The sequence below is a fragment of the Streptomyces sp. NPDC003032 genome (assembly GCF_053591415.1).
Genome location: NZ_JBSFTT010000025.1, coordinates 57,672 through 111,346 on the forward strand (window position 1 = coordinate 57,672; position 53,675 = coordinate 111,346).

General features: G+C 66.2%; 64 protein-coding genes (1 of these 64 only partly in view). 4 read left to right on the forward strand and 60 right to left on the reverse strand.

What is annotated here, in order from left to right:
• Positions 1-25: 25 nt before the first annotated feature.
• From ACWDZ7_RS29760 to ACWDZ7_RS29895, 28 genes are all read right to left on the reverse strand, one after another.
• A complete protein-coding gene (locus ACWDZ7_RS29760) occupies positions 26-1,306 on the reverse strand; it encodes an IS701 family transposase (protein WP_451801195.1) in 1,281 nt (426 codons plus the stop codon).
• A gap of 82 nt (positions 1,307-1,388) precedes the next feature.
• Entirely contained in the window at positions 1,389-1,934 is a 546-nt protein-coding gene (locus ACWDZ7_RS29765) for a hypothetical protein (RefSeq protein WP_451801197.1), read from the reverse strand.
• A complete protein-coding gene (locus ACWDZ7_RS29770; RefSeq protein WP_451801198.1) occupies positions 1,894-2,301 on the reverse strand; it encodes a hypothetical protein in 408 nt (135 codons plus the stop codon). Before ACWDZ7_RS29770 ends, ACWDZ7_RS29765 begins: the two co-directional genes overlap by 41 nt.
• 402 nt (positions 2,302-2,703) lie before the next feature.
• A complete protein-coding gene (locus ACWDZ7_RS29775; protein WP_451801199.1) occupies positions 2,704-2,976 on the reverse strand; it encodes a hypothetical protein in 273 nt (90 codons plus the stop codon).
• Positions 2,957-3,709 (reverse strand): hypothetical protein, encoded by a 753-nt coding sequence (locus ACWDZ7_RS29780; protein ID WP_451801201.1) that lies wholly within the window; start codon positions 3,707-3,709, stop codon positions 2,957-2,959. The genes ACWDZ7_RS29775 and ACWDZ7_RS29780 overlap by 20 nt, the downstream gene beginning before the upstream one ends.
• A 215-nt stretch (positions 3,710-3,924) precedes the next feature.
• Positions 3,925-4,680, reverse strand: a complete 756-nt coding sequence (locus tag ACWDZ7_RS29785; RefSeq protein WP_451801203.1) for a hypothetical protein — start codon at positions 4,678-4,680, stop codon at positions 3,925-3,927.
• The gene (locus ACWDZ7_RS29790) at positions 4,673-5,356 is read right to left on the reverse strand and encodes a hypothetical protein (protein ID WP_451801205.1); all 684 of its coding nucleotides are present in this window, start codon (positions 5,354-5,356) and stop codon (positions 4,673-4,675) included. Before ACWDZ7_RS29790 ends, ACWDZ7_RS29785 begins: the two co-directional genes overlap by 8 nt.
• 23 nt (positions 5,357-5,379) lie before the next feature.
• On the reverse strand, positions 5,380-6,432 hold the full coding sequence (locus ACWDZ7_RS29795; RefSeq protein ID WP_451801206.1) for a hypothetical protein: 1,053 nt from the start codon (positions 6,430-6,432) through the stop codon (positions 5,380-5,382).
• Positions 6,433-6,550: 118 nt separating this feature from the next.
• Entirely contained in the window at positions 6,551-6,745 is a 195-nt protein-coding gene (locus ACWDZ7_RS29800) for a hypothetical protein (RefSeq protein WP_451801207.1), read from the reverse strand.
• Between the two features lie 143 nt (positions 6,746-6,888).
• Positions 6,889-7,341 carry a helix-turn-helix domain-containing protein gene (locus ACWDZ7_RS29805; RefSeq protein WP_451801209.1) on the reverse strand — a complete coding sequence of 151 codons (453 nt, stop codon included), beginning with the start codon at positions 7,339-7,341 and terminating at the stop codon, positions 6,889-6,891.
• Position 7,342: 1 nt separating this feature from the next.
• On the reverse strand, positions 7,343-7,567 hold the full coding sequence (locus ACWDZ7_RS29810; RefSeq protein WP_451801211.1) for a hypothetical protein: 225 nt from the start codon (positions 7,565-7,567) through the stop codon (positions 7,343-7,345).
• Positions 7,568-7,809: 242 nt separating this feature from the next.
• Positions 7,810-8,277, reverse strand: a complete 468-nt coding sequence (locus ACWDZ7_RS29815) for a cell envelope biogenesis protein OmpA (RefSeq protein ID WP_451801212.1) — start codon at positions 8,275-8,277, stop codon at positions 7,810-7,812.
• 353 nt (positions 8,278-8,630) lie between these two features.
• Positions 8,631-10,004, reverse strand: coding sequence for a hypothetical protein (locus ACWDZ7_RS29820; protein ID WP_451801214.1), 1,374 nt, complete (start codon positions 10,002-10,004; stop codon positions 8,631-8,633).
• Positions 10,001-10,387 carry a zinc finger domain-containing protein gene (locus ACWDZ7_RS29825; RefSeq protein WP_451801215.1) on the reverse strand — a complete coding sequence of 129 codons (387 nt, stop codon included), beginning with the start codon at positions 10,385-10,387 and terminating at the stop codon, positions 10,001-10,003. The genes ACWDZ7_RS29820 and ACWDZ7_RS29825 overlap by 4 nt, the downstream gene beginning before the upstream one ends.
• Positions 10,353-10,838: a hypothetical protein gene (locus ACWDZ7_RS29830; RefSeq protein ID WP_451801216.1), complete on the reverse strand. Its 486-nt coding sequence runs from the start codon at positions 10,836-10,838 to the stop codon at positions 10,353-10,355. The genes ACWDZ7_RS29825 and ACWDZ7_RS29830 overlap by 35 nt, the downstream gene beginning before the upstream one ends.
• A gap of 824 nt (positions 10,839-11,662) precedes the next feature.
• The gene (locus ACWDZ7_RS29835; protein WP_451801218.1) at positions 11,663-12,025 is read right to left on the reverse strand and encodes an HNH endonuclease; all 363 of its coding nucleotides are present in this window, start codon (positions 12,023-12,025) and stop codon (positions 11,663-11,665) included.
• Between the two features lie 5 nt (positions 12,026-12,030).
• The gene (locus tag ACWDZ7_RS29840; RefSeq protein ID WP_451801219.1) at positions 12,031-12,201 is read right to left on the reverse strand and encodes a hypothetical protein; all 171 of its coding nucleotides are present in this window, start codon (positions 12,199-12,201) and stop codon (positions 12,031-12,033) included.
• A 96-nt stretch (positions 12,202-12,297) separates the two neighbouring features.
• A complete protein-coding gene (locus ACWDZ7_RS29845) occupies positions 12,298-13,380 on the reverse strand; it encodes an AAA family ATPase (protein ID WP_451801221.1) in 1,083 nt (360 codons plus the stop codon).
• Positions 13,381-13,659: 279 nt separating this feature from the next.
• Positions 13,660-13,788, reverse strand: a complete 129-nt coding sequence (locus ACWDZ7_RS29850; RefSeq protein ID WP_451801223.1) for a hypothetical protein — start codon at positions 13,786-13,788, stop codon at positions 13,660-13,662.
• Between the two features lie 215 nt (positions 13,789-14,003).
• Positions 14,004-14,417, reverse strand: coding sequence for an SsgA family sporulation/cell division regulator (locus ACWDZ7_RS29855; RefSeq protein WP_451801225.1), 414 nt, complete (start codon positions 14,415-14,417; stop codon positions 14,004-14,006).
• Between the two features lie 179 nt (positions 14,418-14,596).
• Complete coding sequence (locus ACWDZ7_RS29860) at positions 14,597-14,851, reverse strand: hypothetical protein (RefSeq protein WP_451801226.1); 255 nt, start codon at positions 14,849-14,851, stop codon at positions 14,597-14,599.
• Between the two features lie 388 nt (positions 14,852-15,239).
• Positions 15,240-18,032 carry a UvrD-helicase domain-containing protein gene (locus ACWDZ7_RS29865; RefSeq protein WP_451801228.1) on the reverse strand — a complete coding sequence of 931 codons (2,793 nt, stop codon included), beginning with the start codon at positions 18,030-18,032 and terminating at the stop codon, positions 15,240-15,242.
• A 312-nt stretch (positions 18,033-18,344) separates the two neighbouring features.
• Positions 18,345-18,596: a hypothetical protein gene (locus tag ACWDZ7_RS29870; protein ID WP_451801229.1), complete on the reverse strand. Its 252-nt coding sequence runs from the start codon at positions 18,594-18,596 to the stop codon at positions 18,345-18,347.
• Positions 18,597-18,702: 106 nt separating this feature from the next.
• Positions 18,703-20,523 carry an AAA family ATPase gene (locus ACWDZ7_RS29875; protein ID WP_451801231.1) on the reverse strand — a complete coding sequence of 607 codons (1,821 nt, stop codon included), beginning with the start codon at positions 20,521-20,523 and terminating at the stop codon, positions 18,703-18,705.
• Between the two features lie 263 nt (positions 20,524-20,786).
• On the reverse strand, positions 20,787-22,472 hold the full coding sequence (locus tag ACWDZ7_RS29880) for a hypothetical protein (RefSeq protein WP_451801232.1): 1,686 nt from the start codon (positions 22,470-22,472) through the stop codon (positions 20,787-20,789).
• Between the two features lie 110 nt (positions 22,473-22,582).
• A complete protein-coding gene (locus tag ACWDZ7_RS29885; RefSeq protein WP_451801233.1) occupies positions 22,583-23,824 on the reverse strand; it encodes an AAA family ATPase in 1,242 nt (413 codons plus the stop codon).
• A 333-nt stretch (positions 23,825-24,157) separates the two neighbouring features.
• The gene (locus tag ACWDZ7_RS29890; RefSeq protein ID WP_451801234.1) at positions 24,158-25,216 is read right to left on the reverse strand and encodes a hypothetical protein; all 1,059 of its coding nucleotides are present in this window, start codon (positions 25,214-25,216) and stop codon (positions 24,158-24,160) included.
• A gap of 94 nt (positions 25,217-25,310) precedes the next feature.
• On the reverse strand, positions 25,311-26,261 hold the full coding sequence (locus ACWDZ7_RS29895; RefSeq protein WP_451801235.1) for a hypothetical protein: 951 nt from the start codon (positions 26,259-26,261) through the stop codon (positions 25,311-25,313).
• A gap of 220 nt (positions 26,262-26,481) precedes the next feature.
• Between ACWDZ7_RS29895 and ACWDZ7_RS29900 the strand changes: the two genes are divergently transcribed.
• The gene (locus tag ACWDZ7_RS29900) at positions 26,482-26,997 is read left to right on the forward strand and encodes a LysM peptidoglycan-binding domain-containing protein (protein WP_451801237.1); all 516 of its coding nucleotides are present in this window, start codon (positions 26,482-26,484) and stop codon (positions 26,995-26,997) included.
• Here ACWDZ7_RS29900 and ACWDZ7_RS29905 read toward each other — a convergent pair.
• The 3 genes from ACWDZ7_RS29905 to ACWDZ7_RS29915 all read right to left on the reverse strand — a co-directional run bounded on the left by ACWDZ7_RS29905 (position 26,961) and on the right by ACWDZ7_RS29915 (position 28,384).
• Positions 26,961-27,302 (reverse strand): hypothetical protein, encoded by a 342-nt coding sequence (locus ACWDZ7_RS29905; protein ID WP_451801238.1) that lies wholly within the window; start codon positions 27,300-27,302, stop codon positions 26,961-26,963. The two genes, ACWDZ7_RS29900 and ACWDZ7_RS29905, sit on opposite strands and share 37 nt — an antisense overlap.
• The gene (locus tag ACWDZ7_RS29910) at positions 27,299-27,592 is read right to left on the reverse strand and encodes a hypothetical protein (RefSeq protein ID WP_451801240.1); all 294 of its coding nucleotides are present in this window, start codon (positions 27,590-27,592) and stop codon (positions 27,299-27,301) included. The genes ACWDZ7_RS29905 and ACWDZ7_RS29910 overlap by 4 nt, the downstream gene beginning before the upstream one ends.
• A gap of 273 nt (positions 27,593-27,865) precedes the next feature.
• Entirely contained in the window at positions 27,866-28,384 is a 519-nt protein-coding gene (locus tag ACWDZ7_RS29915) for a hypothetical protein (protein WP_451801242.1), read from the reverse strand.
• A 1,487-nt stretch (positions 28,385-29,871) separates the two neighbouring features.
• Here ACWDZ7_RS29915 and ACWDZ7_RS29920 point away from each other — a divergent pair.
• Positions 29,872-30,294, forward strand: coding sequence for a hypothetical protein (locus ACWDZ7_RS29920; RefSeq protein ID WP_451801341.1), 423 nt, complete (start codon positions 29,872-29,874; stop codon positions 30,292-30,294).
• Positions 30,295-30,329: 35 nt separating this feature from the next.
• Here the strand turns inward: ACWDZ7_RS29920 and ACWDZ7_RS29925 are convergent, their stop codons facing one another.
• A complete protein-coding gene (locus ACWDZ7_RS29925; protein ID WP_451801244.1) occupies positions 30,330-32,243 on the reverse strand; it encodes a helix-turn-helix domain-containing protein in 1,914 nt (637 codons plus the stop codon).
• Positions 32,244-33,112: 869 nt separating this feature from the next.
• Between ACWDZ7_RS29925 and ACWDZ7_RS29930 the strand changes: the two genes are divergently transcribed.
• Positions 33,113-33,511, forward strand: coding sequence for a hypothetical protein (locus ACWDZ7_RS29930; protein WP_451801245.1), 399 nt, complete (start codon positions 33,113-33,115; stop codon positions 33,509-33,511).
• Positions 33,512-34,276: a hypothetical protein gene (locus ACWDZ7_RS29935; RefSeq protein WP_451801247.1), complete on the forward strand. Its 765-nt coding sequence runs from the start codon at positions 33,512-33,514 to the stop codon at positions 34,274-34,276.
• 45 nt (positions 34,277-34,321) lie between these two features.
• On the opposite strand, the gene ACWDZ7_RS29940 is transcribed toward ACWDZ7_RS29935, so the two are convergent.
• The 28 genes from ACWDZ7_RS29940 to ACWDZ7_RS30075 all read right to left on the reverse strand — a co-directional run.
• Positions 34,322-35,512 carry a cytochrome P450 family protein gene (locus ACWDZ7_RS29940; protein WP_451801248.1) on the reverse strand — a complete coding sequence of 397 codons (1,191 nt, stop codon included), beginning with the start codon at positions 35,510-35,512 and terminating at the stop codon, positions 34,322-34,324.
• Positions 35,513-35,521: 9 nt separating this feature from the next.
• Positions 35,522-35,848 carry a hypothetical protein gene (locus ACWDZ7_RS29945; RefSeq protein WP_451801250.1) on the reverse strand — a complete coding sequence of 109 codons (327 nt, stop codon included), beginning with the start codon at positions 35,846-35,848 and terminating at the stop codon, positions 35,522-35,524.
• An 87-nt stretch (positions 35,849-35,935) separates the two neighbouring features.
• Entirely contained in the window at positions 35,936-36,427 is a 492-nt protein-coding gene (locus ACWDZ7_RS29950) for a hypothetical protein (protein ID WP_451801251.1), read from the reverse strand.
• Positions 36,428-36,555: 128 nt separating this feature from the next.
• A complete protein-coding gene (locus tag ACWDZ7_RS29955) occupies positions 36,556-37,125 on the reverse strand; it encodes a hypothetical protein (RefSeq protein WP_451801253.1) in 570 nt (189 codons plus the stop codon).
• 85 nt (positions 37,126-37,210) lie between these two features.
• Entirely contained in the window at positions 37,211-37,624 is a 414-nt protein-coding gene (locus ACWDZ7_RS29960; RefSeq protein WP_451801254.1) for a hypothetical protein, read from the reverse strand.
• Between the two features lie 88 nt (positions 37,625-37,712).
• Complete coding sequence (locus tag ACWDZ7_RS29965; protein ID WP_451801255.1) at positions 37,713-38,159, reverse strand: hypothetical protein; 447 nt, start codon at positions 38,157-38,159, stop codon at positions 37,713-37,715.
• A gap of 63 nt (positions 38,160-38,222) precedes the next feature.
• Entirely contained in the window at positions 38,223-38,915 is a 693-nt protein-coding gene (locus ACWDZ7_RS29970) for a hypothetical protein (protein WP_451801257.1), read from the reverse strand.
• Between the two features lie 11 nt (positions 38,916-38,926).
• Positions 38,927-39,793: a hypothetical protein gene (locus ACWDZ7_RS29975; protein ID WP_451801258.1), complete on the reverse strand. Its 867-nt coding sequence runs from the start codon at positions 39,791-39,793 to the stop codon at positions 38,927-38,929.
• A 105-nt stretch (positions 39,794-39,898) separates the two neighbouring features.
• The gene (locus tag ACWDZ7_RS29980) at positions 39,899-40,366 is read right to left on the reverse strand and encodes a hypothetical protein (RefSeq protein WP_451801260.1); all 468 of its coding nucleotides are present in this window, start codon (positions 40,364-40,366) and stop codon (positions 39,899-39,901) included.
• Positions 40,366-41,535 (reverse strand): hypothetical protein, encoded by a 1,170-nt coding sequence (locus ACWDZ7_RS29985; RefSeq protein WP_451801261.1) that lies wholly within the window; start codon positions 41,533-41,535, stop codon positions 40,366-40,368. Before ACWDZ7_RS29985 ends, ACWDZ7_RS29980 begins: the two co-directional genes overlap by 1 nt.
• The gene (locus ACWDZ7_RS29990; RefSeq protein WP_451801262.1) at positions 41,516-42,121 is read right to left on the reverse strand and encodes a hypothetical protein; all 606 of its coding nucleotides are present in this window, start codon (positions 42,119-42,121) and stop codon (positions 41,516-41,518) included. Before ACWDZ7_RS29990 ends, ACWDZ7_RS29985 begins: the two co-directional genes overlap by 20 nt.
• A 332-nt stretch (positions 42,122-42,453) precedes the next feature.
• Positions 42,454-42,708: a hypothetical protein gene (locus ACWDZ7_RS29995; protein ID WP_451801264.1), complete on the reverse strand. Its 255-nt coding sequence runs from the start codon at positions 42,706-42,708 to the stop codon at positions 42,454-42,456.
• Between the two features lie 51 nt (positions 42,709-42,759).
• Positions 42,760-43,554: a hypothetical protein gene (locus ACWDZ7_RS30000; protein ID WP_451801266.1), complete on the reverse strand. Its 795-nt coding sequence runs from the start codon at positions 43,552-43,554 to the stop codon at positions 42,760-42,762.
• Entirely contained in the window at positions 43,555-44,022 is a 468-nt protein-coding gene (locus ACWDZ7_RS30005) for a hypothetical protein (protein WP_451801267.1), read from the reverse strand.
• A 1-nt stretch (position 44,023) separates the two neighbouring features.
• Entirely contained in the window at positions 44,024-44,269 is a 246-nt protein-coding gene (locus ACWDZ7_RS30010) for a hypothetical protein (protein ID WP_451801268.1), read from the reverse strand.
• A 79-nt stretch (positions 44,270-44,348) separates the two neighbouring features.
• Complete coding sequence (locus ACWDZ7_RS30015) at positions 44,349-44,660, reverse strand: hypothetical protein (RefSeq protein WP_451801270.1); 312 nt, start codon at positions 44,658-44,660, stop codon at positions 44,349-44,351.
• Positions 44,635-45,120 carry a hypothetical protein gene (locus ACWDZ7_RS30020; RefSeq protein WP_451801272.1) on the reverse strand — a complete coding sequence of 162 codons (486 nt, stop codon included), beginning with the start codon at positions 45,118-45,120 and terminating at the stop codon, positions 44,635-44,637. Before ACWDZ7_RS30020 ends, ACWDZ7_RS30015 begins: the two co-directional genes overlap by 26 nt.
• A 9-nt stretch (positions 45,121-45,129) precedes the next feature.
• Positions 45,130-45,708, reverse strand: a complete 579-nt coding sequence (locus ACWDZ7_RS30025; RefSeq protein WP_451801274.1) for a hypothetical protein — start codon at positions 45,706-45,708, stop codon at positions 45,130-45,132.
• A gap of 79 nt (positions 45,709-45,787) precedes the next feature.
• On the reverse strand, positions 45,788-46,081 hold the full coding sequence (locus ACWDZ7_RS30030; protein ID WP_451801275.1) for a hypothetical protein: 294 nt from the start codon (positions 46,079-46,081) through the stop codon (positions 45,788-45,790).
• Positions 46,078-46,836 (reverse strand): hypothetical protein, encoded by a 759-nt coding sequence (locus ACWDZ7_RS30035; protein WP_451801276.1) that lies wholly within the window; start codon positions 46,834-46,836, stop codon positions 46,078-46,080. Before ACWDZ7_RS30035 ends, ACWDZ7_RS30030 begins: the two co-directional genes overlap by 4 nt.
• Positions 46,837-47,157: 321 nt before the next feature.
• Positions 47,158-47,376, reverse strand: a complete 219-nt coding sequence (locus ACWDZ7_RS30040) for a hypothetical protein (protein ID WP_451801277.1) — start codon at positions 47,374-47,376, stop codon at positions 47,158-47,160.
• 249 nt (positions 47,377-47,625) lie between these two features.
• Positions 47,626-47,985: a hypothetical protein gene (locus tag ACWDZ7_RS30045; protein ID WP_451801279.1), complete on the reverse strand. Its 360-nt coding sequence runs from the start codon at positions 47,983-47,985 to the stop codon at positions 47,626-47,628.
• Positions 47,986-48,200: 215 nt separating this feature from the next.
• Complete coding sequence (locus ACWDZ7_RS30050) at positions 48,201-48,581, reverse strand: hypothetical protein (RefSeq protein WP_451801280.1); 381 nt, start codon at positions 48,579-48,581, stop codon at positions 48,201-48,203.
• Between the two features lie 832 nt (positions 48,582-49,413).
• Positions 49,414-49,647, reverse strand: coding sequence for a hypothetical protein (locus ACWDZ7_RS30055; protein ID WP_451801281.1), 234 nt, complete (start codon positions 49,645-49,647; stop codon positions 49,414-49,416).
• A gap of 224 nt (positions 49,648-49,871) precedes the next feature.
• Complete coding sequence (locus ACWDZ7_RS30060; RefSeq protein ID WP_451801282.1) at positions 49,872-50,369, reverse strand: hypothetical protein; 498 nt, start codon at positions 50,367-50,369, stop codon at positions 49,872-49,874.
• Positions 50,370-50,775: 406 nt separating this feature from the next.
• Positions 50,776-51,117 (reverse strand): hypothetical protein, encoded by a 342-nt coding sequence (locus tag ACWDZ7_RS30065; RefSeq protein ID WP_451801283.1) that lies wholly within the window; start codon positions 51,115-51,117, stop codon positions 50,776-50,778.
• A 113-nt stretch (positions 51,118-51,230) separates the two neighbouring features.
• Positions 51,231-51,590, reverse strand: a complete 360-nt coding sequence (locus tag ACWDZ7_RS30070; protein WP_451801285.1) for a hypothetical protein — start codon at positions 51,588-51,590, stop codon at positions 51,231-51,233.
• A gap of 303 nt (positions 51,591-51,893) precedes the next feature.
• Positions 51,894-53,675: the 3' portion of an SNF2-related protein gene (locus ACWDZ7_RS30075; RefSeq protein ID WP_451801287.1), read on the reverse strand. The gene runs 87 nt beyond the window's last position; 1,782 of the gene's 1,869 nt are visible here — the last part of the coding sequence; its start codon lies beyond the right edge, outside the window; it ends in the stop codon at positions 51,894-51,896.

The following is a 53,675-nucleotide window of genomic DNA, read 5'->3' on the forward strand; positions in this document are numbered from 1 at the left end:
GTGGTGCAGATGCCGGTCCAGCACCTCAGGGTGTTCTGGAGAGTGTCGAGGATCTGGTAGAGGGTGAGTCCAGCCCGGGTGCTTTTGGGGACAGACGCCGTTCGGTGAGGAAGGCATGGGCGGCGGTCACCAGGGTGACGTGGTGGTGCCAGCCGGGCCAGGATCGCCCTTCGAAGTGATCCAGGCCGAGGCCGTGTTTGAGTTCGCGGTAGTCGTGCTCGATGCGCCAGCGGACCTTGGCCAGCCGGACCAGATCAGCGATCGGGGTGTGGGCCGGCAGGTTGGACAGCCAGTAGTCCGTGGGCGCCTCGGCACCCTCGGGCCATTCGACCAGCAGCCAGGCATCGGGCAGGATCCCGTCCCACCAGCCTTCTTCGGCGGAAGCCGCAGCTTTGATGGGACGCTCGACAGCTTTGCCGGCCGGCCGGACACGGACGGCGGCGAAGCGGGAACGTAACTCCCCTCGCGAGCCATGCCGCCAGGTGAGGGTGGTGAAGGCCTCTCGCTCGAGTCCGGCTGCAAGAGCCGCCACTTTGGGCGCGGGTTCGCGGTAGCGGGGCTGGGGCCAGCAGCCGACCGGCCCCTTGCGGGCCGGGGCGTGTGGCTCGGTGTCGAAGGGATGGGCGGTCGTGTCGGCCCGGATGGCGAGCACGTAGGTCAAGTGACGGTTGTTGAGAGCGGCCCGCAAGGGTGCGTTGGTGCCATAGGCGGCGTCGGCGACCACCGCCGGCGGGGTCATCCCCCAGCCGGCGAGGGTATCGAGCATGTCCACAGCAAGACGCCACTTCTCTTGGTGGGTGGCCTGCGGCGGAATGAGGGTCTTGGCTCGCCGGCCGTGGTCGCCGGCCCACTCCTCGGGCAGGAACAGCCGCCATTGCAGCGGACAGGAAGCGGTCTCACTTGCCGCATGGACACTGACGGCGACCTGGCAGTTGGCTCGTTTGCCCAGGGCCCCGCAGTACTGCGGGGCCGTCGCGACCGACATCCGGCCGTCCTTGGGCACCGACACATCATCAATGACCCAGACCGCCGGGCTGATCAGCGGCAGCAGTCGTTCGTTGACCCGGCGCTGCACCGGCACCGGATCCCACGTCGACTGGTTCACAAACTGCTGCAGATTCTGCTCGTTGCCGTCCGGCAGCCGCGCAGCCATCGCCTGGATCGATTTGCGGCGGCCATCCAGCATCAGGCCCCGCAGATAGCAGTCGCCCTTGGCCCGCTGATCCTTACGCGACATCGAGGCGAACACGTCCGCCACGAACAGCGCCAACGCCGCCCGAACACGCCTCACTTCATGTGCATCCACACCTTCAACATGCTCTTGATCAGCAAAAACGGAAAGACCTAACGGAGTCCTACTAATGATGAACAGAAAAGTGAAATACGCGTCACTCGAACTGGAGGTCGGGCTCGTTCATGGATGGCGTGTCGAAGCTGCCGATCGAGCGCTGTCGGGGTCGTGAGGGACTCGCGATCGGCTCGCGCTGCGCGGCCAGCTCGGCGAGAGTGAAGCCCACGGGGCGGCCGAGGCGCTGGCCGGCCATGTAGTAGGCCTGCCCGTTCGCGCGTTCGCCCAGGGCAATGATCTCGCGGGTGACGGGCTCGCCCGGGCGCTGGGGCGCGCGCTCCCGCCAGACGACCCGGTGCGAGGGCTTCGCATTCGGATCCGCGCCGACGTACGTGGTCTCGCAATCAGAGAGGTCGGGATAACTGGGCATGTACTCCAGCGGGTGCGTGCTCGGCGCGCCCTGCTGGATCCGGCCCAGTTGATTGAGAGCCACGCGCAGGAGCCGGTCCTCCGGTCCATGAGGGTGCATCACCGCAGCGTCGTGGAGCGTTTGGAGGTCCTGCTTGAGACCAGTCGTCGGCAGGAGGCGGATGGGAGGCTGACGCTCACTCATCACGCTTTTCCCGCTGGGCAGCACGATGTTCATCGGCCCACTGCTGACCGAGCGGGCCGAGGGTCTCGGCGAGCTCTTCGATGGTCATGCCCGCCTCGACGGAGGAGTCGGACTCCTGGATGCGGCGGGAGAGCTCGGCCTGGAAAGGAGCCTCAGCGTGGACGTGGGCCTCGTGGTCGTACTTCATGAGGCGCACGAACGCGGCGAAGGGGATGATCGCGGCCTCGGGCTTGTTGTTGTCGCCGAAGATCAGCGGCGTGATCTCGCCGCGGCGATAGAGGGTCAGCATCGCGACGAGGTCCTCACGCCTGAGCCGGTCGGTCGGGACGACATTGACGGAGAACTTCGGGAGCTCGGCGTCGGGAGTGCCGTTGTCGTGAGCGTTGCTGTTGTGAGCCATAGCTTCACCCTAATCAGTCGAGAAGAGCTTGTCATCGACTCGCATACGACATTATTAGACGAGTCAATAATGGCTCAAATGGTCGACCACTCCGCCTTTGATAGGCGGTTCGGTTAGGAGAGAGAAGAGACCCGTACCCCAGTCCCGCGTGGTGCGGAGCCGGGGCACGGGCCCTGGTGGATGGACGGTCGTGACTACAGAAGTTCCCCTTGTCCTCTTGCAGGCAGACGATGCCGAGCGTGCGCCACGGGGCCACCACTCGGTCATGGTCGTCAGGGCCAAGGGGACGTCGTAGGCGTCACGAATGTGGGCGTTGAACAGCATCAGCGCCAGGTCGGCCGTGACGCGGCCGGCGTCCTCGACAACGTCCGCCTCGCCACATAGGACACAGTCTGAGCCCAGTCATTCAACGCTGTGCGTCTCGGCTTCCTCTCCCGAAGACACCGCAGCGGCAGGCAGCGAAGCGTGCGGCTCACCGGTGACGAGTGCCAGCGACGCCCCGATCAACTCGGCGTCAGAGCGCGGATCTTCCCGCCAGCGCAGGATCGAGCAGCCGGACACTGACCCTTCGTCGATCCCGTGCAGTGTCGGCTCCCGCGCCCACGCCCGGTCCTGCCAGCCGTCCGGTGGTGGCGTGGCTCCGCCGCGGTCGTTGTCAGGCCAGGTGATGCGCACGGCACGCTCGGCGATGTCGGCGGGTCATCGGTGTGTTCCGGGTGTGTGGTGGGTGCTGATGCCCGGCGTGGTCCTCGATGGTCAGGTCGACGATGAGGTCCTCGCCCTGGTCGGGGCGCAGCAGCCCGACGAGGGTGCCGAGCGCGGCGGACAGGACATCGTCGTCCAGGTCGACGGTCACGGGCCCGCCCTCGTCCTCGTGCTTGTCCTCGTCTTGCTGAAGCTCCACGTCATGGAGGCGGTAGTCAGCGTGGCCCATGCCCAGCTTGGAGTCATAGGCCGCGAAGACGGCGTACGTGTAGCGGGGGCCGTCGGCCGGCGTGAGCAAGCGGACCCGGCGGGCGATCGTGTCGCGCAGGGCGGCTTCCTCGGCTTCGGCGACGGTATCCCGCAACTCGGTCAGCATCACCGGGCCCACGGCGTCCAGGAGCTGCCGCAGAGCTGCCTTGCGGGCCTGCCCGCGGGCGTAGTCGGCGGCGACCTGGGCGCAGCACTGCACGCGCCAGCACACGCACCGGTGGCAGTCCAGGCAGTCCTGGGCCCGGTCGCAGCCGCACCGGCAGTCGAAGGGGCGGCAGCGGGCACCGTGTTCCGTTCTCGGTACGGCGGGGACGGCGGCCAGGGGGCGGGATATCCCGGTGATGTCGCGTTCTTCCTCCACCAGGTCCGCGGCCAGCATCTGGCCGCCGTCGCGGAGCATCCCGGCGAGGTGATCGCAGGTTTGGCGGCGCACCACGAGGGCGTACGCCTCGACCTGCGCGCCGACGAGCAGCGGGACAGAACCCGGGGCCTCCGGGGTGCCGTCGGGGGTGGGGTAGGGGTTTCATCGAGTGCGGGCATGATCTGTCTCCGGTTCGGGCGGTGCGCCCACCCGGCCGTCAGGCCGGACGCACTACGGGGCGTGCGCAGGAGATAGGGGTCTGACGTTCCCGGCAGGCGGGTGCAGTCTCAGAGCAACGTGTCCCGCTCCTCCTCTGCCCACCGCGGCGGGCAGAGTTCGGTCAGGGCGCCAAGGGCCGCAGTTGTCTCGGTGCTGTCGCCGAGGTCGAAGGTGCACAACTCGCTGCCGTCCTCGGCCACGAGTCGGACGCCCGTGCCGTCCCAGAACGGCCCGTGCTTGCCGTCTACGGCCCAAAACCGTGCCAGAACCGGCACCATGGGGTACACCGGGTGCAGGTAGGCCTGATGACGGCGGATCTTGTCGGCCAGGACTTCTTCCCACGCTGCCTCGGCGGCATCCCGCGTCTGCCGCCACCGCTGAACAAGATCCTCCGCCATATGGCGGCGCGCCATGTGCCATAGAGCCAGGTGGACCTCTGTTCCCAGAAGGGCAGGGCCCCGGGCGGCGAGCCGCTCCCGGACGGTCATGGCAGGCGGTGCTTCGGCAAGCAGTTCGGCGCGGTAGCTCGTGCTTGACGGCGTGGTCGGAGGGAACTTGCGCATGACGGAGACCAGGAGTGGCACGAGGATGCTGAACGGGCCTGCGCCGTGCTGTGTTCCGTGCGGGGAGGCGAGGTGGACAGGGTCCCCCGGCAGGGTTCCGGACTCGCCGCACGTGGGGCACACCCAGGTCCAGCCGACGACGGGAGCGTGGATGATCTGGCCGTCCTGGATGATCCAGTCGAAGCGGTCGGCCAGGCTGTGCTCGTCGGCGGCGACGAAATCGGCGTCGAACAGTGCGTCAGGCGCGGTGAGTTCAGACATCTGTGGGCTCCCCTCGGCTGGTAGTGGGTCCCGGCAGCGCCGGGGCATCGAATGACGAGGTTTCGATGGAGGGCTCGGCACCTGTCAGCCTGACAACCTCCAGGACGTGGGCCTCGATGTCGGCGCGGGCCTGGGCAACGACCTGCTCGCCGGCCTCCACGAGCGAGTCGACGGTGAACTGGGCGTTGCTGCTGGCACCGGCGACGGCGTTCTCCAGTGCGCTGAGTGCTTCCTTGGTGGCCCTCACGCCCTTCTTCTCGTGGATCGCTTCGTGCAGTGCCGCCGTGGCGGCCTTGACGCGGGCGTACATCCGGTCGGTGACCTCGCGGACCTCCCGCAGGCTTTCGGCCGTACGGGGCTGATGAGGGATCTCGGGTACGAAGGCGTTGTGCTCGGTACGCCGAATGGTCACCGGCACGCCGCTGCCGAGCCCCATGGACGACACGAGCGAGCCCCACTGGGCGAGGCTCATCTCGATCTCCACGAGCTCTCGGCCCGGATGGACCCAGTCGTGGCTGAGGTCGCGCTTGCGCGTGGCCTCGCGGACTGAGAGCGCGATGGTCTCGTTGTGGAGGAGGTCGGACTGGAACAGCGAACGACCCCCGCCGCTCCTCCGCGTCACGACCGCGACGCCGAAGGCGGGGTGGATCTCATCGCCCTGCGCTGCGTCAATCACTGGGTCCTGGACAGGCCGGCGGCTCATGACTGCACCGCCTCGGTCGTCGGGCGGCCACTCCGCCGTCGCGGACGGCCGAGCGCACGGAAGCCGCGCACCAGGAAGCCAAAGACGCGGCTGCTGAGGCGCGTGGACTCAGGTAGGGCAGCCTGCTGGGCCTGGTACTCGTGATAGTGCCGCACGGCCAGGTCGATGCAGTAGCAGGTGAACAGGAAGTGGATGTCGTTGTCGCGCAGGTCCCACTCCCAGGTGTCCTCGCCGAAGATCTCGCTCTGATCCTGGAGCCACTTGTGCGCCTCGGACTCGCTGTCGGCGTGCCACTTCGCGTCGTCGAGGATCTCCTGCCGGCGCTCCGCCGGTGACTGCTGGGCGATGTCGGTGTCTCCGAGCTCGTACCAGTCGTGATCCTTTATCAGGCGGTTGTGCTGCTCGTTGGAGAGGCCGTCAGTGCTCCAGAGCGCCTGGAAGGCGGTATGGGCAGCCTCGCGATCCAGTTGGACCAGGCGTCCGCTTGTGTAGCCGCTCTGCCATTCGGCGTTCGTGAGCGTTGCGCAGGCGCGCCAGTGCGCCTCGAGAAGGGTCTGGGAGGCAGTCTCGTCGAGGCTTCGCATGGCATGGAGCGTCTTCAGCAGCGCGAGCTTCTTCTCGCGGAACTCCTGCGCCTCGCTGCCGAGCTCTTCGTGCTGCTCCAGGTGCTCGCGCACCAACTGCAGGAACACGTCGGCGTCGTAGTTTTTCACCTCGTACGAACGGCCGCCGCAGAGCTTCTCGGCCCAGTAGCGCACGTCGATGCTCGGCGCGCCGTCGGAGTAGTAGCTCTGCTGGCTGTCGTTGCGCGCGAAGAACTGGATCATGTCGGACTCGCGCGTGAACATGTAGCCGTCGGCGATGTCGCCGGAGGTGGCCAGGTGCCCGGGCCAAGTGGTGATGTCCCAGGACCACATGCGCGTGCCGAGTTTCTGGATCCGCAGATGGCGGTAGAGACCGTCATCGTGGAGCACCACGAGCTGGTGCTCGGCGGTTTCGCGCAGGAAGTCCGCGTAGGCGTGGGCATAGGGGTTGGTCGGCTTGGTCATGATGAGTGTGCCGCCCTTTCTGACGTGCGGTGGGATGTTGTAGGTGAGGCGGCGAGCACGACGGCATGACGAAGCCGGGGCCTCCGTGGAACGGAGACCCCGGCTTGTCGTACGGGGCTCAGCTGACCAGCACGCTCTGCTTCTCTTGGGTCGGGAGCGTGACGAGGACGGCGTCGGCCACTTCCTTCGCGGGGGTGTTGAGCAGCATCTCGTGCTCGTACCCGTGTCCCCAGGAGAAGTCCTGGAACTCCGCGGTGTCGGTGAGCGTGGTCGCCTCGATGGGATACGAGCCGTCCGGGAGCCAGTCGTTCACAGTGGCGCTGTGAAACTGGCAGCCGCCGCACCATGCCCGCCAGTGCAGCAGCTGGGTACTCGTCGCCGCGCCGCCGGGTTTCGACGAGGTGGACTGGGCGCCCGGTTGTTGTCTGCGGGCGTCAGGTGCGGGAGAGGGGGGCGTCAACGGTCGTCATCCAGGGGCTCCAGGACGTCGGCCGCCGTGATGTCGCCCCGAATGAGCAGGAGGGCGACCGCGTGGGCCCGGTCGTGGGCGCCGATCTTCTTGAAGAGGCGGCGCGCGTGGGTCTTGACCGTGTCCTCAGAGATGAACAGCTCCAGGCCGATGGCCGCGTTGGACAGGCCGCGCGCCATCCGGGCGCCGACCGCCTTTTCGCGCTCGGAGAGGGGGGCTTTCAGGCTGGGGACCGTGAGGCCCTGGTCGCGCAGGCGGCCGAGCCTGCCGCGGCGGAATGCCGCCTCCAAGTGAGGCTTGACGGTTTCCAGGAAGGTTGCGACGACGGTGCGCTTCGTCAGCCATCCTTCCCGCGTCCGGTCGGCGGCGTCGCCCAGGTCGTGGATCAGCTCCTCGTACCGCGTACGGGGACGTGTCTTGGTGGTTGGGGTTGAGGACATGTCAGCGCTCCTTGCGCTTACGGATCTTCGAGAATTGCTGGCCGCGCGTGAGGACCGGGTCGGCCAGGGCTTGGGCCGCCTCAGGGCGGCAGTTAGGACTCGGGCGCGTCGTCTGGCGGGTGACGGGCTGACCGTCCCGGGTACGGGGTCGGCCGTCGGCGCCCTGTTCAAGCTCCTGCTCGTCGGTGTCGATCCAGCCGCCACGCACGGAGGTTCGTGCGTGCACCTGCACTTGGTTCATGGGTACGGGGCCCAGCCAGCCGAGATAGTGATCTGCGGGCGGCGGGGCCGCTGGAGGCCGGGGCCACGGACGTAGTCGGGGACGTCGCTCACCACAAGACCTCGTCCACCCCGCGGTCGTTGACCGTACCGGGGTCGTCGACCGTACGCGGCTGCCACTCGAACGTCAGCGGCACTTCCAGCTCCCACCACAAGGTGCCGAGCGTCACGGGCTTGCCCACCTCGGCGTTAGGGCTGCAGGCCCAGCAGGTCGCGCAACGCGGCGAGGAGGGCTTCCGCCCTCTCCGGCAGTGCCGCTTCGCGCAGCAGCCGCCGGCGCAGAACGGGCACGTCCAGAGCGATGCCGAGCGGCACAGTCGGGTCGTCGTTGTCCAGGACGAGCCGGTAGGAGTCCAGGGCGATCATCCACGCCTCATAGCGGTCGACGAGTTGCCCAAGGCGCGCTGCCTGGTCTGCTCCCGGCAGGATCTTGTCCGGGTATGGACAGCTCGAGTCACCGCACGGCCGGAAGGCGGGGTGTGTGGCCAGGACGGAGCGGTCCCGGTAGCGCCGCGCGGTGCCGTTCAAGACGGGGCACTCGTCCTTGGTGTAAGCGAAGCACTCCGGGTGGAGAGCGCCCTCTGGTGTATAGCCGTGCTCCTCATCGGCCGGGCGGACGATGAGGTACAACCGCTCGGTCAGCGGCTGCTCACACACCTGACACAACCGGCCCAGCAGGACGCGCCGTAGGCGTCGGCTATCAAGAGAGCCGAAAACTGCATGCCCGTCATGGACGATGGATACAGCCGGAACGACGAACCCACCGCTGGTGGGTCGGTGCACACAGCGCACGGGTATCGAAGTCATGTCTCCTCTCCTGAGCTGAAGCTCCGCGTCATCACACACGACCTGCTCGTGCCGAAAGGTGCCCTTGTCGGTGCGCTCCCTGGTCCTCTTCAGATAGCCGAACTCCGCCAACGGCGGCCTGGGTGGTCTCGTATCCGGCCTCTTCGAGGCGGTGCTTGAGCTGGTTGACCAAGTGCTGCAGGTTATGGGTCGTTCGAGCACTGTCAGTCCTCGTTCTCATCTTCGCCAGCCTTGCCGATCTCTTCGTCGATGTACGCCGAGAGGAACTTGCTCGACAGCGGGTCGAAGCTGTACCGCTCTGACCAGCGCTTGAGGTACTCGACGGGCTCAGCGTTGCCGGGTTCGTCACGCACCTTGCCGATGGCCTCGGCGATCCACTTGAGGGTGTCTGTGCCGGGCCACTCCCGCGATGTGCCCAGGCCGAGCGCGATCGCGTCGACCACGTCGGTGTCAGTGAGGGGCGTGCTGTCGGTCCAGCCGTCGTGCTTCCAGCTCTCGGGGCTCATTCCGTGCACGGTCACGGTTCCGTCTTGGCGGGCGAGGTAGCCGACCGCGTGGACCTGACCGTTGTGGGGCGCGGGGGCTACGGCGAGGCACTGGAATATCCAGTGTCCGCGCTGATAGGTGCGCTCCGGCTGGAAGAAGTCGGGAGCGGCCGGGGCCTCCGGCGCGTCCTGGCTGTTCGGGCCCGGCGCATACGGAATCTCTCCACCGAGCCGAGTGGCGACTTCGTCCACGGAAGCCAGTTCACTGACCTGCTCTACCAGCATTCCAATCTCATCCGGCTCACCCGTCAACGCGAGTTCTCCGAGGTCCTCCAGCTTGGTCACCAGGTCATACGACGGCTCCTCGCGCAGCGCCAGGGCGAGAGCAACGAACGTTGCCGCCCGGCACTGGGCGTTGGCCGTCTTCAGCGCGGCGATTCGCTGGGTGAGGTCCTGACTCTGTGCCGGGCCTCGACTGAGTCGAGCCCGCAGCCGCTCCAGCTCGGCGATCTCGCCCGGTGCGAGCCAGGCCGCGATCTTCCGGCGCGTCTCTGGATCGAAGTACAGCGCCACGGGCCGCCTGTCCTCGGTGACCGCGCCGACTGTGAAGGCCGGCTCTGCCTCCGGAGCGGGCTCCGTGGCGACGTCGTACCGCGACACGACCAGCGGTTCGGGCTCTGGGCGGCTTCCCTTCTCCTTGGCCATGGCTCGGACGATCGCCCGGCAACGGCGCCACGCGTCGGCATGGGAACCGGCGTTGAACATGCCCTGCAACTCGTCGGGCAGCTTCATCGCGGGGAACTGCTCGTCGACCTCGCGCAGGACCGAGACGCGATCGAGGCGGCGCAGCGCGGCAAGGAGAGTCTCGGTCGACGGCATGTCGGTGTCGACGAACTCAGCATCGAGGTCCCTGTAGACGGCAGCCCACACCGACCAGCCCTTCGCGGTGCCGACCTCTCGGATCTTCACGGACCATTCGCGCAGCAACTCTGCGTCGGAAGCCGCCACCAGCGCTTCGGGCGTCTGGGGGGCGGCGTCGTGCTGCTCGGCCCACTGTCGGAGGATCCCGATGAGTGTGTCGCGGGCGCTCACTGGGTCTTGCCTCCCTCAGCCTCGTCGAGGATGAGCGCAGCGGCCTGCTTGGCGGACAGCAGCCCGTTCTGTTCGGACAAGGCGCGGCGGATCCGCTCGGCCTCGGTCGTGTGGCCATGGGCGTCGAGCAGCTCGGCGGCGTGCGTGCCGTGCATGCCCCGCCGGGTCTTGGTGGCGTCGAGGATGAGGCGGACGGTTGGGTTGCCGTCGATCCGGGCCTGGTTCCATGCGGCGGAACGTCCGCGGTGCACCTGGGAGTTGCGGGCGCGGGTGCCGCCGTGACTCGTGCACAGTTCGCCGGCCGCCGAGCCGCAGTCCGGGCACGCGACGGCGAGCGGCGGCAGGTTCTTACGCCGCAAGTCGTTCGGGGTCAGGTCGGTCATCAGGAATCCTTTGGGGTCCAGTAGGGGGCGCCGTGGGGCAGGGGCCGAAGCCGTTGTGCTGCGAGCACTGGAGCTGCGACGGATACGGGCCGCCGTTCTCGGCGGGATCGATCAGTTCCGAGGCCCTGCGCATTCGCAGGCTCCAGGAGTCGTCCGCGATGTCCTGGGCGGCTTCTCGGACGGCCGCACCGCCTATGGCCTGCTGGTAGCGCAAGTACGTGTCCTCGGCGAGGATGCGGCGCAGGTGCCGGTCCACCTCGGTCAGGGTCGCGTCGAACCGGGACGGCAGGGCGACGGTCAGGGCCGGCTCACGGGCCGTGGCGGCGCGCACCGCCCAGGAGGCGATGACGGCGATGGTTGCCCACTCCCATCCGGCGAGCCTTTCCACCCTCTTCCTCTCGTACGTGCCGAGCTCAAGTCCGGCCGCGAGCTGACGATTGCCCTTACTCATTGCGAGGAGAGCGGCGTGGTCGGCAGGGTTCTTGGGTGAGCTGGGCCGGTGGGTGAAGGGGCTACAGGCACCTCAGTGATCGGTGCCCAACTTGCAGTCGAACGGGATCGGTCGCTTACGGCCCTTGCGGCAGACCCGAGGACTCATGCCGTGCTCCAGGGGGAACGTCCTGGGATTCGAGAACTCGACGGCCTAGGCTGTCCGTTTCGTGCTCTGCCTCGTGGGTTCCGGTAGAACAGTGCTTCAGAAATGGCGAACTGACGGGAGATCAACATCGGACAGGCGCGCATGCTGTACGCGAGACATTCTGGGTGCATGCCGGGCTCGCTGGTGTCCCCGACGCGCACATCAGAAGGCCGCACCGCGAGGCAGATCCACTCATCGAAGCCCTGCCCGCACACCTGGCAGCGACGCTCGGCCAGTGCCTGGTCGCGCCGATCTTTGTCGAGCGCCCCGAACAGGTACCGGCCGCCAGCGTGCAGCGTGATCCACGGGACGACCAGGCCGCCCAGAGTTGGACGGCCCGCGCACCGTATCGGCACCGGTAGCTGTGCGGTCACCGACCATTTCCTCGTGCGTCACATGGGTGGGGTGCGTGGCCGTCCTTGCCGGGCCAGTCATGGCGCGGCATGCCACACCAGCGGCGGCGCGTCTCCTGGTCGAAAAGCGGCGCCTCGGGGGTGGACAGCTTGCGGTTGCCGTGGAAGTGAATCCGCCGCCACTTCGCGGCGGCCTACTTCGCCGCCGCGGTGACGGCACACTCACACTTCACGAACCGCGTGAGCGCCGCTTCGAGGGCATCGTGTACTCACTCTGGTGCCATGTCAGTACTTCTTGCGCCGGCGCGCGAGACGCCAGCGGTAGAGGGGGCTCGGCACGCGGCTGGACTTCCGCCGGTTGTGCCGGCGGCATAGCAGCTGGCCGTTCCACAGTTGCGTCGGCCCGCCACGGCTCCAGGGGTGTATGTGATCGGCCTCGGTCCCCGGTGCCGGGCACCGGAACCAGAGGGGCGGCTTGTGCTCGCACCGGCCGTTGGCCTGGCGGATGAGCTGCTGCTTCTGGGACCAGCTGAAAAGCCGGGTGGGGTCCCGCCAGCGCCGCTTACGGCCAACGCCGATGGCGAGGCACAGGATGCCGAGCGCGGCAACGGCCAGGCAGGCGAGCAGCATAGTCGGGTCTGGCTGCATGGCTCTCAGTGCAGGTCGTTGCCGAAGGAGATCGGCTCACGCCTGGTCGCCCAGAACAGCTCCTCGAAGTCGATGACCGTGACGAGACGGCCCTTGCCGAGGCAAAGGTTGGCCCTTCGGGGCTCACGATGCTCTGCGCCGGGGCCGGGCTCGGAGACGACGCGGTACTTGGACATGGTCGAGGGCTGCTTTCTGTACAGGAACGCGTGAGCCAGACAGCGAACCGCCGAGGAGACCGGAGTGGCTCCTTGACGGTTCGGATGGGGGCGTCCTCAGAAATCGATGGAGTACTTCGGGGGACGGCGCAGGATCACCGCGGCGGCACGCAGGTCCTTCTCGTCGTCGGGCGACCTGTCGTCCTCGTCGCGGAGGTCGGTGAGCGTGAAGGCACCATTCGGGAGCTGGTAGCCGTCCTCGGACGGAACGGCGTCGCGCATGCGGAACTGCAGCCCAGTGCCAATGTCCCAGTCGTTGATGGCCTGCAGGCTGTCGCTGTTGAACAGATCGACACGGCCATCGAAGACGTCGGTGTCGCCGTTCTTCCAGGTGATGTGGGCCTCGATCCGCGAGCCTGCGTGCTCGCTGCGCTTGATGTTCAGGTCGCCTATCACCCCAGCGAACGACTCGCCCAAGCGCAGCTCGAAGGCGATCGCCCGCAGGTGGTCGAAGTTGATGTCGTACTTCCGGGAGAAGTCGACGATCTCGGCCACCTGCTTCTCGGCCACTCCGGGCACCTGGTCGCGCAGGTAGGTGGCCACCGTCTCGGGCTCGGGGTAGGCGAAGCGCATGTGGTAGTGGAAGCGTCCGGGGCGGTTGAGCATGTAGTCGTTGACGCGCTGCAGCTCGTTGACCGACAGGACGTATAGGCGCTTCGTCGTGCTCAGCCCGTCGAACAGGCTCAGGAACTGGTTCTGCGACTCGCCGTCCTCGTTGGAGAAGATCTTCTCAAACTCATCGAAGACGACGACGACTTCACCCAGCTCGTCGAGGAAGGCGGCCAACCCCGGCGTGTCGTGCTGCACGAGCACGGTGGGCAGCTTGTGCTCCTCGCGCATCCGCTCGGTGAGCAGGCGGAGCATGAGGCTCTTACCCATGCCCTTGTCGCCGGAGAGGATGACGCCGAGCGAGCGGTCCATGGCGGAGTAGCCGGTGACGATCCGCTGCACACGGGAGGCGTGGCTGCCGTAGACGGTCTCCTCGGCGGATGCCAGCGGCTCCGTCTGGCGCAGGCTGTAGCCGGTCATCTGAGAGAAGGCGATCGTGTAGGTGGCGACGGGCAGATCAGCGAAGGTCTGCACGGAGTCCCCGTAGAGGCGAAACTCCCCGCCGGAGGCGACGATCGTGGATGCGGGCATGAAGACTTCTCGCTTTCGCGGGAGGATGTGGGTGGTGGTCTCAGCACAACGGTGCTCAACGCATGGGCAGCACGCTGCTGTCCGGGTGGTAGACGCCCTCGCCCTCATCGAGCATGGATTCGCTGAGGGTGACGGTGGCCGGCATCAGGCGTGTTGGCGGCGCGGCGCCAGGTTCGCGGCGGGGTTGAACGTGACTGGTCTCCGCGGCCGCGTGGTCGTAGTGTCCTGCGTCATGCCGCGAGTCGACGCAGGCCCGGCGATACCCTTGAGTCGTTCAGTTCAGAAGCGCTCGCCCATGTCGACGCTGTCGTACTCCTCGCGCGAGACGGTCTCCCAGTCGGTCGCATTGCCGTCCTTCAGCCGCAGCTCCCACTTCGCGGGTGTCTTGTATCCCTTGAAGACGCGCACGGTGGTGGTCCCGCACCTGCTCCATCGAGAGGGAGCGGTCGATCACGAGGTAGACGGCGGCACTGCCGCCGAGGCGGTCGTTCTTGCGGAGGCTGGTCTCGGCGTCCTTGTGGGTGTACTGGCGGGTGGGTCATGCGTAGAGGTGTGCTGCGCGCTGCCCGTGTGACATAGCGGTGTGGGATTTCTTGTGCCGGGCCCGTGCTCGGCTTTCGCTGTCAGTGGGTCAGAAGTTCGTCGAGGAGGCTGTCGATGTCGACGGCCTTGGACTCCTGGCCTGCGGCTACGGCCGCGTAGGTCTTGTGGAGCCACTCCTTGATGGGGGCTGCCGCCACTTCGAGGCGTGCGTATCCTGCGGGGGACTCCAGTTCGATGCTGAGGCTGCGGTTCTGAAGCGGGCCGACCGGGGTGATCTTCACGTCGCCGAGCCCGGCGGGAGTCGTGATGCCCTGGGCGAGCAGTTCCCGGGCGAACGTCCACCGGACCACCTGGTCGGGCGTGACATAGAAGGAGACCTGCACCGCGTAAGGGTCGGTGTCCATGTAGTACAGCCGCACGGGGACGAACACACGCGTGTCCGCGTCGGCCACGAGCGTCATGCGGGTCTTCAGTTCCAGGCCGGGAAAGCCCATGGGCGGATTCCTGTTCTTCGGCGGGAAAGCGTGGTGGAGGCGGGCGACGGCAGGCAACGCGGCTACGCCTGGCGTTCTGCCAGGGCGTTGATGGCGAAGAAAACCTCGCCGTGGACGGCCCATTGGTCGAGGTAGTGCCAGGCTTCGGCATGGCTCTCGGCGAGCGGTTCGTCGTACGCCTACGTGCCGGGCCAGGCGCTCTTGAGCAGCTCGTTGCGCACTGAGCGCCACTCGTCCTGGACGGCGTACAGGTGTTGGGTGGCCTCGCGTAATTCCCGCACCTGCCAGGCGTAGCGCCGGGTCCGGTCGGAGGGAGCCAGCCGGGCGAGCTGCTGCTCGGTGACGTGCACGAGCTCGTCGGCGTGGTGGAACACCCGGCCGAAGGCAGACAGGGTGTCGGGCGTCGCGCTGCTGCTGCCGTCGCCCGTACGCATCCTCGTCGTGAGGCTGGAAGGTCTCGGGGTCGGAGTGTCGGCTGGAGTAGTGGTCCCAGTCGGCGAGGAGCTGCCGGCTGTGCCATAGGTAGAGGGCGAGTTGGCGCAGGTACAACTGGTGCGCCCGGCTGCGGGGTTGATTGAGGTCGTCAAGTTGGGCCTTTGGACAGTCCGTTCACCGGCCTGGCACCTGGGGCTGGTCCGCAAGTCCTGAGCCGTGCTCGCCGGGGGCGGGGTCGTCGCAGGCGCCCTGTGTGCCGAAGACGGTCATGGCGTGCGCCTTCGGGCTGCGTCATTCAGGGGTGTGAAGTGTGGAAGACCGCAGGGGCGGGCGTTCTCGACGAGCGAGACACCCGCCCCTGCGGCATGGGGTGGTGGCGGCGGTTGGTCAGACGGCCGCGGTGGCCGCGGAGCGGTCGTCGGTGCTGCCGGGAGCAGCGCTGTCGTTGTCGTCCAGGAGATGCGGATCGATGCCGAGGGCGCGAGCGGCGTTCCTCTTGTCGCGCTCGGTCAGAGCCGTCACGATCTGCTCGTAACTGCTCTGGATCGGCGGGTTCTTCACGGTGCCGTAGCCGAGTACGTACTGGCTCTTCATGGCACGGGTGAAGGCGACGTAGAACATCCGCTTGCTGTCTTGGGTCATCTTCGTGTCCTCCCTGTAGAGGACGACAGCGTTGTCGAATTCGAGACCCTTGGCACCGTGGATCGTCGAAACGACCAGGTCGGCCTTGGACTCGAGGTTCTTCCGCTTGCGCTCCTGGTTCTTCTGCTTGTTGATGTTCAGCTTCTGCTGGTTCCGCTGAATCTCGAAGGAGAGCAGGTTGTCGCGCAGTCGATCGAAGAACGCCTTGTGCGTGAGCGTGCCCTGGTGGCAGAGCGTGACCCAGCCGTTGATAGTCGCGCTGTTCTCGATCCACCACTCGGAGCGCAGGATCGCCTTCTCAACGTTGGCGTTGGCAGCGTTCTTCGTCAGCTTGTCCATGTTGTCCTTGATCCCCTGGGAGACCACGAACGCTGCGTTGGTCGGCGGTGCCTGCAGGACGTCGTTCCAGAAGAACTTGATGTACTTCGAGAAGATGTCCGTGGCGTAGACGCGATCGCTGACCAGAGAGGCGACGCGGCGGTTGGGGTAGCGCTTTTCGAGCACATCCTGGATCAAGGACACCTCGCGGCGCGAGAAGGCCAGGAAGGCCACCTGCTCGCCCCGGTCCAGGCACTTGTCCACGTATTCGGGGATGACCGTGTTGCGCACGATCGCCTGCAGGTCCTGGGTGACGAACCCAGTGAGTCTGGCCACCTCGCGGTACTCCAGGGTGACCTTCTCCTGGAACGAGTCGGCCGTAGGCATGGCGAGCGAGTTCGCCTGCAACTGGATGTTGGCGAACTGGTTGGTCTCCAGGCCGCCGAGCACGACGTTCGCGAAGTCCAGGATCTCCTGATTGCTCCGGTAGTTCGTCGTGAGCTTGAAGGTCGCGAAGACCCCCGAGCCCTCCAGCGTGTTGAGCGCACGCGGGTTCGCTGAGCGGAACTCGTACAGCGTCTGCGAGGCATCGCCGACGATGAACAGGGACTGAGCGTGCTTGGTGATGTACTTCAGCACGTAGATGAACTCAAACACGCTGTTGTCCTGTACCTCGTCGATGATGAGGTACTTCGACTGTACGTGGGCCGGCTCGGCCATGTCGTCGATCTTCTGGTAGCAGATGATGATCTGCAGCTCCAGCGACGTCTGCTCGATGCGGTCGAGCAGGGCGATCACCTCGTCGAAGTGGCTCTCGACGAAGGTGTTCAGGGCCGTGAAGGCACCGGTCCTGTTCTGGTCGACCTCCAGCAGGCGGTGGCGGAACGTCGCCGCGAACTGGCTGCTCGGGTAGAAGATGTCGATCGAGTTGATGATGGTGTCGATCACCGAGACCTTGTGCCTCGGATGGTTCATCGAGTAGATGTCGATGATCATCTTGGCGATCGTCATCGAGCCGACGTCCGGGTTCTTCTCCGTGATGTTGTCGGCTGCGGCGTTGGTGAACGAGAGCACCGTGATGTCCGAGGCGGGGACGCCGCAGGCTTCGAGGTACTTGATCCGTTCGAGGATCACGGTCGACTTGCCGGTGCCGGCTCCCGCTTGCGTCATCACCAGCGGCTCGTGCGTGGTGAGCGCGTCGAGCTGCTGCTTGGACAGGTGGGGCGGCAGATTCGGAGGCGTGGCCGGCTGCGCAGGCACCATCAGCTGAGGCTTCATCTGCTCCAGGTAGTCGAGCGTGTGGTTCATGAGCAGGCTGAGGTTCTGCTTCGACAGCTTCGTGGCGATCTGGTCGGAGAAGGTCGCATCCACCTGCTTGTGGATCTGGCGGTAGGCCTCCAGCGGGACGTTGTAGTTCTCCAGGTAGCGCAGCTGGACGGCGAGCATGTTCAGCTGCTCCTCCGTCGGGCCCGCGGGCATGTCCTGGATGTAGCGGCAGACCTCGTCGGCGATCGCCTCGGAGTCCCAGATCTGGGCCAGGCGCGTGATGCGCTCGTAGATCGAGTACTGGTGCATCCACTCGTCGAACTCATCGCCGAGGTTGGAGGCCGTCAGGCCGGCGGATGTGAGCACGTCCTGGACGTAGTCACGGGCGTTCTCCAGCGGGCTGGTGTCCCACTGCAGGAACACGGCGGCGTCGTGGTTGCCGTAGGCGGGCAAGCGCGGGACGGCGGTCGCGTACTCCGGCTCGGGCTGCCCCTGCTTGAAGAGGTACAGCTCCATCCGGTACTGGATGACGAGGTCGCGCGTGGACTTGCCGCCGGACTTGTCCTCGTAGAACACGAGGGCCTGCGGGGTCATGTCGAAGACGACGTCCCAGTCGTCGAATCGGTTGGACGAGGTGTCGACAGCGAAGCGGTCGTCGACGTGTGGGTTCGGCAGGGTGAAGGACCCGCCAGCGTTCAGGGCACGGTGCGTGATCGGCGCGAGCGGGATCGACGTCGTGGTGATGTCGTGCTGCGTCGAGCTCTGCTTGACCTCGATGTCGGTAGCCATGGCGTAGGCGGTGTTGGTGGCAGTGTTGACCGGCAGCAGGGACTCGTTGAGCAGGCCGATCTTCTTGCCGTTGCCGGTGAGCTTCGCGGAGAAGAACTTCGGGTCGACGGCCTTCTGAACAACGGCATTGGCCGAGAGGTCGAGGTCATCAAGCAGGACAGGCATGGCGCTGCCTTTCTTCAGTGGGTCGAGAGGAGGATTGAGAGAAGGCGTGAATCATGTCGCATAGCAATGCTTACAAGAGATGAATAGTCAGTCGAATGCCAGAGGGCGAGCGAGGCGCAACGACAGGGTTGGACCATGGGTGCAGGTACGAACACGGGCGGGGCTCTCGTCAGCCGACGAGCCCCGCCCGTGTTCCTCTCAACCCACCCGTCAGGGGCCGTTAGGCCCCTGAATCCGGGGTATGTGGCGAAGCCACACCCCGGACACCGCGCGCTACCCAGGCGCGTGGTCGTTTATCAGCGGCAACTCACCTCACTTCGAGGTCGAGTCCGAGCGCCGGTCGGCACCATCGACGGCAGCATCGCCGGCATCGAGGTCCCAGGGACAGGCCGTGACGAGGGATCCTGCGGAATCGACCTCGAACAGGCCGAGCATGAGGCCCAGTTCGCGGAGTTCATCGGTGCTCCGGACATGGGTGGTGAGGTTCGCTCGGGCCGCGGCAGAGAGCTCCATGGCTCGCCTTCGGTGCTCTTGGAGCAGAGGTTCGGGGAGCATGGTGGACATGGCTGTCCCCCTTTCTGAGCAATGAGGGCGTGAGGGTGAGGTACGCAGAGCTCTCCCGTTCCGGAACATCCACAACAGGAGCGCTCGGTGCGATGTGGACGCCTGCTCAGTCATCCGACGGGGATGCCGAGGCTGTGCCGCCGGTGGGGGCAGCGAGCAGGTAGTCCTCAATCCAGGTGCGAACAGCCTTGCGCGCCGGCCGCGCGCCCTGGGAGGCCACGTAGGTGGTCTCTTCGATGGCGCGCAGTTCGTCGTCGGGCATCGACGCGGGCAGCGCCTGGGCCAGCCGCGGCTTGGCCTCGACGATCCGCTCACGCTGCCGCTCGTAGTCGGCGGCCATGATCTGCCGGTAGGTCTGCCGGTCGATGGGGTTGAACCCCACAACCAGTGAGAACCGGCCCAGCAGCTCGGCGTCGAAGAACTGCGCCAGTGCCTTGTTGAGACTCTGGTTCGAGATGGTCTTGGGGTTGTTGCCGAAGCCGATCATCTTGCCGTCGAGCGAATCACGGGCGGCGTTGGTCGTGCAGATGACCAGGGCCTTGGAGAAGTCCAGCATCTTGCCATGGGCGTTGCGGATGTAGCCTTCGTCGAACGCCGAGAGGAACAGGCGCTGCACGGCCTTGTCGGCCTTCTCGAACTCGTCGAGCAGGATCACCCGGTGGGGGTTGGACTCCAGCGTGTCGAACGGGAGCTCCTGGTTGGAGTCCGATCCGACGTAGCCGGGAGGTGAACCGATGATCTTCGACGTCGACCATTCGCTGTGGAATTCGGTCATGTTGAGGATGATCGGCTCGGTGCCGGTTATCTCCTCAGCGATGATCTTGACTGCCTCGGTCTTACCCACTCCCGAGGCCCCGGCGAACAGCCACGTCGTGGGCGTCTTCGTCGGGAACGGGTCGAGCTCTTCGCGGCCCAGACGGTCCGTGAGCTTGGCGAGCACGTCGTCCTGGCCCTGCAGGCGGCTCGTGAGCGTGGCGCGCAGCGCGGCAACGTCGAGGTCCTTGCGCTGGGCGTTTCCGGTCATCAGGCGCTTGGCCACATCGAGCACACGGGTTTTGGTCAGCGGCACCTGCGGGATGGACCGCAAGGTCTGCGCGAGTGCCGTGTCGCCGGCGTTCTCGGCCTGGACGATGAGCTTCTTCTGCTCCAAGACCCGGTCAGCCATCGCGCGGTCGAGCAGGGTGATGGCATTGTCCGGCCGGTGCTGGCCGGCCCGGGAGTTTGCTTCGGCGATCTGCACCACCGAGGCCAGGACGTCGTCGGAGACCCCGATCTGGTGACGGTAGTGCGCCATCAGGCCGGGCCGGACCGTGGTCATCACTGCCAGCGTCTGTTCCACGCTCAGCTCGTCGACGATGAGCCGGGTGAAACGGCGGGCGAAGGCCGGGTCCTCGTCGAAGGCCCGAGACTCGGTGCTGGTGGTCGCGCCGATGACGGACATGTCACCGCCAGCCAAGGCCGGCTTGAGGATCTGCGAGATCTTGCGGCCGACGGCGTCGCCACGGCTGCCAGACCCTCCGGTGATCTGATGGATCTCGTCCATGAACAAGATGGCCTTGTTCATGGGATCCGAGGCGAACTCGACGATCGCCTTGACCCTCTCCTCCAGTGAACCAACGACGCCGGTCCCGGCAATGATGTTGGTGATGGGCAGCTCGTAGATCGTGTGGTCCTTGAGCTGGTCCGGGATGAGGGTGTCACCGAGCGCGATGCGCCGGGCGATGTCCTCGACGATCTTCGTCTTGCCGACGCCGGCGGAACCGACCAGCAGAGCGTTGGGCTTGGTCTTGCTGATGATGACCGAGAGGACCTGTCCGATGAGCGTGTCACGGAACATGGTCGGATCGGCGTTCTTGAACTTCTCGTTGTAGTCGACGAGGAGCTCCTTGACGTCGTCGGCGCTGCCACCGCTGGACGGCAGTCCCACGGACGGGAACTGCGGAGGGAAGCCGCCGCCACCGCCGTGGCCCTTGTCGTCGTCGGAGCCGCCGGGCGTGAACTTACTGAGACCCATCGGGTCCTCCTACGGTGCGGGTCGCTCGGCGTGATGGCGCGCTGGGTGGATGCGTCACGGGCTCCGAGCATGGATATGGACGGGCGGGAGAAGAAGCCAGGGGTCACCAAGAGCGGTGTCGGCCAGGGGAGTTGGTTGCACGGCACCGCTCTTGGCGACCCTTGGGGGCAGCAGGGTCAGACGACCATGCCGAGGAGCCTCTGCCGGATGCTCGGATCGATGTGCTGCATCGAGTCGGCGTAGCGTTTGGCCAGGTCAACCATGGACGACCAGTCCATGGCGGAGCACGGTGCGTAGTACAGGTTCTTCGGGTGGTCCTGGCGCGTGGACGGCGGCAGCCAGTCGAAGTCGGTGACCACGAGCGAGAGCCTGCGCTGGCGCACGCGGCTGGCGTTGATGTACCGCCAGATCTGCGTGTACTCCGTTCCGCCCGACACCTTAGGGATCCTGCGGAACTCCTTCCAGATCTGAGCCGTCGACTTGTTCTCCGTGCGCAGCATCACCTCCTGGGACAGGAAGTGGCTGAACGAGTTGAAGTACAGGTTGATGTTGAGCTTCTTGGCGATTCGGATGAGCATCATGACCGCCTCCTGGTAGTTCTCCTCGGAGATCGAACCGGAGGTGTCGATGTAGATGTGCAGGTCGGGCATGTACTGCACCGAGGTGATCCGGCCGGGCTTGTTGAAGTCGTCCGGGTTCCGGCGGTTGGCCTTGAGGAAGGTCGCCTTCGTCGTGCGGAAGATGTTCTGTGACTTGTTGACCTTGCCCATCCGGCGCAGCACACGGGTGATGTCCTTGAGCAGGTCGAGCTTGCTCGGCGGCTGCTTGCGGAAGGCCACCTGGGCGCTGCGGCTGCCAGGCTGGCCCGGTTGCTGCGTGGCTCCCAGGGCGGCGGCCCGGGCGGCTGCCCGGGGCAGCGACGTGAGCTTGGACAGCGACGTGTTCGAGACGACCTTCACCGGCGAAGTCAGCGACTGGTTGATGAGGTTCCACTCCCCCGTGATCTTCGCCGCGGTGGCCCGGGCATGGGCCTCGACGTTGACCAGGACGAGGGAGCGCGGGCAGAACAGCTCCCCGACCGTGAACGGCAGGACGCCGGTGTCCAGGGCGGTGTTCTGCTGGCCGGCGTGGGCCCGCTGCTGCTCGGCGTAGTTCATGAGCATGTGCACGAGCACGCGGGCGAAGGAGTGCTCATCGTTGGCGTCAGAGTCGTCCTTGCGTACCAGCAGCGACTCGGTGAGCCCCTTCAATGACAGGGCCGTGAAGTCGTTGAGCAGCTTGGTGGTGGCCGGCGGCAACGCACTGGCCATCGTCTGTGTCTGCTGGGACAGCCAGATCTTGAAGTCGTCGAAGGACGCGGAGGACTGGAACCAGAACCCGAGGGTGTCGGGGTGGAAGGTGTAGGCGATCGAGGCGAAGAAGGCGCTCTCGTCGCCGGTCCCCGCCAGCAGAGCCTTCGCGGCCGGGAGGACATCAGCCTGCGCGGTGTAGAGCACCCGCGGTGAGGGTGCGGGCATCTTGTTCTGCTGTCCGGCCTGGACGGCGAAGAGCTCGGCGACCGGCAGCGGTGTGCCCTGGTCGAAGTTGATCAGGGTCTGCCCGAGCAGCTCCTTGACGGTCTGCTCGCTGGCCACGTTCAGCGTGTCGCCGAGGCAGCTCAGGACCAGATCCGGGATGCCCCCCGTCAGATCAGCGCCCTGGGCGTCGGTGATGCTCGCCGGGGCGTTGGGGTTCAACGGCTCCAGCAGCGGGTCGATGAGGGTCTGATGGATCGCCGGCATCGGGTCGTAATCACCGGTGCACGAGATGATGTGCAGTGCGTCGAGTACGGCCGGCTTCTGGTTCGTGACGGTGATCGTCATGGGTCGTGGTCTCCTTCTGAGGACAAGGCTGCGGCAGAGCGCCGCCGACGGTGGGGAGTTGCAGCAAGGACGGCAGCCCGCCGCAGTCCCCACCACCATTGAGCGAGCGATCAGAGGAAGGCCGAGAGGACCGGCTTGGCCTGGTTGACGATCGGAGCGTCGATCTCCATGAAGGCCTCGAGGTTCTGGCGGTCGATCTGCTGGCTGGTCACCATCTCGATGAGGGTGCGGGTGTGCTCCGGCTCGATCTGGGTGATGGCCTGGGCCAGCTGCTCGATGAGGCGCGCGTTGTCCTTACTCTCCTTGAGTGCGTACAACAGCGACCCGGACTTCTCGTTGTCGGTCAGCGTCGCGATGACCGCGGCCATGTCGGTCATGGTCGCTGCGGCCTTAAGACTCTGGTAGCAGTTCGGCTTCGGGACGTTCACCCGGTTCTGCTGCACGCCGCCGGCGTTGTTCGCCAGGTCCTGGGAGATGGTGGCCACGAGCTGCGTGGTGAACATGGTGTCTCCGACGTAGGCCTCGATTGCCTCGTTCAGCAGCGAGGTCTCGCGGTCGCCGATCTGGATCGGGGTGGCCAGGTACTGCGCCAGCTGCTGCGGGTCGGCCGCGTTGAGCCACTTCGACAGGTTGTCAATGGTGCGCGGCGTGGTGAGTTGGTTCATCTCCTCGCCACCGTCGAACAGATCGGCCATCGTGACGTTGCCGTTGTCGTCGTCGTCCTGGCCGTCGACGACGATGGCCTCGGGCGTCGACTTCTGGAAGATGAGCCCGGGGTATTGCGTGAGCACCGTCTTCACCCAGGGGTTCATGTTGTCGCCGAGGACGGACATGAGGGTGGCGGCGTCGGGCTCGACGTGGAAGATCGCGAAGCGGGACAGGCTTGCCTCATCGAGCGAGGTGACGTTGCCCCTGTCGTTGCCGGCCACGACGATGCGGACGTTCTTGGGCAGCTCGACGTACCCCATGCGTCGCAGCGTGACCAGGGTCAGCGCGCCGGAGGTGACGTCGGAGGTGGTGCGGTTGATCTCGTCGAGGAAGAGGATCGGCCACTCACGCGGGTTCTTCTCGGCGTAGTCGATGCACTCCTGGATCACCTGGTGCGGGTAGAAGACCTGCTTGTAGCTCTGCGTGCCGTCGCCCTTGGTGTACAGCACCAGACGTGCACCGGTGAGGTCGGCCTTGTCGGCGAGCTGGTTGCACGGCAGCGTGAAAGCCTGCGTGCCCATGGCGTAGGCCAGGTCCTCGACGAAGCTGGACTTGCCGATGCCGGATTCGCCCATGAGAGCGGGCGTCGCGCCGACCTCAAGGGACTGCTTGATGAGGGTCGTCAGAGTGTCATTGAACTTCATATGGATGTCTTTTCTGTGCGCGGGCGAGGAAGAGAGAAAGAGAAGAGATGTCGGAGGACGGCGCTGCCGCTCTCGGCGTCGCCGAGGCTGCATAGGCCGTGAACGTCCTGTGGCGCGGGCCGCGCCGTCGGAGCCTGGCGGCCTGCACTCCGGCCATTGGTGGCGATGGAGCCCCGCTGCACATCGCCACCCGATCGCGCTCCGCGCGATCCAGCCCTGTCCCCGACCTGTGCTCGGCCCCGCCGCAGCACCCGTCACCCACCCCACCCGCTGCCAGAGGCAGCAGATGAACCAGGAGCAGAAGCAGCAGCAGGAACAGGAACAGAGCGTCAGTCAGTTGGTCGACGAGGAACGGGCCTCGCGGTCGGCCACGAGCGCAGCCGCCCGGTCGAGGAGGAAGGGCCGGCCGTTGCGCCGCTCGCTGTGCTTGGGGCGCGCAGGGATGACGTCCAGCGCCGCCTTGTAGAGCAACCACGCGGTATCGCCCATCGAGTACCCGACGCCGAGGGCGCTGTAGGCGCGCAGTTGCGTCCGCATCCAGCCGTAGAGCGACGCGAGAACCGAGAACTCCCAGCGGGACATGTCGTGGTTGAAGTCGCCGGGATCCCGGAGCTGATGGTGTGCACTGGCCAGGGTCTGCTCGACGATCGCCTGCGAGTACGGGATGTCGGGCATGTCCTCGGCGGTGTCGACAGCTGATGCTGAAGCACCGGAGCTCTCGCTGGCGTTCACGGCCAGCTGCGCGTAGAGGTCCTCGATGGAGGCGAAGGCCGGCGCGCTAGTTGCTGCGTTGACATGAGCGACGATGCGATCGGGCACCAGCTGGCGGGTGAAGGTCGACCAGTGGTCCAGGAGCAGCTCGTACCAGCCGTGTTCCTCACGCAGGACGCGCTTGCCGGCGGCCACGGGGAAGTCGTGGAAGTTCTTCGGCAGCGGCATGACGAGATGGAAGCCCTGACCGGACATCGACAGCTCCGAGTAGAGGATGTCCGGCAGCCGCAGTAGGTCTGTGGCCACACCTGATGGGCAGTCGGCCTCGATGTCGAGGACGAGCAGCCCGTCAGTCTGGGCTTGGAGGTAGAAGGCGGTGTTCGCGGCCTTCGGTATCGCCGCGGTGAGTTCGTCGAGAGTGAGCAGACAGGTCTCGTCCAGGGCGAAGGCTCCGCGTAGTGGGCCGGCGTGCTGACAGCTGGAGGTGCAGCCGGCGATCAGGTGCCGTACGTCGATCGGGGCCTTGCGCTTCGGCGGCTTGGTGGGATCGTCAGGGGTCTCTTCCCCGATCTGTCCGGAGATGGTCCATCGACAGGCACTGGCGAGGGTGCGGATCGCGGGGTTGCCGTAGAACTGCGGGAACCAGGCATGGGGGTCGGCTGGAGTCATCGTGGGACGCACGCTTTCGATCGGAGGCGTCAGGAGGGGAAGAGAAAGACAGGACCCCCGTACTCACAGATGCGAGTACGGGGGTCTCATCGATGATCGGCGGGGATCAGCCCTGGTAGGTGATCCCCGCCTGCTGAGCCTGGCCGGAGCCGTTCCAGGGGCCGGTGGCCACCGGCGCGCCCACGGGCGAACCGTTGTCCTTGAGGGAGGCGTTCTCGGCCTCCAGGCGCGCGAGCTTCTCCTCCAGGGTCTCCTGCTGGGCAGGAGCCGGAGCGGGAGCTGTGGCCGGAACAGCAACCGGAACAGGAGCAGCAGCTACGGGCACAGCCACGGCGGTCGCCGGGTCCTGAGCCTGAACCGGATCCTGCGCGGCCACGGCCACAGGTGCGGACGCCGGCTGCGGGGCCGGGAAGGACAGGCCGCCCTCCGCTTCGGTCGCCACCGGGACAACGGCGGCAGGGGCAGCACTGGCAGGAGTGGCCTGAACGGGGCGCGGCGTGCCGTTAAGCACGATGCCACGCGCAGCCAGCTCAGCCTGGTCGATGCCGCCAGCAGTGTAGTAGCGCGGCGCCTCGTGGACGATCACCTGTTCGAGGGCCAGGCCGCGGTTGCTGAAGTTCTTCGGCTTGTAGGTGCGCAGCACGAGCGTGACGTCGAGGCCCTGCGCGAGCTCCCGGCCGGACTCGTCCTGGTCGTAGGTGCCGTCGCCTTTCGGAGAAGGGATCGCGATGACCGGCAGAGTGCTGCCCTTGGAGTCGATGGAGTAGTTGGATCCGGTTTCGGGCCGCTTCGGGGAGTCGTAGCGGCGCTCGGAGACGAACTGCTCTTCGAGGGTGGGGATGTTCGGATCGGCGAACTGGACCTCGGCGTGAATGATCGTCGCGGTGGTGTGCGGCTTGCCTACGGGGTTCATGCCGTTCTTCGTCTTGCGCTCGTCGCTGGCGGCGAGCTCCGCGCCCTCGATGAGGCGGGCGAGTACGGCGAAGCCGAGCTTCCCGCGGATGAACACGTTCTTGCCCTCGGTGATCTGGCTGGCGGAGATGGAGTAGTTGGTCATGGTGGTGCGGTTCCTTCGTTCGGTCTGGCGGTCGGTGGTTCAGGGGTCCATTGGGGGGCTATCAGACAGGGTTCGGACTGCCATCCGATCTCTTATCATATCAACTTCTGTTCGGCTATGAGTAGAATGTCGATGTAGGGCCCGAATGGTTGTGCGTGTCATTCGCAGAGGGGTTGTAACAGGGATGACGGCTACGAGTCAGAGGCCAGTGGGGACAGCGTTGAAGCCGTCGGCGCAGACGAGAGCATCTGCGGGGAGCCACGCCGGCCCGACGGGCTTCGGCAACGGACCCGTCATCGCCGCCAGCGTCATGGTGGGCGGAACGGCGCTCTTCGCTGGATGGGGCCTGACGCAGCTCGCGATGTCCGACGGCGGCCTCATCCAGGCGCTGCAGGGCAATCACGCCCCGGTCGGGGCACCGGGGAATTCCGGCGAGAAGAACGCCGGAGGCGGCAGCGCCCAGCAGCCGAGCGAGGGCGGCACGGGGAAGCAGGACGAGAACGGGGCGAGTCAGGATCCGACGCCGGATCGGGGCGACAAGGACAACGGATCAGGTGCACTGGTCGAGGCGAAGGCCGCGCCGAAGGCGAAGCCCTACACCATCAAGGCAGGCGATACACTCACCGCGATCTCAGGGACAACGGGGGTGTCGATCGGCATCCCGGTCGAGACGAACAAGATCCAGAATCCGGATCTCATCTACGCGTGGACCTCGCTGCTCATCCCACCGGTGTGACGACCCGGCGCCGGGTACCGAGCCTGATTCGATGCCCTGATCGCGGTGAAGCGGCCAGGGCATCGTCGTCTTTTCAGGCAGAGGACTCTGCTACTGCGGGCCCGCAGGTCCATCAGTCGCGTGTGCAGCTGGCGCAGCTGCTCGAACTCGTCCCTCATGGACCAGATGCCATCCGGCGTGTAGCCCTGCGGGTATTCAAGCTTGTACTCAATGAGCAGCTCGATCTTCGCATCGACGAGATCGAGCGCTGTGCTCAGATCGAGGACGTCGTCCAGCGGGAGCCCGGAATCGGCGGAGGCGGTCATGCTTCGGTCCTGTGCTCTGCCACCCAGTCGCCGCTCGAGGTTGGGGGAAGGTCCTGGATGTCCAGCCAGCGGTTCATCGCTTCATCCTGGTCGGCGACGCCGTCTGCTTCTTTGTGCAGGGTCAGAAGCGTGATCCGCCCGGTGGGGACGAGGGTCGCGATCTCGAACTCGGCCGGGTCCAGACGATGGGCGACGCGGTAGAGACTTCCCTCAGGGGCCTGCCAGATCGTGGTCTCGCCGCGGTAGACGCCGGCGCGGCTGCTGTGGAACTTGACCGTTAGGTCCTTCATGCTCAGCGTTTGCTCATGGTTGCTGATCCGGGACGTCGAAGGTGCCGAAGACGAACCGCGTATGGCTCACCGCGAGGCGTCACCCGGGACCGGCGTGAGCCGGTCCACGGTATGTCTCCCCGCAAGGCACTCGGCCCGGGTTCGACGCCCGGATCAGCTGTGCTGATCCCCTCCCTTCTTGCCAAAATGCAGCACTGAAACAGCGTCAGAGACCAGAAAAGCCCGCCGTCCAGGCTGTCGGCGGGGTCATCTGAGGTGCGAGGTCATGGTCCCTCACGCCGCATCAGTGCCGTCGGACTCACCCCGGCCAAACAGGAATCCGCGGACGTCACCGTTCTTCATCATGTCCTGTAGATGCGCCAGGAACACCGCGCGCTGCGTGGCCCGGCGATCGGCTAAAGAGTCGTACTCGCGAAGTAACTTCAGGTTGACGACCCAGCCGTTCTCCCGGGAGATGGCCTGGTCAAGCTGAGAGTCCGGCACGACGTCCATGCCGGTGAAGGCGTGGTCGAACTCGGGCGCGATGTCGAGGCGTTGATTCGGCTCGTCGATGTAGAGCGTGTCGATACCAACCTGCTGGCCGGCCTTGTCGAATGCCACGAGGAACACACGGTCTGCCCTGGTGGTGTTGTCGACGTGGACCGCTGCAACGTTCGTGTCACCGATGAAGCTCGTCTGCTCGAACCGCTCGTACACGCGAGCACGAGCGTCATGGCACCACATGATGCGCCGGGCTTCGTTGAAGCCTTTGAACTCGTCAGAGTTGGACGCTTCTGGGTGGGGGTGGATCATCGGTGTGCTCCTTCATATGCGAGATCCGGGAGGTTTGCGATGCCAGGGGGGCGTATTGGCTACGACACACGCCTCGAAGCAGTGAGCCTCAGTCGTTCTTCACTGCGGCGCGGCAGGAGCAGCTGTTGGGAGCATGCTTCGCCCTTGCTGCCCGTCGCTCACTCGGGGGAAGCAGATCTTCTCCGGGCGGAAGGGCCGGCCATGGATCTGGTAAATCCGCGACCGGATCGGACGCGAGTCGGGCGTGGTCGGGTGCTAGCCGCTCAGCCCGGCTGCGCCGAGGTCCTTCGTACGGTCCGGCTGGACCCAGGGGCATCGGCGGTGAGCCGTCACTGTGATGCGCGGTGCCGGCTGGTCCGTCGCGTGCTTGGAGGTCATGCAGTTCGCCCCGTCTTTCTCGGGGGACCTTCTCTCATGAAAGTCCAGCGGCCGCGCAGTTCTCACGCCGCGCCCTTGTCTATTCTGAGCACCGCCGACGTGCTCGAACAGGCCGGTGGAAGGCCCCAGTGGTTCCTCAGATCTGCTGGTGGCGACTCTGTTGAGAGTCGTTATGCACAGGCCCTGGCAAGAGTCTGGTTTTGCTCCGGCGAGATCGGGTGCCGGGACGGTGGTTGGAGCCACCCTCTGGTGCCCGCTTCCTGGTGCATGCGGCGCGTTCGTTGCCGCTCACCGGGCCAGCTCGCCGCTGGCCCGTTCGGCTCGCCCGCGGGCGAGTTCGGCTTGTGCCTCACTCGCCCGGGGCTCGCATCGGCAACGCTAGGCATATGCTGAGGGCGATGCCATTTCGCCGGTGCACAAACTGACCATTGACACCTGTTGACATTGCACCAGTCTGCCGTGTGCCAGCGCGGAAGTGCACCTTCCTCATGATGCTCGTGTCGGGGGTGCACACGTCTCGGGTCCGCACGCGGCCCATAATGCACTTGGCGAACTTTGCGCCTCATTCGCAACACCACCCCCCGACCGACTAGTTGAGCGACAAAACGACATTCTGCTGGTGATTCTTTGTGATGTCGGGAGGGCGAGTTTACCCCCTCCTGACGAGCGGTTTCCTCGTGTCCTCCTTGGTCCGACAAGGTGTTTGTGATAGCCCTCCGATGTGATCGACCTTCCCGCCGAGCCGATGCTGGCGACGCCCGTCGAGACGTTTGCACTTTCCTTGAACTGGTTTACCGAACCGAAGTGGGACGGTTCTCCAGACACTTAAATATGTCTCACCTAAGGCTGCCGTAGCTTCGTGAGCAGTGGCCCCGTTAGAGGCGATGTCGGGTTCTTCGGAGCCGTATACACCGAGGCCCTCTGATCGACCGCTGCCAGCCGACCCGGTGCAGCAACAGCGTTCTCGGCCCTGAGCATCTGCCGATCTGGGGAGCTGAACGCTCCTCGCTCATGAGAATGCTGGACACCCGCAAGCTGGCACCGAACCACCGGTCCCAGATCGTCAGCCAGCTCCGCGAAGTCAGCCTCATGATCAGGAAGGCGGACACATGAGCACAACGCCCGTCTCACCCCGCACCGAGCAGAGCCCAAGCCAGGGTCTTCACCGGACCGTCGGTGCACAGCACCGCGTCAGTGAGCTCGAACAACGCGTCGCGCCGTCCGCACAGGCAGTCGTAGAAGACCCCTCGGAAGCGGCCGCCCAGGCTCGCACCGCGGGCGGCTTCTTGCGCCCGGTGCAGAGCGATCACCCGTGGGCCGGACGGTCTTTCTCCGCCGGTTGGGGATTGCCGGAGAAGCTGAAGGTGTTGCTGGTCGTCGCGGAGACGGTCGTGGAGGTCAGCGCGGATATCTCCCGGGATACTCGCGGCCGTCTGCGCCACCCTGTCCGGTTCGTGCGAGTGCGAGCGGACATGGCCGTCGAAGACGTGCCGCCCTTCGAGGTCCGCAGGCCGGAGGGGAGAGGGAGATGAAGACCGGGGCCCGCGCCGGGCGCTGGCGGCGACGGTCAGCCGGCGACCACGGACAAGCCCGGACGATTTGAGTGCAGATCAGGCTGGCCCGTGACGACGTGCAATGAGAACTGAAGATCGCGTACGCCGGCGAGGGTGGCCAGATCGCGCTGCATGTGACCTTCCAGGGCGCGCAGGTGGGAACGGACCGTGACCTCGGAGAGGCCGAGCGCGCGGGCTGCGGGCTCGGCATGGGTGTCGAACGTGAGCCAGGCGAGTGCCGTGGACACCAGGTCGCGTCTGTCTGCCTGGACCGGCCGGACCAGGGTCTGTGCCCAGGCGCGCACTTGGGGAGTGCCCAACAGCCATGCTAAGGACGGCGGTTGCGCACCTGTCAGCAGCGGCGAAGCGGAAACCTCACGTTGCGTGACCAGTTCCATGGCCAGGGCGACGACGATACGGTCACTGATGGAGGCGAAGTCCATGCGCAGAAGCTCGGCAGCCCGTGAGGCGCGGCGCATGACGGTGTTGCGGTGCAGGCGCAGTCGGCGGGCGGCCACCGTGTACGGGTAGGCGAGGGCGGCCGGAAGCGTCTCCCGCATGGACTCCCACTGTGTCTCGTCGCGCATCAGCGGGTTCAGCAGTCGGCGGGCCCACTGCTGGGCTTCTACCTGTGGCAGGAGACTGACGAGGTCGGAACCGCGCACGGACAGGGCCACAGAGCCCGGCTGGGAGGCGGCGAACTTCTGCGCGTTGATGGCCTCGTTGAGCGCGTCGGCGAGCAGCGTCATGGAGTAGACGCCGCTGCCGCCCAGGGAGGAGGGGGGTTCCAGGGCACCCAGCAGCCGGGTAAGTTCGGCGGAAACCTCCGTTCCGGTGTCGCCGTCGGAGCGGATCGGATGCACGATGATTATCCGCCGGTCGTCCCTCGGGTCGGGCACGACGAGGGCCTGCTGTCCGACGGATGAGCTGAAGCTGCGCGCAGCCAGGTCCCGGCGTGTTTGAGGGGTCTCCACAACGAAGACGCGGGCGGTCTTGGGTTCCAGAAGCCCGGGCGCCAGATTGGCCATGACGCGCCGGGCCTTTTCGATCTCGCTGTCCAGCAGCAGTTCGAACGCCGCGCTGCGCGCCGCGTGGGAGGCGCCCGAGGCTGCCCGGTACTCGCGGTGCGCCTGGTCCACGAGTCCCAGGAGCTTGGCCGCGTGCCGGAGCAACAGGAGGTCGGCCTCGTCGAATGGGGTTCTGCGGGCCACCGCGAGAACGGTCTCCGCTACCGAGGCCGGGGCCAGCGAGATGAGCTGGGTGTGGGGTCCGGAAAGCGCCTCGGGGAGAATGCCGTCGACGGACTGGCGGATGATGGCCTGGGCCAGTTGCTCGGCGGCGGTGGCCGGTGAGGCGGCGAGGACGCGCTCCGGCTCACTTACCAAAACCTGACAGTCCAGAACCCGGGCGAGCCAGTCCGCGATGCGCTGCATGGCCCGTGCATCGGCCAGCTGAGCTGGCAACTCTTTTACGAGTGAGCTGAGTTGTGCAGCGCGGCGCTCGGCGAACATCAGGCGGGCCTGCTGAATCTCCTCATGCATGCCTTCCCAGCGCTCGGCAGGCGCGGACGTGATCAGCAGGGCGATGCCCAGCCGGGCGGCCCGGTCCACGACGGCCGGGGGGAACGGCTGACGCGCCCCTGGAGGGGCAGTGACGGCCAGGCCAGCACTGCCGTCCTGGCTCATCCGCTGGAGCAACAGCTCGAGCACCGGGGCGATGCGGCCGCGGAGGCGGAAGGGTGACGCGCCAGTTATCAGGACGAGCGAGCCATCGGGCAGAGTCGACGGGACTCCGTCTTCCAGCAGTTGTTCCGGCGTCATCGTCACCACGCCGTTGATTTCCGTGGTCTGGGCACGCCGGGAACCGTCTTCAACGAATGTCAGTTCGAGTTCAGGCTTGTCAGTGGGCAGTGAGCCCAGGGGCGGCATGACGTGCTCCTCGGGAGTTGGGACGAGGTCGTGTAGCACTCCTGACACCGTCTGGCCGGCATGGGCGCACGGCGATCACGGCCTTATGGCTCCACTCCCGTCAACCCGCGCTGCCGACCATGGAGTCACACCCTGACACACCCGTCCGCGGAGGAGGGGGAAGCCGGGGGTGTAGAGCAGCCGTCCTCTTGAAGCGGCGCCGTGTCTGGAGTGCCGCCGTGCGGGCGAGGATCCCGGTCGAGAGTCCCCTTCCGGCACGGAGCGCGCATATCCGGCGAGGCGCCACGCGACGGCGAGGACGACCCGGCAGCCCTCCCCCGTCGGCCGCCCTTCTAGACCGAGAGCGGCGGCGGTCAAGAAGGGCGGCCGGCATGGTCGGCACTCCGCCGCGCGCACTCTGACCAGCGCGGTCACTGCTGTTGGATGCCAGCTCCATCGCCTATTCCCCCCCTGCCGGTGCAGCGCCAATCTGCAAGCACGAGCCGCAGTTCGGCAAAACCAACGCCGTATCCCCGCCGTCGCGCCAGCTCTTCGGGCCACTGGGGACCCAGCGCCCGGAAGATCATTCCCGCACTGCGGACGTCATGGTCAGTAATCAATCCACTTCACAGAGTTTCAAGGTGATCCTGCCTTGCGCCCCCGAGCATGTCAACTAAAGTACACAGCAACGAACCCAGTCCCGACTGAGCGGAAGATCGATACGTGGTGGTGTGCAGTCTTCAGCCGGACAGCTCCCGGGCCCTGTCCGGCAACTCCTGCCTGTGCTGAGGCGCAACCGCCGTCCACTGGCGGAGAGGCTCAGCGCACTGATGGCCTCCCGTCGGGATGCCAAGGGCCGCGCGTACTCGTCGCGCACCTTGTCTGCTGCCGTGTACGCACTGCCCGGCGATCACACGTCGGTGTCCCACGCTGCCATCGCCAAGCTGGCCAAGGGAGCCCAGGACAACCCGACCGTGGGAACCATCCTGGCGCTGTGCGAAGCTCTGGGCGGTGTTCCACCCGCGCACCTTCTGCCGCACGACAGCTACGGCGATCTCAAGGCCCTGGAGGCCTTCGAGGATCCTCTGCTGCGCCATGTACTGGCACTGCTGAACGGCATTCCTCCTGACGAGGTGCAGAACGTCATCGCGGACCTGGAACGCCGCCGCGATGATCTCGGCCTGGAGCCGGTGCCTGACGAGACGGCCCAAGCGCCGGGCAGGCGCCAACGGCGCCGGAGTATGGACGACGCCGCACGGTATGCGGCCGATTCACTGGAGGGGCTGTAAGTGGTCGACGGCATAGTCTTCGGGACGTGCACCGTAGCCGGATTGGTGGTCACGGTGCTCTGCACGCGGAGGGCTGTGGGCAATCCCCGCGTCTCCACCTGGGCGATCGCCCTCGCCTTTGGGGTGTGCACACTGGGCGTCCTGTGCGCCGTCCCCGCGGTGGCCGATGCGTTGCAGGACATCATGGGCGTGCACAACGTCGGCAAGCTGGTGGCTCACATTTGCGCGGTCCTGTGGTGCGCCTTCCTCCAGATCACGATGGTGGATCTGGCCTACCGGCCCGAGTATCTGAAAGCCGCGATGTTCCAGCGCGGCTTCGCCGCCGCGGTGGAACTGATAATCCTGGTGCCGCTCTTCCTGGCGACGAACCGACCCGATGTCGAGTTCACAACCGAGTACGTCGACGACCCGAAGGTCGCCGCCTACCTGCTGATCTACCTCTCCTACGTCCTGGTCACCTGCGCTGAACTCGCATTCATGTGCGGCAGGACCGCACGCCGTAACTGGGGCATCAGACCGTGGAGTGGCGTCGGCTTCGCCTTGTCCTCCGTGTCCGCGGCCCTCGGCCTGGCGTACGCGTTCTCCAAGGGCTCGTACATCATCTTCTACACCCTCGACAATCCCTGGCCGCTGAAAGCCGAGGAGGTCGTCAGCCCCACGCTAAGCGGACTGGCGGTGCTGTTCCTCTTCGGCGGCCTGACGCTCCCCATGATCGGCGCCTTGCGTGAGCGCCTTCGCGACAAGAAGGCACTGGCCGGAGACTAGCCGCCCGCCTCGGTGAGGGCGGCTAGTCTCCGGCCAGTGCCCTGGTCAGGACGAGGCCTGGGTGCCTGCGTAGCGCACCGGCAGCTCGAGTAGTGAGCGGGCGCGCAGCGAAGGCCGCCACCGAGGTTCCTTCCCGGTTAGTTCGAGGTCCTCGAACCGCTCCAGGAGCGCGGCCAGGGCGATCTCGGTTTCGGCTCGTGCCAGGGGTGCGCCCAGGCAGTAGTGGATGCCGTGGCCGAGCGCCAGGTGGCCAGTTGCGTCGCGGCTGAGGTCCAGGCGGTCCGGGTCTGGGAAGCGGTCCGGGTCGCGGTTGGCGGCGGACAAGGACAGCAGTACCGTCTCGCCCGCCGGAATCCGGACGCCGCCGATCGTCATGTCCCGGATCGGGAAGCGGCGGATGGCAAGCAGGGCCGGGCCCTCGAACCGGGCGAACTCCTCGACGGCGGCGGTAATCCGGGACGGGTCCTGCCTCAGCAGCACCATCTGGTCCGGATACTGCAACAGGGCCAGGATCGCGTTGCCAATCAGCTGGACAGTGTTCTCGTAGCCGGCGAAGAGGATGAGGAAGGCCAAGGACATCAGCTCGTCCTCGGCGAGCCGGTCGCCCTCCGTGTCCCGCACAGCGATCAAGTCGGTGAGGAGGTCGTCGGCCGGCTCGCGCCGCTTGTGGGCCATGAGCTCCGTGAAGAAGCCCAGCATGGCAGCGATGGCCTCCTTTGCGGCCTGGGGACGGTCCGGATCAGGGGCGATCAGCGCGTTCGTCCAGGCACGGAAGTCCCTCCGGTAGCTGCCCGGGATGCCAAGGAGATCGCAGATCACGGTGATCGGCAGCGGGGCCGCGTACGAAGCGATCAAGTCTGTGGTGCCATGCTCGCCGAAGGCGTCCAGGAGCTGATCGGCGGTGGCCCGGATCGGGGCGCGCAGCTGCTCGACCCGACGCTGGGTAAACGCCCGTCCGACCAGGCGACGCAGGCGCGTGTGGTCAGGAGGATCCATGTTCAGGAGATTGGCGTCCAGAGCCGGCGGCAGGGACAGCCCGCGATAACTACCCTCGCGGGCATGCGTCTTGTCCAACGACAGGAGCGGATCGGCAAGGGCGGCGCGAACGTCGTCGAACCGGGTGACGAGCCACGCAGGTTGCCCATCCGTTCCTGTGATCCGGTGCACCGGAGAGGAAGTCCGCAGCCTCTGGTAGACGTCGTATGGGCGGGTCATCAAATCCTCGGCAACATCCATGCGTCCACCCTAGGACGCTGTTCCCGCTCGGCTATCCCCCCTCGGACCTGGCGGCCGGTCTGCGGGGGGCGAGTTGATCTCGCTCTCGTAGTACGCCGCCCAGCGGGGCTTCTGGAGGTGGCGGACGGAGTTGCTGGGGATACGGCGGATGTCGGTCGGCTCGCGAAGCCTTTCGATGTTCTGGTAGCGAGGGGCACACTCACCGCAGGGCACCTTCGACTCGTCGGCGTCGGGGGTCTCGTAGTCGACGCCGTCCGGGTACTGCTCGGGGTCGGCCTCGATGACGTACTCACGGCAGCCGGGGCACCGAAGGTGGCCTTCTCGGATGATGGCCATGCGTTTCACTCCTCGTAATCGTGATCGATACGGCTGCGCTCCTGGCCCAACGGCCCAGCCAGGTCACCCATTCGAGTGACGAAGTTTTTATTCGCGGCCCTGCTTAAGGTTCACCGGACGCAGCGCGTGCTTGGCCGCGTCCTCGTGCTTGAGGGAGGCCCACCAGCCGCCGTACTCGAATCGGTGGTCGCGGACCCACAGGTGGGCCATCCCCGGCGTCACCGCGTCGACCGTGCCGACGAGGGTGACCGGCTCCTCCAGGGCCCGATCGTCGTCGCCCCAGAACCACTCGAAGCGGCGGACGGCGCCCACAGGGAGCTTGACGAAGGGCGACTCAATGTCCGTGGTGTACCGGAGATCGGTGGTGCCCCAGGGGAACTCGCGGACCGCGCCGTCGTCGTACCGGCGCAGCGAGACGGTTCGGGCCTCGGGGTCGAGGGCGATGAACTGGCCCCCGGCCTTGTCCAGCTCGTTGTCGCTGCCGCTGGGGTAAGCCACCATGTGCTTGCCGAGATATTCCAGGAGCTGGTCGGCAGACTTGGGCTTTCTGATCCACCGGTCAGCGCGAAGTGATTCCACGGGCTTGTCTCCTTTTCGTATGTGGGCACGCAAAAGGACCGGCCCCCATCTCGAGCGCAGGGGCCAGCCTTCAGTGAACCCGCACAGACAGGTTCTCGCGGCCGGCCGCTGGAGTGCCGACCGGTGAATCAGAAGGTGTTGCTGCTTCGCAGGAGCTGGGCGATCTCCATGGCCACGCCCGGGTCGTCCCACGCCCCGGGTTCGCCCTCGGTGCCCTCCTGGAGGTGCACCGTCGTCACCAGCTTGTCCAGCCGGGTGTAGGGGTGGTGGTCGACCTTTCTGGAGGCGGCCTCGAAGAGCTGGGCCGCGGCCTGGCGCACCTCGCTGTTCTCCAGCATCTGGCCGATGGGCCCGTAGATCCCCGCCAGGTGCTGCGGTGCCCGGAGTTGGTGTGTCGCCAGGGACTTCCACCCGCCCGGCACGCACATCTGGTGCGTCATGAGGTAGATCGACTCACCGATGATCGGGCGCGAGTCGGGTACCTCCTCCAAGACGGTGCGCTGCTCGCCGAGCCTGGGCGATACCGCGGGCATCGGCTCGGACTGGGCGGCAACGATCGGCCGGGAGAACTCGCCGCTGCTGTCGCGCAGGATGAGCCGGTCGCGCTCCATGCGGACGAAGGTCATCTTGTACTGCGGCGCCGGCTCGAAGACCTCGCCCTGGGCCACCGACTCGCAGTTGCACATAATGTGTGTCATATCTGCGGTCCTCTCGATTTCGGGCATGAAAGAAGCGGCCCACCGAAGGTGCTGCCGCGTGTGACGGATGTGTTCGCGGGCGGATTCAGTCGCTGGCGGGCAGCTCGGTGTGGCCCGTGGGGGTGTCGTCCGGGTGTTTGATGCACCGGTCGGTGCCCTCGACGGTTGTCTCGGTGCAGTAGCGCGGCTGGTCGGTGGTGCCGATCCGGTGGCCGCAGATGAACGAGCCCTTGGTGGGCCTCTCGTCGAGGTAGTCCAGGGGCTCGATGAACTTGGTGCCCATCTCGCGGTGCCAGTCCTGCGGGCGCTTGTACCAGGCTCCTAGGTCTCGGGAGTCGAGGGTTGCCACGGCCGTGATCCCGACCGGCCGTCCTTTGTCGTTGCGGCGGTGGTACTTGATGCGGCCGTAGTAGAACTCCGGCTGCGTGGATTCGGTCCAGACGCGTACGAACTGGCCCCCGGGAAGCTGCGCGTAGGGGCAGCGTTTGCGACGGATCAAGACGGTGCTCCAGGTGTGCTGGGGAGAATTCGGGTTGTGTCCCTGCTATTCCTGGCCGTGGAACGCTGCGCGGCATGCCATGTGCATGTCATTCCACTGTGGGCAGAAGCTCGGAGACGTCGAAGACGCAGAAGGAGCCGCTGCCATCGTCAGCAGCCCGTTCGCCCGGCAGCAGCGCGTACTCGATGGCGAACGCGCTCAGGTTCCGGGTGTACTGAATGGGGAAGTTCGGCCAGCGCGCCCGGATGAAGCCGATGGCACGTTCCTCCAACCGTCCGGTGGTGACGTTGTCGTACGCCTTGATGACCTGCGCCAGGAACTTCCGGTCGAACTCAAGGCGCAGCTGCTCCGCGGCGTTGATGGCCGCGAACACGAGGCTCTCGTCGGATTCAGGGGTCTCGTCGTTGCGCAGCTCGGTGACGACGCCGGCCAGCTCCCCGCCCGTTTCACGAGCCTCGATGTCACAGAAGTGAGCGTCATCGGCCTTGCTGAGCGCTTCGCGCCAGTCATCGCCGCTGTACTGGTAGACCGTCATTGCGTGACCTCCTCGTTTTCCTTGGTGTGGCTTAAATGCCCGGGGCGGGCAGTGCGGTGCTCTTTACTGCGTGGTCTTGAGGGAGACGTCGTACGTGGTGGAGTCGCTCTTGAATTCCGTGTGTCCGTCGATCAGCGCCTCCGCGGCCCGAGTGATGCCCTCCACGGCCGCCTCGACGGTCTCGCCCCGGAAGGAGACGGTTCCGTTCACCCACGCGTCGTGGTCCGGGTGGGGCTGGAACCCCTTGACGATCGCGTCGTAGATCTTGGTGCCGGTGTGGAACTTGAGGCATGCCCACATCCCGGTCTCCGGCTTGTCCGCTGTCCCGACCGAGATGTGCCCCACACGCACGTCGAACCGGCCGTCGTCGCGCTGATGGAGGTAGCCGATTCCACTGCCCGCCCCTCGCGTGTTGAGGTCCACGATGAAGTCACCGTCGTTGATCGGCTCCAGGGAGATCAGCACACCGTGCTCGGGCAGCAGCTCGGGGTTGAGCGAGCGCGGCCGGTCGGTGGGGTTGGTGCGCTCAGACTGCTCGGGCGCCTTGAACCAGTGCATGAACTCGGCGGCCATGTGCTCGCTCTGGAAGCCGTGCACCGCGCCCTGCCTGCCGGTGAGGCCAGCGTGCTCGGCGACCCAACCGGCCCCCTTCGTCAGATAGGTGACACCGAGGGCCTCACCGGTGTCCTTCAGACTCACCCGCAGGCGGTAGTCGTTATCGGGGTCAACCTGCTCGAACTTGAATTGCGGATGCATCCCTGGTTCTCCTACTGGTAGACGCGGGGCTGGTACTGAAGTTGGGCAATGGCACCGAAGGTGTCGCACACTGCGTCCTCGATCACGGCCAGTCGGCGCTCGCGTGTGCCCTCCAGGACCGGGAAGCGCAGAACCGCACGGATCGCACCCTCGGGGGTGTAGAGGACGACGTCCTCACGACCAGGGGTGTAGGTCGCGAAGTACGGGCTCCCGTACTTGTTGCGGTCGTAGAAGCGGAAGACGACCTGCTCGTAGCGGTCCTTCAACTCGGGGCTGATGGTCTCTGGCAGCGGACGGCCTCGGTTCTCCAATTTTTCGGCCCACCCATACGTCCCGTCGAGGGAGTGCCGCAGGCCGTACTCCCGATCGCGGAAGGTGAAGGTGGCGGCGAAGTCAGCGTCGTTCTTGATCGGTCGCCAATCCCCGATCGCCACGCCGACTTCGCGGGTGACGTACTGCCACCACCGGCTGGCCAGCTCGCCGAGCGTCGGGGACGGCCCGTCGCCGGCGGGCAGGTCGTGGCTGTTCACGGACTCCGGCCGGAAGCGGCAACCGTGCAAGCCCTTGTCCCGCCCCTGCCGGAAGTACTCCACCGACCCCAGCAGCAGGCAGTCGTGGCACACCGCCTCGTGGAAGGCGTGGTCGATGAGCCGGTGGCCGCCCACGATGGACTTGAACCGCGGCGTGGGCCGGTGGACGTGCAGCGGAACGATGCGTGCTCGCACGGGCCGCCGGACGTAGGACTCGCCACACGGTTTGCACACGGGTTCCAGGGCCTTGTCCGGGCCCAGCTCGTCGATCAGCAGCAGATGTGTCGCGGTACCTTCGCAGCGGTCGGGATCGGGGGCGGTAGAGGAGGGAAACGTGGAACAGCGCATGTCGCTTCTATGAGGGAAAGGCCGTGAATACGGCGGGTGTTGCAGCTGCACCGTCGGGCTCTGGCCGGCCGTCCGGCCGCTCAGGGCCGACCTACACGCTGCGGGTCATGCATCGGCCTCACAGCGCGGTGCGCCGATGAGGTCACCGTCGTGACCGGTGAAGCGGCAGCGTCGGCACTTCCACACGAACGCCTTCTGCTCCTTGTCGTTGAACCAGGGCGCAACCTCACGGGTGTTGACCAGCCGGTGTCCTCGAAAGATCCGCAGCCCGTCCTCGTCGCGCTTCTCGTAGGCGTCCACGCTGGGCATACGAACGCTCAGGTCGCCCGCCCGCCAGAACTCGAAGTCGGACAGCCACGCCGCGTAGGTACCTGGGTCGCGCTCGCGCAGCTCGGCGGACAGCCGCTCGAAGTCGAGGCGGCGGGCCTCCGCCTCAGCCTTAGTGATCGGCCGCAGGTACTCACCCATCGGCCCTTTGCCCTGGGGCCCGTAGTCCTTGATCGGGGCGCCTGGGGTCGACTGGTACGCCGCGACCTGGAGGTTCAGCATCACAACCTGCAACGTGGGACGCATCAGCCCACCACCTCGTAGTCCCGGAAGACCGGAGTGGACAGGACGCCGACGCGCTGGAGGAACTTCGCCAGGGAAATGGTGTGCTCCGCCAACTGGTCGCCGGCCTGCGCCGCCTCGACGTCGTCGGGGAGGTCGTACACTGGTCGTAGTCCTGCTTGATCTTCTTGATCAGGTCGGTGACGAAGCCGCGGCTGGCCGGTACGACGGCCTTCGAGCCCTCCTTGTCGACCACGAGGCCGAAGGACTCCGCGATCTGCCACGCAAAGTTGCGCCGGGCGTCTCCGCCGTCGGTCCAGTAGACGCCGTGGTCCGACTTGTAGATGCCGACGACGTACGGCTGCGCCGCGGTCGCGCGGTACGCGAGGAAGAGGATCTGGCCGTTCGGCGTCAGGAACGTCTCCTGGACGTCGTACAGCCCGTGCTTCGAGATCACCTCGAAGTTCCCGGTCTTGGTGTTGTAGTACTCGTTCGTCTTGGCGTCCCGGCGGGTCACGTCGACAGGCTCGTATGTCATGCGGTGGCCTCCCTTCCAGGAGGCGGACGGCCGAGGTGCGGACGGGCTGGCACAGGATGAAGCCGGTGTTGTATCCGACGTCGCCGTACTCGTGGTCGACTTGCTCGTAATTGACCATCACCAGGTTTTCGCGGCCGAAGGTGACCAGGTCTCCGGGCTCGATTCCGAAATGCGGGGTCCAGTGATCGGCCGCGCTGTAGGCCAGTCCCTCGTCCTGGATTTCCGCCGGACGCTGGTAGACACCTTCATGGCCGGGGCCGGCCAGCCGGTTCGGGCAGTCACCGATGACCTCGCCGGCCCCGTCGAGGATGTCGATGACGTACACCTGCAACCGGCCGGCGCGCATTTCTGCCGCGTCCTTGTCGTCCCACCAGTCGCTGTCCCTCGGGTACGCGTTCGGCTCCTCGTCGAACTGCACCCGGACCCTGATCCGAGGCGGCACCGCGGCAACCGCGGCACCGTTGCGGGCCATGTACGGCCGCCAGCGCTTGACCCGGTTCATGCGCAGGTAGGCGGTCCCGCACTCCTCGCACACGAGGTCGTGACCACGTACCGGCTCATCCGGGAATGGCGCCAGCTTGTCGTACTCCAGGACGTGCGTCGGCCGGGCCTTGCAGTCGAGCGTCGAGCACTTCTCAGGCGGCGGCAGCAGCATTCCGGTTCTCCTTCCACTTGGTGTACAGCTCGGCGGCCGGGGCTGGGACCAGCCACGGGAAGGCATCGGCCCACTCTCGGTAGGTGTCGGCGTCGGACTTGCCGAAGTACGAGTCGTCGGTCGGGCCGGTGAGCAGCTCGGGGTTCGCGCGCAGTTCCAGGATGGTGTTCTTGCTGTTGCGCTGGAACGAGAGCGCCTGGTGCCCGAGAAGGGCCAACTCGCGGGGCTTCCAGCAGCGGTTGCACAAGCGCACACGGAGGCCGGACTGCTTGTGGATTGCCATGATGTCGGCGGCATTCCATGTGAACGACGCGCAGCGCAGGCACTTGTAGTAGTAGTCGATCCATGAACCGGCGTCCGCGTTGATGATGCTGCGGTCTTCGATGATGTCGAAGTCGTCGGCTGCCGGAATCAACTGGGTCAGGGCCAGCACCTGCGTGCCCGTGTATTCGGGCGCCAGGAAGGCGGCGAACGGCTTCGCGGGCTGGCGCCGGTAGAAGTTCCCGTCCTGCTTCCTGAACTGCTCAATGGTCGCATAATGCCGCTCTGTGAAACCGTCTGCGACACCTACCTCGAAGCGCACCATATCTCCGATGGAAAACATTTCCCCTCCCGTTTATTAAGCGGCGGCCAGGTTGCTGCTCGGATCTCTACTCGTCGACCTGGATACCCCACACGTTGTCGATGAGCTTCGGGCTGTCGTCTCCGACCTCCCGGACGTACGTCTCGTATGCCTCCTGGCAGCTCGGGAATGGGTGTCCACGAGAAAGGAGCCAGCCCAGCTGTTCTGCCTGTGCTCATCGGGCAGATTCCGGTATGCCTCGGCGTCGAGATCGGTCTTCGACGTGCTGTTGGGGAATTCCTGCGAGGTCTCGATTACGAGATTCGCGTCTTCGTCCCAGTAGCCGGTCAGAAGAATCACGCGTCGTCCCCGTCCTCGGGCTGCGTATACACGCGCTGCGGCTTGGCTCCCCGGCAGTCCCAGACGGAGGAGGCGTCCAGCGACTCTGCCAGGGCCCGGAATGCCTCGGCCTCGTTCTCGGCCTCGACCGTTTCCGTGAACGCGTTGTTGCTGCTGTTGCCCTCGACTACGCCGCGGATCGTCTCCTCGGACAGATCCACGCCCACGTAGGTGACTTCGAGGCCGTCGGCGTCGTCCCAGACGCCGTCCATCGTGAACTCCCGGTACCCCCTGTTGGTTCTGCCTGGGGTTCGAGGTGCCGGTCAGCCCATGCGCTTGACGTTGAAGGTGTGCAGCCGATCGGCGGCTTCGAGGTCCGTGGCGTACGTGCCGAGGAACTCGTCACAGAAGCGGGCGTGCCACCGCCGCTCGCGGTGCCCGTCCCAGGTGTGGGTGATCTTGAACCGGCCATCGGTCGCCAGCAGCGCCATGCCGTGCGGGACGCGGATGCTGTCCACCAACTCACTGCGGTTGCCCTTGATCACGACCTTGACGTGGTGGGCGTACGTCTCCCGGGTGACCGTCCAGTGCCGGTCGTGGGGGGCCTTGCTGTAGCGCTCGGCCATGCGCAGCACCTTCACGGCCGCCTCGACGCTGACCCGGTTCGGCGTCGGGTCGACGCGGTAGCCGGTCATCATCCGGACGGGGACGAGCGGCCTGCGCGGTTCGGGGGCCGGCTCCAGATCTGCGGGCCATGCCTGCCAGCGTGTGCCCATGCGGTCCTTGAGGATCACAACCTTGATCTCGCCGTCCTCCAGGCGGACACCGTCCACCCGGTAGGGCGCCCACGCGTCACGCTGGTGCTTCCAGGTGACGCATCGATCCTGCTTGGCGATTTCGGGGGCGTATTCCATCCACCGGTCCTGCCAGAACTCGATGATCCCCTGCTTGGTGTCCCGGAAGAAGCACTTCGCCTCGAAGGCCAGCCGCTCCTCACGCGTCCAGATCTCGTCCACGAGCCGGTCGACGAATTCGACGACCAGCTTCGTGTGCGGGAGGTTCACCGGCATTCCGTCGTTCCAGTTGCACTTCTGGTACTTGTCGTCCACAGCGCGCATTCACTCCCCCTGCTGTTCGTCATCGAATGGAATCCACTGGCCCAGGTACTGCCCGAACTTATGGCCTTCGAGGAACCGGACGGAGCCGCGTTCCCCGGCCATGAGCCAGCCGATGTGCCGGGTGCCGTGCTCCTCCGTGGTCTCGACCAGCCGGTGGTAACCGATCAGCTTCCCGAGGCGGAAGAAGTCGGCCTCCTTACGGAGCGCGACCAGGTCGACGGGCGGAAACACGTCGCGTTCCAGGTGCTCGTGAATCGCGTTCGCGAGCAGTCCCATCGACTCGTACGAAGGTTCCGGCGTCTGCCAGCCACAGACGCACATACCGGCGTCTCCCTCATACGAGGGCAGCCGCTCGAACCGGTGGATGCCGGGCTCGGCACTCGCCGTGATCATCTGCTTCTTTGCCTCGCGGGCCCACTGCGCCCCGGGCAGGCCGTCGTCGAGGCCGAGTTCCGGAATTCGCGGCATATCAGGCGGCCACCTTTTCGGCGTCATAGGTGTAAGGCTTGTTCGTGGTCGAATCGGTGTAGACCCCGGCCTCGCCCCAGCCGATCGGGAAAGAGAAGGGCTCGCCGTCCTTGAAGAGCTGCACCCCGTTGACGCGGACCTGTATCTCCATGACCTTGTCGGCGACCTGCATGTGCACGCACACCTCGGACCACGGCATGGCCTTGAGAACGCGGTCGCCGACTTCCAGGTCAATTCGCTGCTGCATGGTTACCCTCCTCACTTCTGCGGCTGTCAGTCGCCAGCCCGGGGCATGGCGTTGCTGCTGCGTCCTGGACTCCGTTAGGTCAGTCGCTGACTGGCGTGCGGGTGCTGTCGATGTGCACCACGAATGCCTGACGGAATGCACCGCCCTGGAACTCACGGACCAGGACACGGAATTGCGGCCGACCTTTTCTCATGCGTGCTTTCATGTGCCGCACGCAGTACGCCGCGACGGGGTCGACTTCCTGCCCGTCACGGCGCGGCTTGAGTTCCGCGTATCGAGTCGCGGTGTCGACCCATGCGGCCGGTTGGTCACAGGTCGGCGGTACGTAGCGCTGGAACATGAAGAACCACAGCAGCCCGGCCGGCTCACCTGTCGAGGCCAGCGGGCTCACGGGTGATCACGCACACCTTGTCGTAGCAGAGCGACTCCTTCTCCCCGTCCTCGAAGACCAGGGCGAAGCCGGTCACCGGCGAGTTCGTGACCACGTCCTTCAGCCGCTTGAAGGCGAAGTTGTACATGTGCGCAGGTTGGATGATGTTGCGCGACGGGGTGTCCTGGCTGCGCCAATACGCCCGGGTCACCAACTTCCCGATCAGCTCCTCGCGGCGCAGCCACACGTCGTACGAGGTCTCGATGTACTCGTACTTCCAGCCTTCACGCTCCCCCCGCACGGTGATCTCGGCGTACTGCGTGCGCACCCGGTCGTAATGCCGGGTCTCGTCGCACGTCCGGCAGCAGCTCTCGCCGGACTCCGGGTCGGTGAAAACGCCCGCCCCTTGCAAGGAGAACAGCTCACCGGGCGTGTGCCCGCAGTCCAGCCGCTTCCCGGAAAAATCCGGAGTGAGAGGCACTTGATCCCCCTAGAACTTGAGCAGGCCGCGAAGCGCCTTCGGACCCTCGTTGTCGGTGGCCGGCCCGGTCACGCGCCGGATCGTGATGGCGTCCATGGCGTTACCGCCGCGTCCCCGCCACGTCGAGCCGTCCGGGGTGCGGACCGCCACGTGGCGCATCCGGTACTGGCCCCCGCTCGGCGTGAACCGGTCCTTCTCCTCGGTCACGTAGCTGATGACCTTGCCCAGCACTCCGCCGGTCCAGGTGCGGAAGTGAAGCCGGTCGTCGCCGACGTATCCGATGTAGCCGCCCCACACGTCGGCCGACTTCATCTGCTCGCGCTGCCAGGCGTCCGCGCACGGGTAGCAACGCCGCTCGTCGGTCTTCGGGTCCTTCGCGTATCCGGTGCCCAGCTCGGCCGGAACGGGCGGGTGGCCGCACTCCAGCAGGTCGGGCATCGGGTACGGGGCGCGGGTGGTCAGGCGGGTGCCGTTCATCCGCGAGGTCGAGCCGTCGTCGCGGACGATTTCGTACCAGCCCTCGAAGTGCTGGCCGCCCGGGTTGAAGTCGCCGCCGCGGGTGAACGACCGGGGTCGACGATCCCCCACTTCCGGTCGTAGTCCAGCACCCGCATCCCGGGCACGATCTCGGCCCCGTCGACCGTGTGCGTCAGGTCGTCGCGGCCCATCACACGTGCTCCTTGATGATGGCGGGGTGCGGCTCGGCGCGGTTGCAGTTGGGTCCGTGCTCGTGTTCCTCCTGGAGCTGATCCGCCGTGTTCCAGAACTGGTAGGCCCGGAAGAGATCGGCGAGCGTGTTCGTCGCGCGGCAGTCGAGTTCGGCACCGAACGCGTAGGAGTCCGGGTCGACCGTGGCGGCCCAGGTCCAGGTGAAATCGTCGGCCGCCTGGAGCCGCTGTTGCTCCAACTCTCGTCGATCCCGCCATTCGGCTACCTTGTCGAGCACTGCCTTGAAAATCACGGGTACCTCCTAGCCCATTCGATGGATGGACTTCGAAATTCAGAATGGACAGCAAGAAGGGAGCCGATCGGCATAAACACGCGCCGGAGGGTGATCGCGTGCATCGCGGTGCTGCCACGCCCCTTCCAGGTGGAGCCGTTAGCATTGCTCAGCCCTCTTTCTCGGGGTTGTCGCGCTTCTTCCGGACGAGCCACTCGGCGACCCATTCGAGGGTGGTCGGCCTGGACGGGATACCAGCTCGTCCGGGCCGGTCTGCTGCGTGTCACGGGCGGACGCGGAGGCGATGCTGTGGCCAGGGCACCAGATGCCGGGACGGTCGATCCACTCGTGAGCGTCGTGATAGTCATCGTGGCCACACGGCCGCGCGCTGGTCTCGGTCTCCTCGGTTTCGGGTTCCCGTCGGGGCCGGTGAGGTCTTTGCGGAGGACCGCGGCCTGTTCCTGATCGAGCTCCAGCCAGTACGGCTCCCTGTCCAGCCCAGACAGCATCACGGCCACGGAGCCGTCGTCGCCCCACTGAACGTCGTTGAGGCCCCAGCGGAGCGGGGTCGGGTTGTCTGCGTCGACAATGGCGGTGGGATTTTCGGCGACGAGTCCGGCGGCGATGGCCGACATCAGCCAGCTGACGGCCTCGTTGGCGAGGAACTCGCGCATGCTGGTGTCGAGCTGCTCCCAGGGAGCGGCGAGGGTGGGGCCGTAGCCGTTGCGGTAGCGGGACTCGGCGAGTTGGGCGGCTCGGGAGTCGGTGGTGGTCATGAGTCTCCTCAGGTCGCGGTACGGGCGGCGATCAACGCGGCAACGAGACGGGCGTGGGCTCGCTCACGGCGGGCGCACTGCTCACGAAGGGGGCTGCATGTTCTTGAGTGTCCGGCGCCGGACTTGCAGTCGAACGGGATCGGGCGGCTACGGCACTTGCGGCAGACACGGGGGCTCATGGCGTGCGCCTACGGCAGCACGGTGCGGAAGCCTGTTGGTGAGCAGGGCCACGGCCGCAGACAACTCGCGGAGCGTGGTCAGCGGGCCAAGCTGAGCGGCAGCAGCCGAACGGCTATGCCCAGCAGCGGCGTTGAGTGCCGCCTAAACGGCATGGCCGACGGTTTCCGTGACGCGCATCTGGACTTCGGTGTCCTCCAAGTTGGCAGCTGTGACCTGCCCGCGCCCCATGAGGCGGTTGGTCTTGGAGGCGACATCGAGGGTGGTGAGCGCGTCGTCGTCCGCCGCGGAGGCGAGAGCAGAGAGGTTCGCACCGCCGAAGGCAGTACGGAAACGTGACGGGCAGTGGATGTGAAGGTTCATGGCGAGCTCGGCGGCGAGGCCGAGGACGCTATCAGACCGTACGTGTTGGCCAGTTGCGTCATAAATCCGAGCGCTGCGTGAAGATCCCCCTGCTGAGTGCTGTCAGGTAGGCGCCGGTGACAGTACGTACGCGCTTCTCGGGAATCACGGTACTGGACACGGTGTTTTCCCCGTTCGGGTGTTCGGGTGGCGTCAGACCTGCGTGGTGGTCCGCGTTGCCGGGGGGTTGTCGCTCACGAACTGGAGGAATCAGTTGGGGATTTGCCCCAGCTCGGCGTGGTAGTGCGTCCAGATCTCCCGGACGGGAAGCCGACGCAGGCGCCCGTCGGGCAGGACCATCTGACCGGTTACCTCAATGCTGTTCCAGCGGGGCGTAGAGTCGCCGTTCTGAAACCAGCGCAGCCTGACGGGCCGGACGGGCTCGCTGTCCTCGCAGTCCCCAACGGTGAAGTCCGGGCCGCACCGCCCCTGCCATACCTTTTCGTACGTCCGCTGGGGCGGCTTTGGCGTCATCGCGTCGTCGTACTGCACCACCTCGTCGAACCGCTCCACACGCAGCGAGGGCGTGAACTGTACGGGTACGGAGGGTCCGTCGGCCGACTGTTTCATGTCCTGCTCCTTTCCATAACCAGGCGGTTGCCACCCGGTTGGTGCCGGTGCCGGGACCCGGTAGTCGGGCGGCCCGACAGCGGGCTCAATGGTTTCGGTCAGTTAGCACGCGTCGCCGGCGGCTCCTGGGGAGGAGCAGGGGGCGCGGGTTGGTCTCCTCGGGGTCGATGCCGAGGACAGGGTGGTCAGTACTTGCGGCGGGTGCGGAAGCTCTTTCAGTCCTTCTTCTTCAGTCGGGCCTTGTTGCCCAGGGTGTCGGGGACGCAGCCGACGGTCACAAAGGTGGCGCCCTTGCGGGTCACGGTGCCTTCCCGTTCGTGCCGGACGATGCGGCGTTCGTAGCCGTCGGTGTCCTCAGTCTCCGTGAAGCCGATACGGTCGCCGACCTTCACGTCCTCGAAGGTCGCCCAGTCGAGCAGACCCAGCCTTGCGGAGGGGTTCATTTTCACTGCGGCAGCGATCTTCCGTTCCTCGGGTGTCGGTGCCTCGTCGCGGGTCAGGGCGGCGGCCAGGGTGATGCTGCGGCCGGTGTAGCAGCACAGGGGGTTGCCCGGCAGGAACGGGTCTTTGAGGGTCGGCGGTCGCCTCTGGTACATGGGCGGGAAGTGGTTGCTTCGCTCGCCGTCGCGGACTTTCACGCTGTCGTCGCACAGGCACAGGGCTTAGAGCGCGCCGTCGAAGCCGCTGATGCGGACGGGGAGCAGGACGGCGGGGTCGTGCCCGGTGGTGCCGGGGGCGAGGAACGGTGCAGGCACGAGTCTCTCCGAGGGGTGGTGGGGTGGGGGCCGGGTGCCGCGCCCTATAGGGGTAGCGCGACCGCAGGGCCATAGAGGCAGGACCCAAGTCGTGGAGTGGCCGGGCACCAGTGGCCCGCGGTATTCCGGCGGTGCAAGTACTGCCATGCCGGTGCGCACCCTCTCAACGGGGACGTCGCCTCGGAGAGGCGACGTCGGTGACGATGAAGACGCAGACATCCCCGTCAGTGGCAACGTCGCGGCCGAACTGGTCTGCCCAGACCTGGCGAGCGGCCCCGAGTGCTGTGCTTCCTTCAGCGTCGATCTCCCAGCTCACGCGCCACCTGGTGTCGCACGCTGCTGTCGGATCGAGCCCTTCGGGCACAGACTCTTCGTCCTACTCGAAGTTCTCGCGGAAGTGCGTGAGCGCTGCGCCAGCGTCGTCGGCTCAGATGCCGGAGACTCCGGCTCCGCGGTCGGGGATGACGGTCCGGACGTCGCCGAAGGCCTACATGCGGACCTGGTCAATGCGGGACTCGGGCGTCCCGTGGTCGTCGAGGACTGCGGCGAATATGTCGACCAGTCACCCTGCGAGCAGTCGCAGATCCTCTGGATGGCGACCACGTACTTCTTCTCGGGGTAAAAGATGACGAGCCAACGGCGCGCCCTGCCTCATCGGCTCCCGGGGTTGCGGTCAACCCTCCCTGGGGCGTTTGTAGATGGGCTGAACGGTGTCCAGGTCGACGACTTGGTCCACTCGCAGGGTGTTCAGCCCGCGGAGCATCGCGATCTCCCGCTTGCGCTCTGCGATGCCCGCACGGCTCAGCGGCCGGCCGTCCTGCCTGAAGTTGCCCTCTTCGAGCATCTGCTCCAGCGTGTTCTTCCACTCGTCGACCTGGTACTGCGTGATCTTCTGCGTGCGGGCCATGGGTCCGTCCTCCTTGAAGGGGGTGATGTCCGTTAGATGGTGTGGGGTACGAGCTGGTCCCGCGCGAGCACGTCGTCGATGACACGGGTGGCCGACGGTCACTAACTCTTTTCCCAGAGCCTGAAAACACGCCGGGACTCGGGAGAGTCCTCTTTTCTGCGTGGACCAGGGCGTCGAGGTACTCCTCTAGCTCCCGATGGGACATCTTGCGGGGGTTCGTCGAGTCAGTCACCGGAGTCTCCCTCGGCGGCGCGGCTCTTGCAGGCCGAGCGCCGACGGATGCTGGCGGCGAGGAGGTCGTACTCTCGACGTGCCTCGCTCGCCCTGACACGGTGATGCTCAACCTGGCGGTTGTGGTCCCCGATCGACTTCTCAAGTCGGGTGAGCTCGCGGCGGAGGCTGTGCTCTCTGTCGCCCCAGTAGATCTCGCGCACGGCGGCCGTCAGTTCCGATTGGTGCATCATCAGCCACTCACCAGGGATCCGGGCCTGGACCTTGGGCAGCATGCTGTGCTTTTCGAGCTGGAGCACGATCTCACCGTCGCCCTTCATGGGCGGCCGCGCGAATGCGACGCTTGGTGAGCCGAGGAACGGCTTGAGCCGCTGGGGCACGGTCTTGGCGGGGAACTTCGCGAGCACGCGTGAAATCAGGCCCACCATCTCGTTGAGTTCGGCGAACAGCTGGATCGTGGCGTCGACCACCTCTGTGGTCTTGTGGTTCATCACTTCTGGTCCTCGAAGGTCAGGTCCTGCTCGGGGAACCAGGACAGGGCCGTCCCGCCCCGATTGGCCTCCCCCTCGTGACGTAGAGGAAGGCGCTTCCCTTGACGCAGAGGATGGAGACGCTCTGTTCCTTCGTGTTCTTGGCCAAACCTGTCGTCAAGAAAGCCTCGTGAGAGGCCGTCAGGGGTCTGGTTGGAGGCCGATGCGTGTCCCAGCTGGCGCATTGGCGGGTCTCATCGGTGTCTTGCTCGGGGCTTCGGCGATCAGCGTCGTTGTCGCGTCCGGCCGGTGGCAACAAAATGTCTTCTCAGGGACACCACCGGAGCCCGGGGATGCCCCGGAAGGGAGACGAGGCGCCCGTGGGGACGTAGCGGTGGAACGGGCGGCAGAGCCGACCCTGCGTCGTTCAGGCGTCGAGTAGCGCGCAGACGAGGCACTCAGGTGCTCCGGACGGCGCGTTGCGTTGCACGGTGTAGCCGCACAGGCAACCGTGGTCCGTGCCGTCGCTCACGTGCATGTAGGCGTCTTCGCGCCCTCGGATCTGGTTGCGGGCATCGGTGATCTCACCGGGCTCGGTGAAGGCGATGCTGGTGACGCCCATCGGGGCCAGGCTGTCCGCGATGGAATTCTTGAGTGCCGCCACATCTGGATCGTCGTCATTGACGACCAGCCCGGTGAACCTGGCGTTCTGATCTGCCGGGTTCGGCTTGGAGCCCTTACGAGGCCTTCCACCGGTGGAGTCCTGCATTGTGCTGTCACTCCTCTGTTGTGTGCTGGCACGCTCAGTGCCCTGTGGTGCCTGTCGCGGGCGCAAATGCCGAAGCCCTGGGCAACACGGATCCCCCAAGGCTTCTCGGCATCTCATGCCGTCGTCCGGGGTGGCTGTGCCGCCCGCTCCGTTTCACCGATCTCTTGGCCGAGGCGGGACATGGGAGCAGCTGCGCCTGCCTCCTGACGCGCAGGTCCATCTCGACGCTCCAGCCGGTGAAGCGCGCGATGACGGTGAAGACGTAGGCCATCTGGCACATCCGGTATCAGATCGCAGAGGTAGTGGCCGGCTTCGATGCCGAGGGTTTCGTCGAGCTTCCAGGCAGTGATGTAGTTGGCGCGGCTGCCGTGAAACCCGCGCACGTCGTAGACGCGCTCGCCGGTCTCTTCGTCGGAGCACCGCTGGAGCATGAGCTGGCGGGCGTTCCGGTCTACCAGGATGAGGAGCTTCATCGTCGGCATGTTCGCCGGATACCGGGCACTGGCCCCGCCAGGGGTGGGGCACAGCCAGTCCCGGATGCCCGCCGACAAGGAGATCTGCGAGCGCCCGTTCTCGGGACGCGGGCCAGCGCGAGGGCCCAGGGGGTTGATGACGGCTTCGGCGTCACCGTCGGCCTGGTCATCGAGGAGGCCGACGAGGGCGCGGCAGGTCCTGGGCGAGTTCTCCGGAGGGGCCGCCCAGGCCGCCGTGGGCGCGCCGCAGCGGCGGCCCGGCTGTGGGATCACAACCAGCCCGTCGCAACGGATAGGAGTGAGTCAGACGCGCTCGGAAGCCCAGAAGTCGTTGAGGTCCTCGCGGATCTCTTCCTCCAGAGCGGCGAGAAGCGCCTGCTCGGCGTTGAAGTCCCCGGAGACGGCCTCGATGAGGTCATCCTGGACCTGCTGCTTGCCGGCGAGCACCGAGGGCATCCGCTCGTCCTGCGTGCCCTTGGCGATAAGCCGATGGATTGTCACCGGCTTCGTCTGGCCCGTGCGGAAGAGCCGACCGTTGGTCTGCAGGTAGTGCTCGAGCGAGAACGGCAGCGTGTACCAGATCATCGTCGAGCCGCCGTGCTGCAGGTTCAGGCCGTGCCCCGCGGCGGCGGGGTGGAGCAGCATCACCGAGATCTGCTTGGCATTCCACCGGCGGACCATGTCGCGCGATCCGTCGAAGGCCTGTGCGTCGATGCCGGCCTTCCGGAGTCGCGTGAGCAGCTGCTCCCTGTCGGACTTGAAGTGATAGGCGATGAGCAAGGGCTCGCCGCCGTTGTTCCGCAACAGGTACTCGGTCATCTCGATCTTCTTGTCGTGGATGACCTCGTACCGGCCCTTCGTGGCCGGGTCGTCAGGATCCCCGGTGTAGAGCGTGCCCGAGGCGAACTGCATCAGCTTGCTCGTCAGCACCGCCTGGTTCGCGGCGACGATCGACTCAACGCTCTGCGTCAGCTTCCCGTCGTCGTCGGTGTAAGTCTGCACGATGTCCAAGACCAGGTCGCGCTTGAAGTCCTTGTAGGCCTGGAGCAGGTCCGGCGGGAGCGTGACATTGACGTCCTGGATGGTGAGCGCCGGGAGCTGCAGGTTTGTGTTCTGCGCGCTCATCACCAGGTGCGAGATGGCCTGATGGATCTCAGCCTCGGCATTCGCCGTGGGGATCCACTTCGCCGGCGTCGTGGTGCCGGGCACCATCTTCGGCGTGAACCAACGGTTGCGGAACGCGGTGATGTTCTGCCCTAGCGTCCGGCCTTCGTCGAGCAGGTAGACCTGGCTCCACAAGTCGTGGAGACCGTTAGGGCTAGGTGTTCCGGTCAGCTCGATGAGTCGGTTCATGGCTGGCCGCACCGTCGCCAGGGCCAGGAAGCGCCGCGAGTCGTGCGACTTGAAACCCTGGGACTCGTCGATGATGACCGTGTGGAAGGGCCAGATGATGGTGTTCAGGCCGTTAATGTTCTGGACCGGCAGCTGGTCGACCAGCCCGAAGCGGCACTGAGCGCAGCCTGCGCCGGAACAGGTTCGGCAGTCATAGGCTTCCCACGTCACCAAAACCGACTTGAGCAACTCCTGAATCCAGGCGCGGATCTTGGCCTTGGCTGGGACCCGGTTGTTGGCGTTGCCGGCGACCAGAGCACGATACTCGTCGATCAGTTCGTCTCCGCCCAGTGGCCCCCGTGCCTGAAGTAGGCCCAGGATCGCCGTCGCCTCCGGTGAGATGGTCGGGGCAGGCACTGCGCCCGGCACCGGCGTGATCAGCTTCGTCTCTTGGGACGGCTGAGTCAGCAGCTCCTGGTTGATGAAATACATCGTCGGCGGATCGGTGGCGACCTCCTGGAAGCGCTTCAGGCGCTTGGCCTTGGAGAGCTTCCTGTCGTTCTCGTCGACGATGAGCGACTTTGTCCGGATGGGAAAGCCCCACTTCTCGATCTCGTCGATCCAGGTGGAGCGGGCGATCGCCACGGGCGCTATGACGAGGATGTGACCCATCGGGCGGACCGTCTGCAGGACACTGAGAGTGGTGAGTGTCTTGCCGGCCCCGACGCCGAGCCACGCGCCGGCGAAGGGGTG

Excerpts from the sequence above, each read along its gene's own strand:
- ACWDZ7_RS29835 (WP_451801218.1), bottom strand. The coding sequence starts at position 12,025 with ATGCAGCCAGACCCGACTATGCTGCTCGCCTGCCTGGCCGTTGCCGCG.
- ACWDZ7_RS29940 (WP_451801248.1), bottom strand. The coding sequence starts at position 35,512 with ATGGATGTTGCCGAGGATTTGATGACCCGCCCATACGACGTCTACCAG.
- ACWDZ7_RS29880 (WP_451801232.1), bottom strand. The coding sequence starts at position 22,472 with ATGACGATCACCGTCACGAACCAGAAGCCGGCCGTACTCGACGCACTG.
- ACWDZ7_RS29830 (WP_451801216.1), bottom strand. The coding sequence starts at position 10,838 with ATGAGTAAGGGCAATCGTCAGCTCGCGGCCGGACTTGAGCTCGGCACG.
- ACWDZ7_RS30010 (WP_451801268.1), bottom strand. The coding sequence starts at position 44,269 with ATGCAGCAGCGAATTGACCTGGAAGTCGGCGACCGCGTTCTCAAGGCC.
- ACWDZ7_RS30045 (WP_451801279.1), bottom strand. The coding sequence starts at position 47,985 with ATGAAACAGTCGGCCGACGGACCCTCCGTACCCGTACAGTTCACGCCC.
- ACWDZ7_RS29860 (WP_451801226.1), bottom strand. The coding sequence starts at position 14,851 with ATGCGTACGGGCGACGGCAGCAGCAGCGCGACGCCCGACACCCTGTCT.
- ACWDZ7_RS29795 (WP_451801206.1), bottom strand. The coding sequence starts at position 6,432 with ATGACCAAGCCGACCAACCCCTATGCCCACGCCTACGCGGACTTCCTG.
- ACWDZ7_RS30000 (WP_451801266.1), bottom strand. The coding sequence starts at position 43,554 with ATGCGCGCTGTGGACGACAAGTACCAGAAGTGCAACTGGAACGACGGA.
- ACWDZ7_RS29885 (WP_451801233.1), bottom strand. The coding sequence starts at position 23,824 with ATGAAGTTCAATGACACTCTGACGACCCTCATCAAGCAGTCCCTTGAG.
- ACWDZ7_RS29785 (WP_451801203.1), bottom strand. The coding sequence starts at position 4,680 with ATGTCTGAACTCACCGCGCCTGACGCACTGTTCGACGCCGATTTCGTC.
- ACWDZ7_RS29895 (WP_451801235.1), bottom strand. The coding sequence starts at position 26,261 with ATGACCAACTACTCCATCTCCGCCAGCCAGATCACCGAGGGCAAGAAC.
- ACWDZ7_RS30060 (WP_451801282.1), bottom strand. The coding sequence starts at position 50,369 with ATGAACCACAAGACCACAGAGGTGGTCGACGCCACGATCCAGCTGTTC.
- ACWDZ7_RS30055 (WP_451801281.1), bottom strand. The coding sequence starts at position 49,647 with ATGGCCCGCACGCAGAAGATCACGCAGTACCAGGTCGACGAGTGGAAG.
- ACWDZ7_RS29905 (WP_451801238.1), bottom strand. The coding sequence starts at position 27,302 with ATGACCGCCTCCGCCGATTCCGGGCTCCCGCTGGACGACGTCCTCGAT.
- ACWDZ7_RS29980 (WP_451801260.1), bottom strand. The coding sequence starts at position 40,366 with ATGCGTCCCACGTTGCAGGTTGTGATGCTGAACCTCCAGGTCGCGGCG.
- ACWDZ7_RS29970 (WP_451801257.1), bottom strand. The coding sequence starts at position 38,915 with ATGCATCCGCAATTCAAGTTCGAGCAGGTTGACCCCGATAACGACTAC.
- ACWDZ7_RS29845 (WP_451801221.1), bottom strand. The coding sequence starts at position 13,380 with ATGCCCGCATCCACGATCGTCGCCTCCGGCGGGGAGTTTCGCCTCTAC.
- ACWDZ7_RS29805 (WP_451801209.1), bottom strand. The coding sequence starts at position 7,341 with ATGTCCTCAACCCCAACCACCAAGACACGTCCCCGTACGCGGTACGAG.
- ACWDZ7_RS29985 (WP_451801261.1), bottom strand. The coding sequence starts at position 41,535 with ATGCTGCTGCCGCCGCCTGAGAAGTGCTCGACGCTCGACTGCAAGGCC.
- ACWDZ7_RS29925 (WP_451801244.1), bottom strand. The coding sequence starts at position 32,243 with ATGCCGCCCCTGGGCTCACTGCCCACTGACAAGCCTGAACTCGAACTG.
- ACWDZ7_RS29870 (WP_451801229.1), bottom strand. The coding sequence starts at position 18,596 with ATGTCCACCATGCTCCCCGAACCTCTGCTCCAAGAGCACCGAAGGCGA.
- ACWDZ7_RS30050 (WP_451801280.1), bottom strand. The coding sequence starts at position 48,581 with ATGTACCAGAGGCGACCGCCGACCCTCAAAGACCCGTTCCTGCCGGGC.
- ACWDZ7_RS29955 (WP_451801253.1), bottom strand. The coding sequence starts at position 37,125 with ATGACACACATTATGTGCAACTGCGAGTCGGTGGCCCAGGGCGAGGTC.
- ACWDZ7_RS29770 (WP_451801198.1), bottom strand. The coding sequence starts at position 2,301 with ATGGCTCACAACAGCAACGCTCACGACAACGGCACTCCCGACGCCGAG.
- ACWDZ7_RS30070 (WP_451801285.1), bottom strand. The coding sequence starts at position 51,590 with ATGAAGCTCCTCATCCTGGTAGACCGGAACGCCCGCCAGCTCATGCTC.
- ACWDZ7_RS29765 (WP_451801197.1), bottom strand. The coding sequence starts at position 1,934 with ATGAACATCGTGCTGCCCAGCGGGAAAAGCGTGATGAGTGAGCGTCAG.
- ACWDZ7_RS29965 (WP_451801255.1), bottom strand. The coding sequence starts at position 38,159 with ATGACGGTCTACCAGTACAGCGGCGATGACTGGCGCGAAGCGCTCAGC.
- ACWDZ7_RS29915 (WP_451801242.1), bottom strand. The coding sequence starts at position 28,384 with ATGATCCACCCCCACCCAGAAGCGTCCAACTCTGACGAGTTCAAAGGC.
- ACWDZ7_RS30035 (WP_451801276.1), bottom strand. The coding sequence starts at position 46,836 with ATGACCACCACCGACTCCCGAGCCGCCCAACTCGCCGAGTCCCGCTAC.
- ACWDZ7_RS29865 (WP_451801228.1), bottom strand. The coding sequence starts at position 18,032 with ATGCCTGTCCTGCTTGATGACCTCGACCTCTCGGCCAATGCCGTTGTT.
- ACWDZ7_RS29825 (WP_451801215.1), bottom strand. The coding sequence starts at position 10,387 with ATGACCGACCTGACCCCGAACGACTTGCGGCGTAAGAACCTGCCGCCG.
- ACWDZ7_RS30065 (WP_451801283.1), bottom strand. The coding sequence starts at position 51,117 with ATGCAGGACTCCACCGGTGGAAGGCCTCGTAAGGGCTCCAAGCCGAAC.
- ACWDZ7_RS29840 (WP_451801219.1), bottom strand. The coding sequence starts at position 12,201 with ATGTCCAAGTACCGCGTCGTCTCCGAGCCCGGCCCCGGCGCAGAGCAT.
- ACWDZ7_RS29920 (WP_451801341.1), top strand. The coding sequence starts at position 29,872 with ATGAGCACAACGCCCGTCTCACCCCGCACCGAGCAGAGCCCAAGCCAG.
- ACWDZ7_RS29975 (WP_451801258.1), bottom strand. The coding sequence starts at position 39,793 with ATGCGCTGTTCCACGTTTCCCTCCTCTACCGCCCCCGATCCCGACCGC.
- ACWDZ7_RS29945 (WP_451801250.1), bottom strand. The coding sequence starts at position 35,848 with ATGGCCATCATCCGAGAAGGCCACCTTCGGTGCCCCGGCTGCCGTGAG.
- ACWDZ7_RS30005 (WP_451801267.1), bottom strand. The coding sequence starts at position 44,022 with ATGCCGCGAATTCCGGAACTCGGCCTCGACGACGGCCTGCCCGGGGCG.
- ACWDZ7_RS29990 (WP_451801262.1), bottom strand. The coding sequence starts at position 42,121 with ATGGTGCGCTTCGAGGTAGGTGTCGCAGACGGTTTCACAGAGCGGCAT.
- ACWDZ7_RS29995 (WP_451801264.1), bottom strand. The coding sequence starts at position 42,708 with ATGGACGGCGTCTGGGACGACGCCGACGGCCTCGAAGTCACCTACGTG.
- ACWDZ7_RS30040 (WP_451801277.1), bottom strand. The coding sequence starts at position 47,376 with ATGAACCTTCACATCCACTGCCCGTCACGTTTCCGTACTGCCTTCGGC.
- ACWDZ7_RS29855 (WP_451801225.1), bottom strand. The coding sequence starts at position 14,417 with ATGGGCTTTCCCGGCCTGGAACTGAAGACCCGCATGACGCTCGTGGCC.
- ACWDZ7_RS29910 (WP_451801240.1), bottom strand. The coding sequence starts at position 27,592 with ATGAAGGACCTAACGGTCAAGTTCCACAGCAGCCGCGCCGGCGTCTAC.